Here is a 55,795-nt window from a genome sequence, read left to right as displayed (position 1 = left end):
GATGCCGTCGAGTTTCTGTTTCCCTATGCCGTCGAGGCGCGGCAGATCGCCATGCGGCTGGAACGCCACCATCTGCAGCTGGCCGTGTTCAACTTTCCGCCCGGCGACTGGGAGCACGGCGAACGGGGCATCGCCTGCGACCCGCGCCGGGGCGAGGAATTTCGCACGAATGTGCAGCTGGCGCTCAACTATGCGCTGGCGCTGGGGGCGAAACAGCTGCACTGCATGTCCGGCATCGTGCCGCCCGGCATGAGCCTGGAGCGTGCGCGGCAAAGCCTGATCGGCAACCTGCAATTTGCGGCCGACGCCTGCCGTCCGCACGGCATCAACGTGCTGATCGAGCCGATCAACCGCTTTGACATGCCCGGTTACTTTCTGAACCATAGTCAGCAGGCGGCCGACGTCATCGCCGACTGCCAGCGCAGCAATATCTTCCTGCAGTACGACATTTATCACATGCAGCGCATGGAGGGCGAGCTGAGCAACACTATCCGCGCCCTGCTGCCCCTGATCCGCCACATCCAGATCGCCGACACGCCGGGCCGCCACGAACCGGGCACGGGCGAGATCAATTACCGCCACCTGTTCAAGCTGCTCGACCAGGTCGGCTACGTGGGCTGGGTCGGCTGCGAATACCGTCCCGCCAGCGACACCGTGGCCGGACTGGGCTGGCGCGAACAATTGACGGGCACGACGGGCGCCTGATCGCAGCGCGCTTGCGCCCGCACAAGGCGGGCAGCGCAGGCCGGCACGACAATACCTTTCCATACAGTATTTCCTGTCGAGAGGTGACGTGTCCACCCTGCCCGCCCGCCATCGCCGCGCCTATTGCCTCAACCTGTACCTGAGCCTCTTCCTGGCCGTCGTGCTGTGCGGCTGCGCCAGTGCGCGCACCGACCTGGCGCAAGTGCGCGCCCTGGCCGCCGGCACCGATGCCTTGACGGCCTTCGGCGAACTGTCGCAGCGCCACGTGGACAGCTACCAGCGCGCCCGCCCCTATCTGTCGCCCGCCGAAGACGCGCGCGAGCGCCTGCTCGATGCGCAGCGCCGCGCCGCGCAAGCGGACGTCGCGCGCCTGGCGCAGGCCGTGCGCCTGTATCTGCAGGCGCTGGGCCGGCTGGCGAATGCCGATGCGTACGACGTGCAGCCGGAACTGGCCGGCGCCGGCGCCGCCATCCGCGCCTGGCCCGGCAGCGGCATCGACGACCGTCATGTCAGCGCCTACACCCTGTTGCTGCAGCAACTGTCGCGCCTGGGCGGCGCGGCCAGCCAGCAGGCGCACCTGGCGCAAGTGCTGCACGACGGCGACGCGCCGCTGCAAGCCCTGCTGGCCGCGCTCGACAGCTTGCTGGCGCTGTACGACAAAAGCGGCGACAACGAGCGCGACATGGTGCTCGGCTTGCTCGACGTGGAAATCGCGTTTGCTGACACGCCGCAGCAGCGCCTGCTGGCCGTGCTGGCGAAAACCATGCAGCAAAGCAAAACCGAAGAATACCGGCTGCTTGGCCTGCGCCACACGCTGGCGCGCCGGCAACTGGCGGCACTGGCGCGCGACCACGCACAGCTGGCCGCCGCCCTCACCACCACGGAGGCAAGATGGACGGATCGGTAGGCAGGAGCAGCGGCAGCGAACGCCGCGAAGCGGCTCTCAGCAGCGCCATGCGCGTCGAGCAACTGGCCGACAGCCTGTCGCAGGCGGCCGTCACCTTGCACGGCGCCGTCATGCGCGCCATCCGCAAGCGCGCCAGCCAGGGAGAAAACGGCATTAGCCACAGCCAGGCACAAGCCGTCTTCGCCCTGGAAGTAGCCTTGCGCCAGCAAGCCAACCAGCTGTATGCCGATGCTGCCGGCCATACGGTAATGGGCCTGGAAACGGCGCAGCGCCAGCTCAGCGGCCTGCTCGACACGGTGCGCCTGCGCATCGCCCGCAACGACGATGTGCGGCACTGGATCAGCCTGTCGACGAGTTTGTTACATCTGGGCAGTGCCGTCCTGGCCGGCAATCCCGAGCGCATCCTCAGCACCCTGGGCAAGGTGCGTGAGCGGCTGCAAGAGATGGCGCCGGACTGATTGAAATCGGCCGGCGAGCGCCTATACTGGGACGTCCCCGCCTGGCAATCGTGCCTGCGGGGCGATTGCCAGAGGAGACCAACATGCGTATCGAACCGTATTTGCAATTCAATGGAAACTGCGCGCAAGCGCTGGAATACTACCGGCAGCACCTGCATGGCACAGACCTGTGCCTGATGCCGTATCGCGGCACGCCGATGCAGGAGCAAGTCAAGGAAGACTGGTATGACAAGATCATGCACGGCTCCGTGCAGCTGGGTCCCACCATGCTGATGGGCTCGGACGGCGGCTGCGACGAGGGCGCCAAGGGCATGAGCGGCAGCTCGATCTGCCTGACCGTCGACACGCCGGAGGAGGCGGAACGGGCCTTCGCCGCGCTGGCGCGTGACGGCGCCATCCAGATGCCCATGGAAGAAACGTTTTGGGCCAAACGCTTCGGCATGCTGAAAGACCAGTTCGGCGTGGCCTGGATGGTAAACTGCCTGAAAGAGCCAGCATAGAACGGCCCGCGCCTGCCTGCGCCGCGTCAAACGCGGCGCGGGTAGTAGCGCAAGCAGAAGCGCCCATCCTGGACTACCATAGAGGAGAGACTCCTATCGGGGACAGCCATGAATGGATTGCCGCAAGACCAGCTACAGCGCCTGCAAGGCGTGCTGGAGCAACGCAAGCTGGCGTTGCTGGAACAGATAGAGAACGAAGCGGCCGAAGCGGACGCGCGCGCCTCGCTGCTCAATGAAATCGAAGCCTCGCCGGCCGACAACGCCAGCGTGCGCACCTTGAACGCCCTCGTCAGCGAAGCGGCCGAGCACAATCAGGCGCAACTGGCCATCATCAAGCACGCGCTGGCGAAGTTTGCCGACGGCAGCTACGGCCTGTGCGACAACTGCGGCGAAGCCATCGGCCTGTCGCGCCTGAACGCCCGCCCCGAAGCGCGCCTGTGCATCGATTGCCAGACCCGGCTGGAAAAGGCACGGCGCGCCATACCATGACCCTAGCTTAACGGCGGCACGACAACAAAGGGCAAGGCATCGCTGCCCTGCCCCCTGTTTTCCAGCGTAATTACCATGCTGCCTGCCGTCCTCCGCCAGCGTCTATGCGCCGGCTGGGTGGATGGGTCTCCTCTACTGCCATTGCCTCTATGCAAGCTGTACGCTTGCTTAACTCATGTGCTGTCCGCCATTGATGGCGATGTTTGCCCCCGTGACGAATGCCGCCTCGTCGGACGCCAGGTAAGCGACCAGGGCCGCCACCTCGTCCGGCTCGCCCAGGCGGCCCAGGGGGATTTGCGGCAGGATCTTCGTTTCCAGGATATCGGCCGGCACGGCCGTCACCATCTGCGTGCGCAGGTAGCCGGGCGACACGGTGTTGACGGTGATGCCGTGGCGCGCCACTTCCAGTGCCAGCGCCTTGCTGAAGCCATGCACACCGGCCTTGGCGGCCGCGTAGTTGCACTGGCCAAACGCGCCCTTCTGGCCATTGACGGACGAGATATTGATGATGCGTCCCCATTTCTTTTCCAGCATGGGTTCCAGCACCTGCTTGCTCATGTTGAACAGGCTGTCGAGATTGGTCCGCATCACCTCGGACCAGTGCGGCAACTCCATCTTGCGCATGCTCTGGTCGCGCGTGATGCCGGCGTTATTGACCAGCACATCGATGCGGCCGAACTGCGCCAGCACCTTGCCGACGGCTTCGCTGCAGGCAGCAAAGTCCGTCACGTCGAGGGCCAGCGGGTGAAAATAATACTGCTGCGCCTGCTGCTCGTCGAGCCAGCTTTCCACCCGCGTGTTGCCCGGCGTATGCGCCGCCACGACGGCAAAGCCCGCCGCATGCAGGCGCCGGCACAAGGCCGTGCCCAGGCCGCCCATGCCGCCCGTGACCAGCGCTACCTTTTGTTCCTTCATGACTGTCTCTCCCCGCTTGTTATGGTTGTTCTGCGTGGCATCAAGTGTAGGAGCAGTTTTTATTGCCAGCCTTGCGCCAGATCAAGTGCCCAGCCTGGATGCAGTCGTGCGCGGCCGGCGCCCCGGACTGTGCCAGAATGGCCGCTACTGCACAGCGAGAGGACAGGCCATGACGTACAAGACCGTATTGCTCCACATCGACGACAGCGCCGGGCGCGCCGCCCGCATCGAAGCGGCGGCCAGCATCGCCCAGGCGTGCGGCGGCCACCTGACGGGCGTGGCGCTGACGGGCGTGTCGCGCCTGCTGTACCAGCACCAGCCCGACCTCGATGCGGACCCGAACCTGAGCTTGCATCTGAATTTCCTGCGCGACCGCGCCACGCGCGCCCTCGACGGTTTCGAGCAACAGGTGCGCGCGGCAGGCGTCGCCTCGTTCGAACAGCGCGTCGTCGACGACGAAGCGGCGGGCGGCATCAGCCTGCTGGCCCGCTATGCGGACCTGGTCGTCATCAGCCAATACAATGCCAAGGATAAATCGCCGTCCGTGATGCGCGACTTTCCCGCCTATGTGCTGCTGCATTCGGGCCGGCCCGTGCTGATCGTGCCGTATGCGCCGCCGCTGCCCCTGCTGGCGCCGCCGGCAGCGGCGCGCAATGTGCTCATTTCCTGGAACGCCAGCAAGGAAGCGAGCCGCGCCGTGACCGCCGCCCTGCCCCTGCTGCAGCGGGCCGGGCAAGTCCACGTGGCCATCTTCGACGCCAAGGTGCATGCGGCCGAGCACGGCGAACAGCCGGGCGCGGAACTGGTGCACTACCTGGCGCGCCACGGCGTGGAAGCGCGGCTGCATTTGCTCGATGGGGGTGGCGTGCGGCGCGGCGATATCGGCGAGGCGCTGCTGTCGCAGGCCGCCGACCTGTCGGTCGACTTGCTGGTGATGGGAGCGTATGGCCATTCGCGCCTGCGCGAAACCATCCTGGGCGGCGTCACGCGCACGATTCTGCAGAGCATGACGATCCCCGTGCTGATGGCGCACTAGGCCTTTGCTAAAACGGTCGGGCTAGCCGCCCTGCCAGGGCTGGCTGCGGATCTTTGCCACCTGGCGCTGCGCCAGCCACTGCCACAGCTGCAGCGCGTCGTCCTGCGGCAGGGCCGACATGTGGCGCGGACTGGCCAGGGCGATTTCGCAATCGCGGTCCGACCATTCCTCGAAAGTGACTTCGCCTCCGCTAGCGACTTCGACCTGATACATCAAGCCATCGTCGTAGCCAAAGCGCAACAAGACGGCGGCCGGGCTGCCATCCGGCGTGACGGCGCCGCCGCGGTACACCTCGGCCAGCGCATCGGCCAGCTGTGCCGGTGAGGGCGCGCAGATGTCGCGCCCATCGGCCCGTGTCAGAATGAACCATGCCTGTGTCATGACGCGCCCTCCTATCCATACTCGTTAGCATGCGAGGCAAGTACTACGGGCAGTCACCTTGGTCCAGTGTCACTTCGGGCGCGCGGAAACTATCCCTGTCGGCATTGTTTACCAATAATTACTCATACTAACAAGGATCATACCTAAATTTCGTGCAGCGCGGAATTTATGCATATGGCACCACAAAGGCGCCGATTCACGCCACCAGCACGGGAATGCTGAGCGGATCGAAGTCATGCCAGTCGCCATTGGCGATCGTGCCTTCCGCTTCCTCGATATGCTCGGCGCCCAGCCGGTGCAGTGTCTCGAGCGCCCGTTCGCGCTCTTCGAGGCCGCCCAGCGCCACGGCGATCAGCATGCCCGGATGGCGGGGCTGGCGGTGGTTTTCGCCATGTTTCTCGGGCTCGCCCGCCTCCTTCATCTTGTTGAAACTGTAGAGTGAGCCCACATGGGCGCCCACCAGCGCGCCCACCACCGGCCCCAGCGGCCCCGTCGCCAGGGTGGTGGCCGCGCCGATGCCGGCACCGACGGCGGCACCGACGGCCACGCCCTCGACCACGCCTTCCGGCGTCTCCTTGGCGCCCGGCGAGACGTCGCGGTCGCCGCCGAGCGCATGCAAATCATGCTGGCCCGGCTGGTTGACAAAGAAGGCGCTGATGCGGCTGTCAGGAAAACCCGCCTGGTTCAGGGCGGCGCGCGCGGCGTCTATCTGCTCCTGCAACTGAAAATGACCTGCGATGATGCGTGACATGATACGGCCCTCCTGGTCGGCTGCGGGCGCCCCGTGCGCCACTCCGATAGCGTGCGCCGGACAACGCCAACAGACCGTTCGCTTGCGCACACAGCCCAGAAATCCTCAGGCCGGTGCCCCATATGGGCTGCGGATATCGGACAGGAATTGCTGTGCGCGCACATGTTGCGGCCGCGCAAAGAATTCGTCGGGCGTGGCCCGTTCCAGCACTTGCCCGTGGTCCATGAACCAGACGCGGTCCGCCACTTCGCGCGCGAAACCCATCTCGTGCGTCACGCACACCATCGTCATGCCGCCATGCGCCAGGTCGCGCATCACTTGCAGCACCTCGCCCACCATTTCCGGGTCCAGCGCGCTGGTCGGCTCGTCGAACAGCATCAGCGGCGGCTGCATGGCCAGCGCGCGGGCAATCGCCACCCGCTGCTGCTGCCCGCCCGACAAGGCCGCCGGCATGGCGCGCGCCTTGTGCGCCAGCCCCACCCGCTCCAGCAGGGCCAGCGCGCGCTCCTCGGCTTCGCGCCGGGTGAGGCCGCGCAAGCGCTGCGGCGCCAGCGCGCAATTGTCCAGCACGGATAAATGGGGAAACAGGTTGAATTGCTGGAACACAAAACCGATATGCGAGCGGAAGGCATTCACATCCAGCCCCGGCGCGTGGATATCCTGGCCCGCCACCGCGATGCGCCCTGAGGCGATCGGCTCCAGGCGGTTGATGGTGCGGATCAGGGTCGACTTGCCGGAGCCGGACGGCCCGCACACGACCAGCACCTCGCCCTTGGCCACGTGTTCATTGATCTCGCGCAAGGCGTGATAGTCGCCATAGTATTTGTTGACGTTGTCAAAGGTAATCATGCTGCCGCTTTCAGGAGACGCGCCTGGCGCCGCTCGAGCCAGAAGGCGGCGCGCGACAGGCTGAAACACAAGACAAAATACGTCATGCCCAGCAGGAAATACACTTGCACGGGCTTGGTCAGCACGAGGCCGTTCACTTGCGAAGCGATGAACGACACCTCGGCCAGGCCGATGATGTACCCGAGAGAGGTTTCCTTGATGGTCGAGACGAACTGGTTGACCAGCGAGGGCAGCATGTGGCGCAGCGCCTGCGGCAGCACCACCGAGCGCATGCTGTCCAGATAATTCAGGCCCAGCGAGCGGGCCGCCTCCACCTGCCCGCGCGGCACGGCTTGCACGCCGGCGCGCACAATTTCCGCCAGATAAATGCCGTCGAAGATGACGAGGGCGGCCAGCATGGTACCGAATTGCCCGCTTTCATGTCCCGTGATGCTGGGCAGGAAGAAATACGCCCAGAAAATCACCAGCAGCAAGGGGATGCCCCGCACCACGTGGATCAGCGCGGCGACGGGCCAGCGCAGCAGCCGCCAGGGACTCAGGCGCGCCAGGCCCAGCAGCAGGCCGAACGGCAGGCTCAGCAACAGCGCCAGGCTGGCCAGCACGACCGTCAGCGCCAGCCCGCCCAGCGGCCCCTCGGGATAGCGGCCCACGAGAAAATACAGCCAGTAATCATGGATGAGTTCCAGCATCAGGACACCTTCTTTTGCAGCAAGGCCGCCAGGCCGGCGATCAGCAGCGAGACGGCCAGGTAGGCCGCGCTGGCGAAGACGAAGGCATCGACGCTGCGGAACGAGGCCGCTTCCACGCGCTGCGTCTGGTACATCAGCTCGGCCACGCCGATGACGGTGGCGATGCTGGTGTTTTGCCACAGGGTCAGGGTTTGCGACAGCAGCGGCGGCGCGGCCAGCCGCAGCGCCTGCGGCAAGATGCACAGGCGCATGGTGGCAAGAAAACTGAAACCCAGCGCCCGGCCCGCCTCGAATTGCTGGGCGGGTATGACGCGGATGCCGCTGCGGATGTCTTCCGCCATGTAGGCGGCCGTATATAAAGTCAGGGCCGTGACGGCGCTGGCGGCTTCGATATTGCCGGCATACAAACGCTCCTTCCACGCATCGGGCAGCAATTCGGGCGCGCCGAAATACCAGAACAGGAAGTGGGCCAGCAAGGGCACGTTGCGGATCAGCTCGACATACGCGGCGCCCAGGCCATTGAGCAGGCGCGACGGGGCCAGCCGCAGCATGGCCACGCCGCAGGCCAGCGGCAAAGACAAGAGCAAGGTGATGCCCATCAGTTGCAAGGACAGCAGCAAGCCGGACAACAACCAGTCGCGGTAGTCGCCGGACAGCAAAAAGGTCAGATCAAATTGGAACATGATGGTGAAATATCATTGATGCCTAAGAAAACCGTAGCGAGCGGCAGTGATTTGTGGCTGAGAAGCGCAACCGTGCTGGAGCACGGTGAGCATCGCAGGCCGCAAAGCGCGCCGCGCAGTAGGTTTGCTCAGGCGTCAATCTTGTCCGACTCAATCTTGAAGGTCCGTTTTTGAAACTTGACGTTGCTCGTCGGGCCATACCATTTGAAGAACAGTTTTTCCGCCTCGCCCGATTTTTCCAGTCCGCGCAGCACCTGGTCGACGGCTGTTTTCACGCCCGTCTCGCCCTTGCGGATGCCGAAGGCAAACACTTCCTGACTGATGTTTTGCGGCAGCACAAGGTAATCGTTTTGCGCGGCGCCCAGCTTGGCGTAATTGTTCAGCAAGGAGACTTCATCGTCGACATAGCCAACGCCCTTACCTTGCTGCAAGCCCAGATAAGCCTGGCCCGCCGTCTCGAACGTCACCACGTCCACGCCGGGCACGGCCTTGCGGATATTCGGTTCCTGCGTGCCGCCCTTGACGGTCAGCACTTTCTTGCCGGCCAGGCCAGCGACCGTCGTGATATTGCTGCTTTTTTTGACCAGCACGCGCTGGCCCGTGTAAAACGTGGACAGCGAAAAATCGACGAGCGCTTCGCGTTCCTTGTTGTGCGTCAAGGACGCCGTCAGGATATCGATGCGGCCCTGCTGCAGTTCGGGAATGCGGGCGGCCACGGCCAGCTGCTTGATTACGGGCTTGACGCCCAGGCCCTGGGCGATGGCGCGGCACAGGTCCACTTCATAGCCGACCAGCTGGCGCGACTTGGCATCGATGAAACTGTTCGGCTCGTCCGTGCCCAAGGTACCGCAGATCAGTTCGCCCTTCGCCTTGATGGCGGCCAGCTGGTCCGCTTGCGCCACTTGCGTGAAAGCGATGGAAGTGAAAAGAAGCGCGGCGAAATGAAGGCGGGTCTGCATGGGATTCCTCTGGTGGATAACGAATGCCGCCATTAGACCGCAACGTTATTATTTCCAAAAAGGAATCTTTTCAGCCTTGCTTATGAGTAAATCATGTAAGGCGCTGCCGCCTACCAGTAGGGCGCGTAATTGGGAAACGGCGAGGCCATGTGTTCGGCTTCCACGGGCGGCGCCATCCAGTCACGCGGATCGACCTTGTAGTACTGCAAGAATTGCGCGTACAGCTCTTCGTGGTGCTCGGCCATCTGGTATGGCTTTTCAAAGAAGGTTTCCGTCGCCACGGCAAAGAATTCGGCGGGATTCGTGGCGCCGTAGTGGTCCATCACGCTGTGCTGCTGATAGATGGCATCGTGGCGCAGGTTGTCGAAGTCGCGCGACAACACGGTGGCCCAGCTGCGGTAGCTCGACACGCTGGGCAGGTAGGGCGCGCCATTCGCGGCGCCCGATTCGCTGTCGAGCTGGTGGGCGAATTCATGCAGCACGACGTTGTGGCCATCGGTCCAGTCGGCCGCACCGCGCTGCACGTGGTCCCAGGCCAGCACCACGCGGCCATCGCCCCAGGATTCGCCCAATAAACCATTGGCCGATGGCGTGACGACGCCGCCCGGCCCCACTTCATCGCGCGTAACGATGAATTCCGTGGGATACACGAGGATGGTGTCGAGTTCCGGATACACCTGGGTCTGGCGATTGAGCAGCAGCAAACACGCCTGGCCGGCAATCGTGTAACGCATCTCGTCCGTGATCTCCAGGCCGCCGCAACCGACGAATTTCTTCTGGTACAGGAATTGCACGACCAGACGGCGCAACTGCTGCTGCAGCGGGGCCGGCATGCGCGGATACACGGGGATATTCTTTTCCAACACGGCCAGGCCTTCGGGCGGCAAGGGCCTGGACAGGGCCCGCTTCAAGCGCCAGCGGGGGAACCATAATGAAAAGACGATGGCGGCCGTGACGAGGGCGATCCATAGCAGCGGGTTCATGCGGCGGCCCGTTTCAGGCAGCGCAATGGCGGGAACGATAACAGGGCGGCGTAGGCAGACAAGGACAAGCTCCTTCAAGTGAACCCGCGCGTTGCGGGCAGCAGTCCAGCCCACATGGGGTTGATTAATATCTTTTCAATCCGCCAAGCTCAAAGGGCTTGCCCCAACGCCAAAAGCCGGGTTGTCACCCGGCTTTCGACATGTGTCTGATCATACGAACCACAAACCACGCCTGCCGGCCGTCAAGCGGCCTGCCAGGCGCAAGGTTTATTCAGCCGATTTTTGCTGTGGCGCGCCAAACAGGGCGGCGACCAGCGGATCGCGCGTCACGGGACCGCGGTTGACGCGGATGGCGTAATGCGTGTCATCGGCCAGGATGTGGAAGTGGCGGCCGCTGCCGGCCATGCTTTGCTCGCGCAAGCCGGGACGGTCCTTGCGCGGTGGCGCGCCTTCGCGTTTCGGCTGGACGATGGCGGCCAGGAAGGCGCGCACGCGCTCGGGATCCGGCGTCAGCTGGTACACTGCCTTGCCCAGGTAGGTGGCGGTGCCTTCGATGTAGCGGGCCAGTTCGATCACGCCCGCTTCACGCAGGTCGCGGATGTATTTGCGGGCGCCCGATGGCGAAAACTTGAGGAACCAGGCGATTTCGTCAGCCAGCATCTCGTGCAGCGACAATTCGCCGATCAGTTTTTGCATGTTTTCGATGCGGCGCAGGGTGGCCGACGTCGAGCGCACGCGCTCGATCGGTGCCATGGAAATAGGATTCATGCGTTCCGGGGGGATAGGTGCTGCGCGTTCGACCATTTGCGAGCCTTTTTCGGGGCTACGAAGTTCCTGGTGCGCTGCCTTTAATTCGCTCTTCACGTGAGACTGAGTCATTGCATGCATTTGAATACTCCTTTTAAACGATTGCCGGTAGCCCGGATTGTTAAGTTCTTGGCAATTTTTATACCAGAACACCACGAATCCTGAGCGTCTGGGCACAGAATGCCATCCTGCTCCGCACTGGTCTGTGCGTTAACGAACATTAGAAGCAAGAAAGTGAAAAATATTGCCTTGCTGAATTATTTCTCTTGAGGCATCTATAAAAGACATTTAAACCGCTGTGCCTCGATGCGCGCACAAAGTGAAATAGCGAACAGAAGCGTCGGCATTCTTGCAATAAATTCAAGCTTCGCGCGCGGCACCCGCCGTCCGCATCGCGCCAATCTTGATACTTTGCAAAGGAACCATCATGAACATGCCTACTCTGCTGGCCGCCGCCGCCCTGATCACCTTGTCCGCCTGCAAAAAACCGGCCGAAGCACCGCTGCCTGAAACGGCGCCCAACCCTGCTTCCGCCCCACAAGTGATGCCCCCTCCCGTCACGCCAGCCGCGCCGGAAACGGGCCCGGGCAGCACGACGCCGCCTGCCCCGCTGACCGATCCGGCCACCGCGCCGGCCCTGCCGCCCGCCACGGCGCCGAAATAAGGCCCGCCAAAGGCGACCGATCAGGCGCACCTGCGGCGCCGCCCCTACTCCACGGGGGAGTTACGCGTTGCCAGCCTGTTTGCAACGCGTTTTTTTACGATTGGAGTCGGCCGCGCCCTGAAGGTTCACCGGCATGCGGCACCGCAAGCCGGCACCGGACCAGCCAATCAAAATGCGGCAATCCGCACAGTCTTTCCCTTCGCCGTGCGGAAAGACGGAATCTCGTCATTTCCCATTTTCAATAGATTCAAATTAAACCTTTATAAACAATCACTTGCAATAAACGCCAAAATGCGCTCCACTGGCACGGAAGATGCTTTTATATTTTCATAACCGCCACCAGAGCGGCAGCCTTACCCAATATAAAAACCATCTACCTTTTTTTGGAGACAACAGCATGGCACGCACCTTCCGCATCTCGTCCTTCCTGAACACCAAGGCACTGGCCGTGGCCGTCGCACTGGCCGCGCAATTCCCGCTGGCCGTCCATGCGGCCGACCTGGTCCGCCTGGGCAATCTGAAATTCGCCCATTACGGCGCCGTCGCCTACATGAAGGAAATCGCGCCGAAATACGACCTGAAAATTGAGGAACGCATCTTCGCCAAGGGCCTCGACATCGTGCCGGCCATGATCGCCGGCGAAATCGACGTGTCCGCCAGCGCGCTGGAAGCGGCCATCACGGGCCGCGCCACGGGCTTGCCCGTGTACCTGGTGGGCGGCTTCGCCAAGGGCGGCGTGCAAATCGTCGGGCGTCCCGACCTGAACATCAAGGATATTGCTGGCCTGAAAGGCAAGAAAGTCGGCGTCACGCGCGGCGGCCCGCAGGAAATCCTGCTGTTTGCCGAATTGACCAAGGCCAAGCTGACCTGGTCCGACAAGCCGGGCAAGGACGTGCAGATCCTGTACATGGGCTACCCTGACCTGAACCAGGCGCTGCTGACCAAGGATATCGACGTCATGAGCCAGTCCGAACCGTACTCGACGCAGGCCATCCACAAGAAGTACGGCGCGGCCATCATCAAACCGTATGACACGCCGCTGGGCGAGCCCGTGCGCGCCCTCGTGATGACGGAAAAGATGTACAAGGAAAAGCCGGCCGTGGCCCAGCGCTTCATGGATTGCTTCGTCGCCGCCACGCGGGCGTTTTTGGCCGACCCGAAACTGGCGGAAAAATACGTGCGCGAATCGATGTTCAAGAACCAGATCACGACCGAGGATTACCGCGATGCCATCGACAACGCCATCTTCACGGAAGACATCACGCAAAGCCACGTGCAGCTGACCACCGACTACATGGTGAAATTCGGCGTGGGCCGCATGGCCAAGGCGCCTGCCGCCAAGGATTGGGTCAAGCTGGACCTGCTGGAAAAAGCCAAGAAGTCCTATGTCCCACGCTAACCACGGCCACGCTAATCTGAAAGTATCACAATGAATATGCAAATGATGAAACGCTTCGCGCACGGCGCCGCCGTGCCCGCTGCTGCATTGCTTCTTTGGCAAGCCATGTCGACCTTCGGCTGGATCAACCCGCAAATCCTGCCCTCGCCCGTGGCCGTGCTGGTGAAGTGGTATGAATACCTGATGCCGATGCAAGCGTACACGCCCGAAGCGGGCAACTACCTGGTGTGGATGTTCTCCGGCGAATTGCCGCACGACGCCTGGGCCAGCCTGTCGCGCGTGCTGGGCGGCTTCGCCATCGGCGCCGGCCTGGCCTTGCCGCTTGGCTTGCTGATGGGTACCAACAAGACCATCTATAAACTGTTCGACCCGCTGGTGCAGGTGCTGCGCCCGATTCCGCCGATCGCCTACATTCCGCTGGCCATTTTGTGGTTCGGCCTGGGCAACCCGCCCGCCTTCTTCCTGATCAGCATCGGTTCCTTCTTCCCCGTGCTGATGAATACCATCGCCGGCGTGCGCCAGGTCGACGGCATTTATATTCGCGCCGCGCGCAACCTGGGCGCCAGCCAGATGACCATGTTCCGCCGCGTCATCCTGCCGGCCGCCACGCCGTATATCCTGGCCGGCGCGCGCATCGGCATGGGCACGGCCTTCATCGTCGTGATCGTGGCCGAAATGATCGCCGTCAATAGCGGCCTTGGTTTCCGCATCCTGGAAGCGCGCGAGTATTTCTGGTCTGACAAGATTATCGCCGGCATGTTTACCATCGGCCTGTTCGGCCTGGCCATCGACATGGCCATGAATGCCCTGAATAATCATTTGCTGCAGTGGCACCGCGGCCTGGAACACTGAGAGGAACGGCCATGACCACGATCAATATCAATGCAGTCAATAAAATCTTCACCACGGGCGGCGCGGACGTCATCGCCCTGAAGGACATCAACCTGGAAATCGCCAGCGGCGAGTTCATCTGCCTGCTGGGGCCGTCCGGCTGCGGCAAGTCGACCTTGCTCAACGCCATCGCCGGTTTTTCGCAGCCGACGTCGGGCCAGATCCTGGCCGGCGGCAAGCTGATCACCGAACCCGGCCCCGACCGCGGCATGGTGTTCCAGGAATACGCGCTGTTCCCATGGATGACGATTGAAAGCAATATCGCTTTCGGCCTGGAAATCGCCGGCAAGACGCCGGCCGAGATCAAGGAACGGGTCGACATGCTGCTGAGCATGCTGGGCTTGACGGAATTCCGTGCCCGCTACCCGAAAGACTTGTCCGGCGGCATGCGCCAGCGCGTGGCGATTGCCCGCGTGCTGGCCCTCGATTCGCCGATCATGCTGATGGATGAACCGTTCGGCGCGCTCGATGCCTTGACGCGGCGCAACCTGCAAGATGAGTTGCTGAAAATCTGGAAAGTCTTCGGCACCACCATCGTGTTTGTCACGCACTCGATCGAGGAATCGATCTACCTGGCCGACCGCACCATCGTCATGACCTACCGTCCCGGCACCATCAAGCGCGACGTGGCCATCAACCTGCCCCGCCCGCGCGACCCGAGCGACCCCGAGTTCAACCGCCTGAAACGCATGCTGGGCGAGATGGTGATGGAAGAGCAACAAAGGCATCATAATGCGGAGACGATGGCAAGTACGGCAGACTAAGTAATGGGGTCAGACCCGGCGGGTCTGACCCCAGATTGACCACACACGGGCATAAACATACACACGGAGCACCATGGCATTCGGCAAATGGCCCCTGAGACAGCTGCTTGCCCCCCTGCTGGCCGTGGGCTCGCTGGTCGTGCTGACGTGGGTGTCGTATGCCTGGGTCAAGCAGCGCCAGCTCGATGAATTGCACCGCACGCTAGATTCGCGCGCGGAACTGTATGCGGCGTCCATCGGCGGCGCCCTGAACAAATACGAATTCCTGCCCCTGGCCGTGGCCCAGAGCGATGCCGTGGCGCAATTGCTGGAGCAGCCCAGCGCCGACAAAGTCACGCAGATCAACGCCTACCTGGTCGACATGAACCGCCGCGCGGGCGCCTTTGCCGTCTACGTGCTCGACGACAAGGGCACGACCCTGGCATCGAGCAACTGGCAAGACCGCAGCTCCTACGTGGGCGTCAATTACGGCTTCCGTCCGTATTTCAAGAACGCCATCGCGGGCGGCATCGGCCGCTTCTACGGCATCGGCTTTTCCACCTTCGAAGCCGGCTACTTCATTTCGCAGCCCGTGCAGCGCGACGGACGCATCATCGGCATCGTCGCCGCCAAGGTCAACCTGGACTGGATCGAGCAATCGTGGCGCACGCCGGGCGCGGGCGAACAGATCTGGGTCAAGGATGCGAATGGCGTGATCATCCTGGCCACCACCCCCGCCTTCAAGTTCAAGACCCTGGCGCCTTTGTCGCCGGCCGCCAAGAAAGACATCAGCGAACAGCGCCAGTTCCTGCAAGAAAATCTGCCCATCCTGCCGCACAAGGTGCAGCGCCAGTTCGCCGATGGCGCCAGCGTGATGACCCTGGAACGCCCGCAGACGAATGACTCCCCCGCCCTGTCCGGCAATGCCGACAAGGCGGACTATCTGGCCGTGAACCGCGTGCTGGGCCCGCTGCAATGGCAAATCACCGTGCTGGCCGAGCTCGACCAAGTGAATGAGGCGGCGCGCAACGCGGCCATCGCCGCCGCGCTGGGCTGGGCCTTGCTGCTGCTGGCCCTGATGTATGCGCGCCAGCGCCGGCGCCGCATCGCCGACAAGCTCAATGCGCAGCAGACGCTGGCCCGTGCCTATGAACAGCTGGAAATCAAGGTCGAGCAGCGCACGGCCGACCTCGTGCACGCGAACGGCCGCCTGCAGGCGGAAGTGGCCGAGCGCGAGCGGGCCGAGCAAACCTTGCGCTACGCCCAGGCGGAACTGGTGCAAAGCGGCAAGCTGGCGGCCATCGGCCAGATGGCGGCCGGCGTCACGCACGAGCTGAACCAGCCGCTGGCCGCCCTGCAGACGTTTTCCGACAATGCCAAGGTCTTTTTGGCACGCGGCCAGATCGACGACGCGCTCGACAACCTGTCGACCATTTCCGACCTCGTCAAGCGCCTCGGCTACGTGACTTCGCAGCTGAAAGGCTTTGCGCGGCGCAGCGACGATGCGCGCAAGCCCGTCAGCGTGCGCCAGGCGTTTGCGCAAACCATGCTGCAAATCCGCACGCGCAAGGGCTCGCAGCGCCTGACCCTGCATGAAAGCTGGCTTGAGGACGACATCATCGTGCTGTGCAACGCCATCGGCCTGGAACAGGTATTTACCAACCTGATCACGAACGCCATGGATGCCGTGCCGGAAGGCGAGCCCGTGCAAATCTGGTTCCAGGTACGGCGCGAAGGCGGCCTCGCCGTGTTGCATATCACCGATAATGGCCCCGGCATCCCGCTGGCCTCGCTCGACAAGATCTTCGATCCCTTCTATACCACCAAGGAACACGGGCTGGGCTTGGGATTGTCGATCAGCGCTGGCATACTGCGCGCGGCCGGCAGCGCCCTGGCCGTGCGCAACCGCAGCGCGCAGGAAGGGGGCGGCGCGCAATTTACCATCACCCTGAGCTGCGCCCCGGGGGAGAATAAGATAGAGACGAAGGAATAGGGAATGCACGAGAATAATTTTGAAGGCATGCAAGTGCTGCTGGTGGAAGACGATGCCGTCGTGCGCAAGGGCGCGCGGCAATCGCTGGAACTGGCGGGACTGCAAGTGACGGCCGTTGCCACGGCCGAGGAGGCGCTGCCCTATCTGGTGCCTGAATTTGCCGGCATCTTATTGAGCGATATCAAGCTGCCGGGCATCGACGGCTTGAAACTGCTCGATATCGCCGTGGCGCAGGATGCCAGCCTGCCCGTCATCCTCGTCACGGGCCACGGCGACGTGTCGATGGCCGTGGGCGCCATGCGTCGCGGCGCCTACGACTTCATCGAAAAACCGTTTTCCGCCGACTTGCTGGTGGAAGTGTGCCGCCGCGCCCTGGATAAACGCCACCTGGTGCTGGAAAACATGAACTTGCGCCGTCAGCTCGAGCAGCGCGTCGGCATCGAGGCGCGCATCGTGGGCCGCAGCGCGGCCATGGCCAAGGTGCGCCAGCTGGTGCTGAACCTGGCGCCGAAATCGGCCGACATCATCATCCTCGGCGAAACGGGCACCGGCAAGGAACTGATCGCGCGCTGCCTGCACGACTTCAGCGAGCGGCGCGACCACCCGTTCGTGGCGATCAACTGCGGCGCCCTGCCCGAATCGATCTTCGAGTCGGAACTGTTCGGCCACGAGGAAGGCGCATTCACGGGCGCGCAGCGGCAGCGCATCGGCAAGATCGAGTACGCGAACGGCGGCACCCTGTTCCTCGATGAAATCGAAAGCATGCCGCTGGCCCTGCAAGTCAAACTGCTGCGCGTGCTGCAGGAGCGGCAAGTCGAGCGTCTCGGTTCCAACAAACTCATTTCCGTCAATTTCCGCGTCATCGCCGCCGCCAAGGAAGACCTGAACGTGCTGGCCGAGCAGGGGAAATTCCGGCCCGACCTGTATTACCGCCTGAACGTGGCCAGCCTCACGCTGCCCGCGCTGCGCAACCGGCGCGAGGATATCCCGCTGCTATTCGAGTTTTTCGTGCTGCAGGCGGCGCTGCGCTATGGCCAGCCGGCCGCGCTCGTCAGCGGCGAACTGATCGCATCCCTGATGGCGCAGCGCTGGGCCGGCAATGTGCGCGAACTGCACAACGTGGCCGACCGCTTCGTGCTGGGCCTGCTCGACGACACGCTCAGTCCCGCCGGCTGCCGCGAGGCGTCGCTGGCGGAACAGGTCGACACCTTCGAGATTTCCATCATCGAGGAAGCCTTGCGCCGCCACAATGGCAACGTCATCGATGCGGCCGCCGCGCTGAATATCCCGAAGAAAACCCTGTACGACAAGCTCAAGCGATTTGATATCTCGACGGAGCAGTTCCGCTAAGGCCTGCGCCACGGCCAGCCATCCCCCCACATCGGGTGGCGGCGGATTCCTACTTACGGGCCAGCCCGCGCGTGGCAGAATCGGTACTCCACTTCATCCGAAGGAGTTCCCATGAAACCATCCGCATTCATGCTCGCGGCCATGCTGCTGGGCAGCGCAGCCGTCCTGGCACAGGCGCAATCGACCGGCAATAGCAATACCACGTCGAATAACACGGGCAATACCGACACGGCGACACAGCAAAATCCGCAAGTGAACCAGAATGACAAGGCCAAGCCGCGCAAGCACGACAAGAAGCAGGCGAAGAAATCGGGAAAATCGCGCAACCATGACACGACGGGGCAATCGACCAGCGGCACGAATTCGGGTGGCGGCGCCCCTGACAGCGCCGGCCAGTCCGCAGCTAATGCCACGCGCAGCGGCACGCAAGACATGAATGGCAATACGGGTGGCACGGTTCCCCCGGGCACGACAGGTACCACAGGCAATACGGGCACGCCGGGCAACGCTGGCACCACCGGCAATACTGGCAATACTGGCAATACTGGCAATACTGGCAATACTGGCAACACCGGCGTGGTGCCGCCGCGCCCGCCGGGCCGCTAAGCGCGGGCAGCCCGCCCCGGCCATGACGGCGCTGCAAGCCATGCTGCTTCTGCACGGGCTGCTGGGCGGAGCTGACGTGCTGCTCAACCACGAGTTGCTCGTGCGCTTGCCGTCGCGTCCCGGCGCGGCGGCCGAGCAGCGCCTGCACAGCTTGCGCGAAGCCATCTTCGGCCTGCTGTTTCCCTCGCTGGGCCTGTTTGCCTGGCAGGGCTGGCTGGCCTGGTGGCCGGCATTGCTGCTGTTGGCGGAAATCGGCGTTTCGCTGCGCGACACGGTCGTGGAAGGCCGCACGCGCCGCCTGCCCCTGCCCGAGCAGATCCTGCACGTTTTGCTGTTCATCAACCTGGGCGTGATCGCCACCCTGCTGCTGCAGGCGCTGCCCGGCTGGCTTGCCCTGCCATCGGGCGTGCATGCGCTGCCTGCGGACGGCCCCGGCAGCTGGCTGGCGGCCATGGGCGCCATATCGCTGACATGGAGCATGCGCGATGCCCTGAGCGCCCGGCGCCTGCGCCTGCGCGCGAGCGGCGCAAGAGCGGCTTGAACATTGGCAATACGCCCACACAAGGATGAGGCGTAATCCTACTTGCGCGCACGGGTCCGCGTGTGACAATGCATTCTCGACAGCGGTATCCACCGCCCTCTCACTCTCTTGCACAGGAAGACGCACCATGAAAACCGCCGCTCTCTTGCTGGCCGCCACCCTGATGACCATCGGCGGCGCCTGGGTGCAAGCCCAGTCGACGACGAACGTCAACCAGACGGGCAACCACACCAACAATGCCAACGATCCGGGCCAACAATCGGACCAATCCGACAAGCTCGACAACAAGGGCAAGCTGATCCACGACGGCAAGCCTGCCAAAACGCGCACCGACAAGCGCACGCGGCGCGGCAAGCCGACGGCACCGCCAGCGTCCACACCCGCTGTGCCCAGCATCCCCATCGCCCCTGCGAAATAGGGTCAGCGCTGCGCCACATTGCTCCAAGGCACGCTATCATCGCGCCTTTACAAGATAGCCGGGATGACAATGAAAGCAGCATGGCAAGTGTTGGTGGCGGCAGGCGTATTGGCGGCCGCGAGCGTACAGGCGGCGCCGACGGTCGGTGAGTGCATGGAACTGACGACGGGTGTCAAGTTCAGCAAGAACAATGGCGACGCGCAAGTCAACGTCGAGGAAGTCTTCGAAGGCAAGAAACTCAAGGGCATCCAGCTGATCCTCGACGGCGGCGTCTTGCTGGCCACGTCCTACCAGGACATCCGCGACGGCCAGGTCTTCCTGACGGGCACGGTCCATTACAACGAAGACGGCACCGTGCGCAGCAAGAACGTCTACGCGCCACAGTCCGCCATCCCCGCCAAAATGCGCCCGGGCCAGGAAGTGCGCGTGCAATTCACGGACACGCAAACGAGCACCCACTACCCGCTGGCGGGCCTGTCCGACAAGATCACCACCTCCACGCGCACCGATCAACGCGATTTCTCGATCACCTTCCTGGGCTGGGAACGCCTGGAACTGGGCGGGCGCCGCTTCCCCGACGCCTGCAAGTTCGAACTGCACGACGTGGGCGGCAAAAGCAAAGGCAAAAGCGGCGAATACGTGTGGTATGCGCAGGGTTTCGGCGTGATCATGACGGACAAGATTGACCAGGCTGGCGACGTGCAGCCCGCGTACCGCATCGCATTGACGAAAATTATCAGCGCACCATAAATGCCTTGACAATATTGCGCTGGAATCGGTGACACACTTCTTACTAGGAAATCATGTCGCCGATCGAACGCAAATGGTGGTTCATGCTGCCCGTCATGACGGTCGCCGCCGTCGCCACCCTGTTTCTGCTCGACAGTGCCAACGTGCCGAACACGAACCTGTTCGCGCGCAGCCTGATTTTCGGCCTGTGCTTCGCATCGCTGCACCGCGGCCTGTCGTTCTGCATCTGGATGGGCCTGTTGTGGGGCGCGCCGGGGCTGGCGGACAGCAAGCTGACCGAGGGCAAGCCGGCCAGCCGCTAGCGCCTGCACCTAAGGCATCGCTGCCTTCTTTCCCGCAAAGTTTGCGTACGCGCAACTAATCCGCCATCGCGCCCCTCTACACTGTCCTGACTGGTCAGCATGGAGCGGCGATGGCGTATCCCAAACTTCCCTACACCAGCGGCAAGAGCACCGCCCTGCTGCACTGCGACCGCATGCAGGACGCCATCGTGCGCATCCGCCCTGAGCTGCCCGGCAACGTCATCGTCATCCATGGCGTCAACGACGTAGGCACCAGTTTCGGCGCCGTGGAAAAGGGTTTATGCCAGGGACTCGATGCACGCATGTATGGCGGCGGCCACGTGTTCATGCCAGCCGCCTACCGCATGCCGCAGGCGTCCGACAAGAAGGAAGCCCTGGCCGACCCGGACGACGTATTTTTCAAGCGCCAGCCTGATGAGACCACGTACAGCCCCGTGATCCCGTTTTACTGGGGCTTTCGCGAACGCAGCAACGCGAGCAAAGTGGTCAACGGCCAGAACACGGACCGCTACGGCAACCGCCTGGACAAAGACATGTCGAAGAACGGCGGCCCGTTCGGCAATGCCACCAACACCCTGCCCGACATGTGGAACAAGGGCTTGTTTTCGCCGTACGACGTGGGCGGCGACCCCGTGCGCCCCCTGATGACGGCGCCGGGCCGCATGTACATGGTGCTGGCAGCCAAGCGCCTGGCAGCCCTCATCGCCATGATCCGCGATTACGACAGTAACGACGTGGTCTCCATCGTCGCGCACAGCCAGGGCTGTTTGATCTCGCTGCTGGCGCAGGCCTTCCTGCTCGACGAGGGCAAGCGGCCCGCCGACACCTTGATCCTCACGCATCCGCCCTACAGCCTGGTGGAGGACACCACGATGTTCTTCGGCGCGGCGGAAACTAGCCGCATCTTCGGCGGCGGCCGGGATGCGGTGATGGAGGAGCAATACGATGCCATCGACAACCGCCAGACCCTGCATGCGCGCCTGCAGACGCTGGTGCAGATCGTGCAGGGCGTGGTGGCAAAAAAGCATGCCAGTCCCGCCTTTGCGCAGATCAAGGATCACGCCGTCTGCCATGGCATGGCGGGCGCGGCATGGCGGGCGGAAGCGGACCGCGACAACCGGGGCAAGGTCTACCTGTACTTTTGCCCCGAAGATATGACGGTAGCGCTGGACAATATGCAGGGCATCGGCTGGCAAGGCATACCCGACTACATCGACGGCCATCGTCTGTCCAAGACCAAGGGCAAGACGGACAAAAGCATCTGGGGCGACGGCCCCACCTGCTGGGAAAAGGAATCCCAGCGCCGGCAACCGCTGGCGGAACTGGGCAAGGGATTTTACCAGCGTGTCTTTACCAGCAAACAGCGCCTTGACGCGACTGGAAAGAACAACGGGCCGGTGCTGGTGGGCCAGCCGCCGCACGACTTCGCCCTGCGCCTGGAAGGCGAGGACGACCACGCCCATGTGGCCGGCGCCAATCGTGGCCATCGCGGCAGCCATGCCGAGGCACCATGGCCGCCCGTCAAACCCGGCAAATGGAATATCTTTTCAACGGAATCAGGTCGGCGTGAAGGCTTGCGCACGATCAATGGCGAAGCGCTGCGCGCGCCCAGGGCGGCCGTGCTGGACGGCGGCGAGATCCGCCCTGGGCAATTCCCGAAGGATTCCGACCAGGCCAGGCTGCCGCGCGACCAGCAAGGACCGTGCGAAGAAGTCGACCCCATCGATGCGGCCATCGCGGTGACCAGCACGAAAGGTTTGCGCATGCGCAAGCAGGAAATCATCGCCGACCCGCGGCCGAAGCAGCATCGCATCCCCGAATTCGGTGCCGGCATGTTCGGCGCGGGCGAGCGCGAGCAGGTGGAAAAAGCCCTGAACCTGGGCAAGGAAGCGGGCGACCAAAGCAGGATAGACCGCGTTTCGCGCCATCCGGGCAGTGGCGACAAGCTGATTGTAGACCGCGAAGAGACCCCGAATGAGGCGCGCAAGCGCTGGCAGAACGAGGTCAGCCCCAAATCCTTCCACGGCGCCATCATCGGCAACGCGGAAAACCACCGCAACGTGACGGCGTATGACGTGGCGATAGGCAGAGGCAAGGCGAGCAGCGATCCGAAGTTTTATGCATATTTGTGCGCCGTTGCCGACTGGCGCTTGCAAGGCGATATCCGTAATCCAGTGCGACCATCCATCCCCCGATGGAATGACTTCAAGAAAAAATTTGCAATCTACCTGGCGGCAGAACCGGCGCAGCGCCAGCTCATTATTAAGGGCAACGCCGACTACTACAGCTCGGGAGTGTTGCCAGCCTTCGTGCCTGCCTTGCAGGCGGGTCTACCATCCACTGTTGTGTGTGAAACAGTCAACGGCAGGCGTACCGAATCGGTCGTCACGCCAGTCGTCCACAAACCAAGCGACGACATCCCAAAATGAAAAGCCCATTTCCACGCTTGCGATATCCAATCGGTGCCGCTCTCATCGTACTGGTGCTGCTTGGGTCTTTGCTGATCAGTCCGTCACATTTCTTATTGGAGTCCACGATGAGCAGCAAAATATGGCGCCACCTGCAATGGCTGTTGCTGATCCCACCCATTGTAGCTGCCACATTGCTCGGTTCTCGCTGGCTGCATTCGTCCAGGCCTGTGGCCGTCACAACGCCGCAAGTACAGCAGGCGGCGCCCAGCGAACAGGACAAGCGTGAATATGTGCTGGAAGTGATCGGTCTCGGCGTCACCCTGGACAAATACCGGCAGGGCAAACTGTGGGAAGCGCTGCAACAGGGTAATGCCTATGCCAGCATCCGTGAACAGGACAAGGAAAAATATACCTGGGATGCCATGCAAAGAGCTGGGATAGCAGGTGGCCGCGGCGGCGACACGCTGGAAAATGGGGCGAGGGACATTCCCATGTATTTTGGCGTCCCTGTGTTCAATGCAGAACCGCCGATCTTTAATTCGCGTATGCTGGACAGCCCCGACTCGCCGGCCATAGGTCTGGCCGGTGGTGCTGCGTCATCCGGCCTGCACTGGCATCTGTTCGCCAGTGGTCCGCGCCGCCTCAGTGAACATCCGGACCGCATCCTGGAAGACGTGTTCGCCTTTTTTGACGCCAACCCTGACGTACCGTACATCGTGCTCAATTCCGAGGACAGCATGCCCACGCGCGACCTGTACAGCCCGGACAACTCGCCACCGCTTACAAGAGACGGCCGCTACATCCCCGAAATGCCCGACGCCTCCGCCCTGTTCGTGCTGGCCCGGCGTGAACGCATCAATGCCGTGCGCAAGTTCGCCTACGATGACGCTCCGCCCGAAGACAGCGTCGACGACTTGAATACCTACGGCGTGGCGCGGCGCCTGTATCTGGCATATGACGAATTGATGCGGGCCGTGCCCCATCCAGACAAAAAAGAAGATCCGAATGCCTTTACGCAGCGCCAGCCCAGCATCGCCGAATGGCTGCCCGTCGCCGCGCAATTCGCCCGGCGCCCCGACATCCGCGGCACGGGCAGCTTCAGCATGCTCGACAGGCTCCAGCACAAGACTTATCACCCGCCGAAAGAGTGGCAGCCCACGCCCTGGTTTCCCCTGCCGTTCAACAAGGAACAGCTGGCGCAGCTGGACCGCCTGCCCACCTTCGGCTTCCTCCACCGGCCCACTTTTATCAGGTTGACGGATGAACACGGCAAGCCGCTGACGCGGCGCGACCAGCGCGAACGTGCCTTGCAGGCGGGCTGGCAGCAAGCCTTGCACAGCTTGCCGGAAACCGACCGTCCCGCCGCACCGGCGCGCCTCATCGCCGCCACGGGCGGCAATCAGGCGCAGCTGCTGGCACTGCACAAGACCTTGCTGAAACATGCGGAAGATGGCGGCACGGAACTCGACAGCGGCAACGTGGCGCAATGGATCGACACGGACCGGCGCCTGGGCAACACGGGCGCGGCCACCCTGTTCGTACAGATGGCCATAGCCGTGATGGGCAGCTACCGCGATGGCGGCGTCAGCGCCGTGGTGAATTTGCGCAATCCGGACGAGGCGACCATCGTGCTGGTCAGCCCGCCATCGGACGAAAAGCGCCGCACGCAAAAACACCCGCACGGCGGCGATGTGCTGCGGCACTACGTCACGCCGGCCATCGACCCGGCGAATTATCCATCGAACTGATTATTTTTCCTGTGCGGCAAGCTGCGCCAAGGCATTCCCCCGCACCTGGAACGCCACCCGCGCCACCGTCTTGCCGGCGTCATCGACGAGGGCCAGCGCATGCTTGCCCGGCACGGGGCGCCAGCTGATGCTCTCGGCTGCACCGCCCATATCTTTGCCGTCGAGCACCCAGCGCAAGCCGTGGCTGCCTTGCGCCTGGAAGAACACGCGCTGCAGGGCGGGCGGGATGTCGGGGTCGATGGCGAGGATGCTGTCCTCGGCCGGATACACGATGGCGGGCGGCTTCACGGTGTCGCCCAGCACGGCGATCACGGGACTTTCCGTGCCGGAGATAAACCATTCGCGGCGCGGCGCTTCCAGTGCGGGTTGGTACGCCACCATCTGCTGCAGCACGCCTGGCGGGGCTTTGGGCGCATGGCTGGGCACGTTCTTATGCAGATAATCCATCACGTCGCGCCACACGGGCGCGGCGCCCGTCACGCCCGACACGTCCCACATGGGCTTGCCGTCGAAGTTGCCCACCCAGACGCCCACCGTGTAGCGCTCCGAGTAACCCATGCACCAGTTGTCGCGCATATCCTTGCTCGTGCCTGTCTTGACGGCGCTCCAGAAATTCGTCCCCAGCTCGTTGCGCAAGCCAAAGGTCATGCTGCGCGCGGCGCGGTCGGCCAGGATATCGCCGACGATGAAGGCGGCGCCCGGCTCCATCACGCGGCGCCGGTCCTTGCCAGCCTGCCCCGGCTGCAGGCTGGCCGTGCTGTACAGGCCGCCATTGGCCAGCGCGCGGTAGGCGTTGGCCAGTTCCAGCAGGGTCACTTCCGACGAACCCAGCGCCAGCGAGGGGCCGTAGTATTCTGCCGGTTCCGTCAGGCTGGACAGGCCCACGTCCTTGAGGCGGTTGTAAAAGCCGTCCTGTCCCGTCAGCAGCACCGTGCGCACGGCGGGAATGTTCAGGGAACTGGCCAGGCTGGTGCGGGCGCTGACGTAGCCCTTGAAATTGCGGTCGTAGTTTTGCGGCGCATACATGCCCGACGCCGTGGCGACGTCCAGCGGCGAGTCGTCCATGACGGAGGCGGCCGTCATCAGACGGCGCTCGATGGCCAGTTCATATAAAAACGGTTTCAAGGTGGAACCGGCCTGGCGCAGGGCCATCACGCCATCGACGTGGCTGCCGCCCGCATTGCCTACATAGGCGAGGATCTCGCCGCTGCGGTTATCGAGCACGATGATGGCGCCGTCGTTGACATTGCGCTCGCGCAAAGATCCCAGCTGCTGGCGCAGGTTTTCCTGCGCGAAACGCTGCAGCGGACCATCGAGCGTGCTGGCGACCTGGGCGCCAGGCTGCTTCAATAGTTGCTGCGCCACTTGCGGCGCCGGCGCCAGCTCCGCATACAGCGCATTGCGCTGCAAGGCCGTCTGCACGCGCTGGCCGATCAGCTGGCAGCTGCTGTCCATGCGCCATTCCTTTGCCAGCGCGCAGGCGCGCCGCGTGACGGTGGCCGGCGGCGCATTCGGCGAGCGCACGAGGCTGGCCAGGATGATGCCGTCCGTCTGGTTCAGGCCCGACGGCGCCTTGCCGAACAGGCTGTACGAGGCGGAGGCGATGCCTTGCAGTTCGCCCCGGAATGATACGAGATTCAAATACGCCTCGAAAATCTGCGCCTTGCTCCAGCTGGATTCTAACGCTTGCGCCGCGCGCATCTGGTCCCATTTCTGGCGCAGGCTGCGTCCGCCCGAGGACGCCTGCAAGTCCGCATCGAGCTGGCCCGCCAGTTGCATGGTGATGGTCGAGGCGCCCCGGGCTTTCTTGGCAAACAGATTGTCCCAGGCGGCCGTGGCCAGCGCGGACACATCCACGCCGCCATGGCGCATGAAGCGCTGGTCTTCCGCCAGCAGCACGGCCTGCTGCACGGCGGGGGAAATATCGGCCAGCGGCACCCACGGCAGGCGCCGTACCTTCATGTCCACGCGTAACGATTGCAACGGTGCGCCGCTGCGGTCCAGCAACTGCGCTTCCGAACTGCGGTAGGCGGCCTGCACCTGGGCCGGCGTCAGGACCGCCTCGGCGAAGACCGGGCCGGACAGCAGGCCGCCCATCAGTAAAACTAACCCTTTCACTGCCCCACCTTCACATTCGCGTTCGGCGCTTCGCCAAACATCTCGGGCGAATACATGGCCTCGATGCGCGTGGCCGGCAGACTGAAATCCCCGGCATTGTTCAGGCGCACCGTGTATTCCACGCTCCAGTTACCTTTCGGCACGAAGGCATAGTAGGCGCGGAAAGCGTCAAACGCCCGTTCCTCGAACGTGGGCCAGACCCAGCCCGTGGATTTTTCGCCGGCCGTCAGCAGCTGCGAGTCGCGCCCCAGTCCATTGCCCAGCACCGTGGCGCTGGCCGGTATCGGGTCGTCGACCACTACCCAGCTCATGTCCGCCTGCGCCGACAACTCCAGGCGCACGCGGTAGACGTCGCCGCGCGACCATTGGCCGGTGGTTTTCTGTTCCACCGGCGTTACGGTTTTCTTGATCGTGTAGCCGCTGGACACGGGCGCCTTGAGCGGAATGGCCGCCAGACTTTGCACAGTGGCCCACGGCTTGCCCGTGCCGCTGTGTGCCAGGCCCAGGGTATCCGTGCCCGTCGGCCACGCCTGCAGCACGGGGCCGACTTTCGCCGCGCCATTCCACACGAGCGCTTGCGTATCGCCGCCCAGTTTGACGGCACTGGCGCCCGTCACCGGCGTCGACTCGAATTTAGCCGAGAATTTGGCGATGGCCAGGGTGCCCCAGGCGTTGGCCACCGTGGTATCCCAGCGGCCCTTTTTCTGGCGCCCCATGCTGCCGCGCACCAGGCGGCCGATGTCGTCCTTCCACGCCGGGTCGTCCATCACGGCCAGTAATAAACGGTTGGCGTTGACGTCGCCGGACACCATCAGCCACCACCAGTTATCCTTGCGCTCGGTGGAAAAGCCCATGGTGGTGCCCTGGAAATTCAGGCGCGAACGCAAAATCTGCTGCGCCTCGGCAAGCAGCGCATCGCGGCGCGCCAGGCCAGGCGTGCGTTGCAGCAGCAAGCTCCAGTCGATGACGGCGGAGGTCGGCCACAGGTTCGGGCTGATGCTGATGCTCTCGAGCGCATCGGGCGGCACCTTGTTCGAACGCGACAGCGCTTCCAGCGCGGCCAGCTTGCGCACGGCCAGGTCGGTCGTGGCCAGCGCAGAGCGGCGCACGATCTTGCCCTGCACGAAGGCCGTCAAGGCTGCTTCCATGCGGTTCTTCGTCTGCTCGGGAATCGCATAGCCCGCTTCCCTGGTGGCCGACAGCACGTAGGCCGTCAGGCTGTCGCTGCCCTGCTCCATGATGGGGAAATATTTCAGCAAGCCGTCGCCGTCCAGGTAGGCGGGCAGGCTGGCGGCCAGCTTGTTCCACGCGTCCTGGTCTTGCAGGGCGATGGCCTTCGACGTGTTTTGCTCGAAGCAGGTGTACGGGTAGGCGGCCATGTACTCGCGCACGCCGGGCAGCTCGCCGCCCAACTTGGCGACAAAGCTGGTCTGCAGGCCGCCCCGGCCCGGCAAAGCGCCGGCCGGCATTTGCACGGACATATTGACGGGTTTGTCGATCTGCATCAAGGTGGCCTGATACGTGCGCACGGGCGTGGCCTGGCCGACTTTTTGCGTGATTTTCAGTTTATCGGAGGTGTTGCCAAGCCCGCTACCCGCCTTGGCGCTGATCTCCCACACAACCGTTTGCGCACCGAGCGGCACCTGGTAATCCCAGCCCGTTTCGCGCGCTTCGCCCGCCGCCAACGTCAAACTCTGGCGCGGCAAGGCCTTGCCAGCCGCCGTGGCATTGAGGTCCACGCTCAAGGATGCGGCCGAGGTGTTGCGCACCGTAAAGCCCGCGCGCAACTGGTCGCCTTCACGCACGAGGGACGGCAAGCCCGACATCAAGATCAAGTCTTGCGAGCTGCGGATATCCGTGCTGCCCGTGCCAAACAATTCCTTGCCGGCACTGGCAATCGCAACGATGCGGAATCCCGTCAAGGAATCGTTGAGCGGCACCTGCACCGTCGCTTCGCCCTTGGCGTCGAGCTTGACGGTGCCCTTCCAGAACAGCAAGGTATCGAACAGCTCGCGGCTGGCGCCCTTGCCGCCGCCTCCGCCGGCCGGAAACGCCTTGCGGCCGAAATGGCGCTTGCCGATCACCTGCATCTGCGCCGTCGCCGTTTCCACCTGCAAGCTGCGCTGCGCCATCATGGTATCGAGCAACTTCCAGCTATCGTTGGGCATCAGCTCCAGCAAGCCCGTGTCGACGGCCGCCAGCGCCACTTCGGCACCGGCCGGCAGCGGTTTTCCGTCAGCGCGGCGCACGCGCACGGACACTTCCGCCTTGTCGCGCGTTTTATACACTTCCTTGTCGGACACCACCATGACGTTCAGTTCATGCGCCTGCCAGCCCACGTTCAGCGGTGCGATGCCCATCTTGTAGGCCGGCTTGCCCAGGTCGACCAGCGCCGTCGGCTGCACGCCATCGACACGCCCCCGCACGACAAACACGGAGACATACACATTCGGTGCGTAATTCGCTTTGACCGGGATGTTCACCACAGGTTCCCGGCCGTTCAACTGGCGCACATAGGTGTCGAGGATGCCTTCGCGCTCGACCGTGATCAGGGCCGTGCCCGAACGGAACGGCATGCGCACCTGCAAGCTCGCCTCCTGGCCCGGTTCATAGCGTTTCTTTTCCGGCAAGACGTCGATGCGGTCATTGTCGCTGGCGTTGAACCACCAGTCGCCGCTGCCGGCCACCCAGGTTTCGCGGTTGGCGACGGCCGCATTGCCGGCACTGTCCTGCGTGCGGGCGCGCAACACCAGATTGCCGCTGGCGGGCGCCTTCACGTCGCAAGTCAAGAGGCCCTTGTTGTCCGTCTTGCCCGAGCAGGCCGGGCCAAGCTTGACCACTTCGCTGCTGTTTTCATACGCATAGAAGCCGCCGATCAGGCGCCGGCGGTGCGAATAGCTGTTGCGCTGGAAGAAGTCGACGGCGACCGGGGCATTCGCCACCGGCTTGCCATTGGTACCGAGCACGGCCACCGTGAACTTGAAGGCATCCTTGCTCAAGGCCCAGGCATCGGGCTTGATGCCGATCACGTAGTTCGACGGCCACAGCGGCACGCGCGTGGCGACGGATGCCGTCTCGCCATTCGCATCCTGGAAAGCCATTTCCGCCACCAGGTCGCGCGGCGTGGACAGCTGCGGCAGCTGGTCGATGACGATGCGCGCGCCGCCCGCCTTGTCCAGAGTCAAGCTTTGCGTGCGCGCAGCCGTCGCGCCGGGGCCGGAGGGGCCGCCACGGCCTTCGTCCTGCCACTCGCCCTCATCGTCGTCATAGCCCGTGCCCTGCTTGACAAGACCTTCCATCACGTCGCCGTTGCTGAAACTATAGTCGGGATAGTCGGCAAACGTCACGCTCTTGTCCTGCAGCACCGTACGCAGCTTGACGGGCGCGTTGGTGGCGGCGCCGCCGGCCAGATACGTGATTTGCGCATCGAGGGCCAGCTGCTTTGCCTGCACGGCGGGGGCCTTCGGTCCCTGCAGCACGGCTTTCATGGTCGGTACGCGAAACGCTTCCACGCGGAAACTGCCGGACGGGCGGCCCGCCATCGTCACGCTGTATTCGCCCTGCTTGGCGTCGGCGGGGATGAGCCAGTCGCTTTCCGCCGTGCCGCCGGCGGACCAGCGCAGCGGTAACTGGTAGTTCTGGTCGCTGCCCTGGTGCGTGATGACGACGGAGGTGGCGCTGCCGGGACCGTTGTTCTTGTCGACCAGGCTCATGCCTTCGGCCGTGTGCTTGCGAATAAAGTGCTTCATGTGCACGGTTTCGCCGGCGCGCAGCAAGGTGCGGTCGAATACCGTGGCCAGCAAGGTGTTGTCGGCGCGCGTGTCATCCGTGGGCAGGTTGAAACGCCAGGCTTCGATGCCGCCCACCCAGTCCGACAGGGTGAACGTCATGTCGCCGCCGCTGCGCGCACTGATAAAGTAGCGGCCATTGTTCTTGCAGCTGGAATTGGCCAGCTCGCCGGGAATGTGCGCCACGCCGTCCGCGCCCGTGGCGCCTTGCCACAGCAGCTTGCCGGCGCAGTCGCGCACGGCCACTTGCGCTTTCGCAACAGGCGCGCCCTTGTCCAGCGAGGTCACCCACACGAGCGACGATTGCGCGCCATGCTTGAAGTGGGCGGCCAGGTTCGTCACCAGCGCGGCCGTGCGGATATACGCGGTCGTCGGTTTGCCCAGCAACGCCTTGCCGAGGATGGGGCTGGCCAGCTCGACCACATAAAAGCCCGGCTTCTGCAACGGGATGCCGATCACTTCAAAGGTTTTCCTGCCATCGGGACGCGGCAGGCTGATGGGGCGCGTGCCGGCAGCGCCCGCCAGCACGGATTTGCTCATGTTGCCCGCATACTGGGCATACGGCTGCCAGTACTCTCCCCCGTCGCCATTGCCGGCCAGGCGCTGCATCCACTCGATGATGAACTTGTCGTCATTGTCGGGCACGCGCAAGGTGGCGCCCGTGGCGGCGGCCGAGGCTTGCACGACTTCCTTGCCCGACAGCACGGGCTCGATATTGCGCACGGTGACGGGCAGCAAGCCGTCGCCCTTCGCTTCGATGATGCCGAACGGGGCCGGGAATTTGAGCAGCGGCGGCTGTTCGCCCGTGCGCACCGTCATGGGGAAGCGCGCGCGGTTGAGCAAGGCGCGGCCCGCATCGTCCTTCAAGCCCGGCGGCAAGTTCAGCACAAAACTGGCCTGCACGGGAAATGGACCATTGAAGGTGGCGCCATACAGGAATTCCGCCTTTTCTTCCTCTTTTGAAATCGTCGGCGCATAGGTCTTGCCGCCGCCCTTCAGGGTCATGGCGCGCACCTGCGCCGCGCTCACGGGCGCGGAAAACTGCACGCGCATGGGCAGGAAGGGAATGCATTGCTCCTTCGGATTGCTGCGCTCGCAGCTGAACTTGGCCGTGAAGTCGGGACGCGTCTTGAACTGCAGGGTTTGCGCCTTGTCCGTGGCGATACCGCCGGCGCTGGCGATGCCCTCGCCCCACACCAGCGACACCTTGGCGTTGGCGGGGAAGCTGCGCTTGCATTGCAGCACGGTGACGGGCAAAGGCGGCGCGCCCTTGCTCGCGACGGGCATGCCCGCTTTCCACACGACGCCCCGCTTCTTGAAGTACACGGTCAGGTAGCGGTCGAGAAAGCTCTTGCGCAAAGTCAATACCTGCTCCAGCTCCTTGCCTACAAGCCGCCGCACGGGAATCTTTTCATTGATGCCATCGGCGCGGCAATACGCATTCGCGGCCACGCTGGCCTCGTTCGGCGCGGCGTCCAGGCCCAGCACGAAGATCTGGTTTTCGTCGATGTAGGGCTGACCGTCATACGGTACGGCCTCGACGATGGCCGGGCCGCCCGTGGAAAAGCGGTAGTACGTGCTTCCCTGCAGGGTCTGGCCCGCCAGGTCCTTGAGTCCCGGCTTCAAGGTAAAGCTGCAGGCCACGCCGGCCGGCAAGTCGCGCTCGAAATCGAAGTTCCAGTTGCGCTCGTCGGCCCAGCGCCCCGCGCCCGCCACGACGGCCGGCTCGGCCTTGCCGCAATCGATGGCGAACGGCGCGGGCAAGCCCATGTCGCCGAACGGCACCATCGGCGTGGCGAACTGGGCCCGCACCTGGCGCACGGCCTTGACCGTGCCGCTCGGTGAAAACAAGGACACGCCGCTATCGGCCCAGGCTGGCGCCGCCAGGCCCAGCGACAGCAGCAGGCACAGCGGGCCCAGCTTGCCGGCCAGCGGGGAAGTAAGAACACGGGACAGGTCAGGCACGGATGACTCCTTGAGGAAAAGTGGCGGAGCTGGCTGCGGCGCGCAAAAGTTGCCTGGCGGAAGCCCAGAAAAACAACAGAACGCGGCCGGAATACAACATCAATGTATTATTAGTTATCAAGCTCATCATTGTTGCTAATATACAGTGGCATGCAGGTGACAAGTCGTACGATTGCCTGTCGCTGCGGTGCCAGGAAATGACCGTGCTTGTAAAAGTTTCACCAATAACATTAGTTTTTTTCAACACCACAATCTTTGTCGTGAATCTGCAACACTATTGATATACCGCAATGCTTTGTGCGCCAGCGCACCGACCACCTGAACCTGCACTCGTATTCTCTAGTCCAACAGCAGTGCATTTATCACAAGAATGCGCACCTGGAAGTGTGGTCTATATCTAGCAATAGCACGTGTAGCAAGATGTGTCTTTGATGCCGTAGAGAAAATCTCTTATCAACGTTGGGAGTTACTTGTGAATAATCTAAAAAAAATCGCCGTTGCCGCCGCAGTCCTGTGCTCCGCCCTCGGCGCACAGGCCCAGGAAATCAATCCCTCCTGGTATATTCAACCTAGCATCAACGCACTCAAGCCAGATTCCGACTTCGCCACGGATAAAACCGGTTATGGCGCAGGCTTGCGTTTCGGTAAGCCTGTTTCCCAGGACTGGGATATCCAGCTGGGCACCACGTATGCCCGTTCCAAGGATGGCGGTCAGCGCTACCAGCAAAATACGCTGGGCGTAGACGGCTTGTACATGTTCTCGCGCAAAGCCTTCCGTCCTTTCCTGCTGGTCGGTGCCGGCATGCAGCGCGACAAGGACACCAGCTTCGCCTTCGGTGAACGCACGAAGAGCTCGCCATACGCGAGCGTGGGCCTGGGTTTCCAGTCCAGCATCACCGAGCAGCTGTCCCTGCAGGCTGACGTGCGCAATGTGCACGGTTTCCTGCGCGGCAATACGTTCGACCCGAGCAGCAAGTCCAACAACTACTACGTCACTGTGGGCCTGAACTACGCGTTCGACAAACCGCCTGCACCGCCGCCACCACCGCCACCGCCGCCAGTGCGTGAAGAAGTCGTCGTGGTCGTGCCGCCACCACCACCGCCACCGCCGCCACGCTTTGAAAAAGTGACGATGTCGGCAACGGAACTGTTCGCGTTCGACAGCGCCAAGCTGGGCCCGACGCAAACCAAGCTCGACGAAATCGCACGCGTTCTGAACGCAGCGCCGGACGTCAACAACGTCGTCATCAGTGGTTATGCCGACCGCATCGGTTCGCCCAAGTACAACCTGAAACTGTCGCAGCAGCGTGCTGACGCAGTCAAGGAATACCTGGTCGCCCACGGTGTTGCCGCCAACCGCCTGACGGCTGAAGGCAAGGGTTCGACCAATCCGGTCGTGGAGTGCAACAACAAGAAACGTGCCGACCTGATCAAGTGCCTGGAACCTAACCGCCGCGTTGAAGTGGAACAAATCACCATCGAACGCCGCGTGCAGTAAGCTCGACAGTGGTACGCCACTTGTGAATTAAAAAAAAGGGGCTCGCGCCCCTTTTTTGCATTGAAAGCCATCATGAATTTCTTTACCCGCTATCCCAGACTGGCCGGTCTCGCGCCGTTAAGCAAGCAGATGCGCAGCGTCGTCTACTGCTCCGTCACCGAATGGCTGGAACACCGCGCCTCGAGCAAGGGCGCCGCCCTCGCCTATTACACCCTGTTTTCCATCGCCCCCATCCTCGTACTGGTGATCGCCATCGCCGGCTTTTTCTATGGTCCGGCCGCCGCGCGCGGCGAGCTGATGGGGCAACTGCAGGGCTTGCTGGGCACGCAGGGCGCCGAAGCCATCCAGCTCGTGCTGGCCGGCGCGAAAAACCATGAACAGGGCCGCATCGCCACCCTCATCGCCAGCGCCCTGCTGCTGTTTGGCGCCACCAGCGTATTTGCCGAACTGAAAGCCAGCCTTGATGAAATCTGGCAAGTGCCACCCTTGAAGGAAGCGGGCGCCTGGGACATGGTGCGCACGCGCTTGCTGTCGTTTGGCCTGGTACTGGTGCTGGCCTTCCTGCTGATGGTGTCGCTGGTGGTCAACGCCGCCATGGCCATCCTCGCCAACTTTTGGGAAGGCGTGTGGAAAGACACTGCCGTGCTGTTTACCATCCTGTCGAACCTGATCGGCTTTGCCGTCATCGCCAGCCTGTTTGCCGTCATCTATAAAATGCTGCCGCGCGTGCGCCTGTCCTGGCGCGACGTGCTGATCGGCGCCATCGGCACGGCCTTCATGTTTTCACTAGGGAAATATGCGATTGGCGTGTATATCGGCAATAGCGGCGTGGCCAGCAGCTATGGCGCCGCCGGTTCGCTGGTCGCCCTGCTGCTGTGGGTGTATTACTCGGCGCAAATCTTCTTCCTGGGCGCCGAATTTACGCGCCAGTTCGCCTTGCAGCTGGGCAGCATGAAGGATATGCCGAAGACGGAAGACGGCGACGTGCAAGTGAAGATACTGAAACGCCACCAGTCGTAAGGTGTCGCTCCGGATGCAGCAACGGCGCCCGCGGGCGCCGTTGTTCTTGGCCTTGCCGCAAGCTATTCGCCCAGCAGTTCCGCCACCACTTCCATGCCTTGCACGCGCTCGGCGACGACCTTCACCATGACGATGATGGGCACGCCCAGCAGCAATCCCCAGACACCCCACAGCCAGCCCCAGAACAGCAGGCTGACGAACACGGCAGTAGGATTCATGCGCGCGATACGCCCCGTCATCCAGGTGGTGACAAAGGTGCCCACCAGGGTGGCGATGGCCATCGACGTGCCCGTCACCAGCAAGACCATTTCCAGCGATTCGAACTGCAGGAAGGCGACCAGGCCCGTGGCGATGGTGATGAGCAAGGGGCCGAAATACGGCATTATGTGCAGCAAGCCGGCCACGATGGCCCAGGCGCCCGCGTTTTCCAGCCCGATCACGCGCAGGGCGATCCACATCAGGACGGCCAGCAAGACATTCGTGACGAGCAGCATGAACATATAGTTCTGGATTGAAGTGTTGATGTCTTCCAGGATGTGCACGGTGACCTTCTTGCGGCTCAGCGACGGTCCCGTCAGCTTGACGAGCTTGCGCTTGAAGGTGTCGCCCGACAGCAGCAGGAAGAATACGAGGAAGATGACCATGGTGGCCTGGCTGAGGAAGCCCACCAGGCCCAGCGAACCGGCCCAGACCCAGTCCATGATCTTGAAGTTGGGCGCCTCGGCCGCGGCGGCGCGGCGGTTGTTGCGGCGCGCTTCGGCGCCGGCGGCCACTTGCTCGATTTCATTGGCCACGGCCTGCATCTTCTGGAAGGTGCTGTTCTTGCCGCCCGTATTGGCGGCGATCAGCCGCGACAGTTTATGCGTGGCGGCCGGCAACTCTTCAACGATGGATTCGAATTCGCCCTGCACGCGCTCGACCACGACGATGGAGCCGAACAGGATCAGGGCCGTGACGGCCGTGGCGCCGATGGCGCGCGGCAGGCGCAGCTTTTCCAGCCAGGCGACAACGGGATTGAGGGTGTAGGCAATGAAAATGCCGAAGATGACGGGAATGAGGAATTTCTGTGCCCACTGCAGCGCATAAATAAAGCTGACGGTGGCGATGATGCCCAAGGCCATGCCACGCGCATTGACATGCAGCGGCAAGCGCAAGGTTGAGTCTGGCTGCTCCACGGGCGCGCCGAGAGGTGGCCCGGCAGGCTCGGTGGAGGCAGCCGCCACCGGATCGGGCGGGGTATCTGAAGGCTGGGTATGCATGCGATTCCCGCGACGGTCGGTGGAAGGCCACAGGGCCAGCCGTGAGGCTGGCCGCTGCGGCAGGTCAGGCCATTACTTGACGCGGATGTCGTTTTTCACCGACTTCACGCCCTTGACGCCACGGGCAACTTCACCCGCTTTGGCGGCATCGGCTGGCTGGGCAACGAAGCCGCTCAGCTGAACCACGCCCTTGAAGGTTTCAACGTTGATTTCCGTCGATTTCAGGGTAGGCTCATTGAAGATGCTGGCTTTCACTTTGGTGGTGATCGCGGCGTCGTCGAGGTATTCGCCCGTGCCTTCCTTGGTTGGGGTCGAAGCGCAGCCTGCAACGGCGAACAGGGAAGCGACGAAAAGGCCAGTAGCGATAGATTTAGTGAATTTCATGGTTTTTTCCTTAGGAGTGGTCAATCAATGTGCTCACAATGAGCTTCTTATACCAGTGTGGTGACTGCGCGCCGGAGGGAGCTCAGTAGCCAAACTGGGTTTTTGCAGCCTTGATACAGTCATCCTTGGCTGCGCCGGCCAATGCATCGCATTTTTCTGTCGCGACCTTGTACTCGGCTTTTCTTTTTGCTTCACGCGCATCGCTGCGCGCTTCGATGACTTTCTTGTCCGCCTTGGCGTCGGCCAGGGCCGCCACCTTGGTGGACTTGGCCAGCTTGACGCAGACATCCTTGTCGTTGCCCGTCAGCGCATTGCAGCGGGCCAGATCGACATCGTAATTGGCATCGGCAATCTTGACGCGCGCCTTGGTGTAGGCACGCAGCGTATTCGTGTATTGCGCCTGGGCCACGGCTTCATCGTAGGTGCGCACGGCCTTCGCTTCGGCGATGCAGACATCCTTGGGGTTGCCCGTGATTTTTTCGCACTCGGCATGCGCCAGTTTGTAATTCAGGCCAGCCTGTTCATTGGCCGCCTTGTACGTTGCTTTTGCTTCCGGCGTGGCCGCCACTGCCTGGCCGCCCCATGCGGCGCATGCCAGGCTGACGACGATGGCGGTGAAAAGCTTATTCTTGTTCATGTTGTATTTCTCCCTGGTGGTAGCAAGCATGTCTGCTTGGCATGACTACCGTTTTACGTGGATAGTCGCCGCTCTTCTGTACGCTGCCGTACACAAGTAATTTATTTTGAAAGTGGAAGGGCAATATGGAGAAATAACAACGTTTTTGCCGGATCGCTCCAGCCCGCACTACCCTTTTCGACTGCAAATAAGTACGTGCGGCAGCGTACAGACCGGGGACAGGGGCATGACTAAGATGGCTCTACACCCTCACCTCGTCAGGAGAATAAAATGAAAACCAACGCCACCTTGGCTGCACTGATGCTCGCCGCCACCGCCGTACTGAGCGGTTGTGCCACCGGCCCTACCCAGTCGCAACAATATTACCCGGCCAACCAGCCTGAGTCCGCCATGTACGGCACCGTCGACTCCATCCAGATCGTGCAGGGTGGCGGTCAAACCAGCGGCGCCGGCGCCGTGGTCGGCGGCATCGCCGGCGCCCTGCTGGGCAATACCATCGGTTCGGGCAGCGGACGCACGGCCGCCACCGTGGCGGGCGCCGTCGCCGGCGGCGTCGTGGGCAACCAGGTCGAAGGCCGCAGGCAGCAGGCGCAGGCCTACCAGATCAGCGTGCGTCTCGACAACGGCGAATACCGTACCGTAGTGCAGGACAACGCGAATGATTTGCGCCCGGGCAACCGCGTGCGCGTCGTCGACGGCCGCGTCTACCGCTATTAATTCTCGGCGGAGCTTGTCAGCAGGCATCCGCCATCTCGCATGAGTCGTACCATAACAAGGAGTTGCCATGGGCACCATCATTCTGATCATCTTGATCCTGGCCCTGGTCGGCGTCCTGCCTACCTGGCCGCATAGCCGCAACTGGGGTTACGGCCCCAGCGGCATCGCCGGCCTGGTCGTAGTGATACTGATCCTGCTATTACTGACGGGCAGGTTGTAAAAAAAGGCGCTACGGCGCCTTTTTTATTTCAAGGAGGAAATATCATGACTATCCACAATACACTCTTGGCCACCCTGCTCGCCTGCAGCCTGGCGCCGATGGCACTGGCGCAGACGGCCTCGCCGCAGCCGGGCGACCCGCAACGCTGGTACCAGGAGGACAGCACGGCACAAGCCCAGCTGCGCACTTTGCGCAAGGAAATCGCCGCCGCCCTGGCCGAGGCCAAAAAAGCGTGCCGCTTGGAACCGTCCGCCACGCGCGCCAGCTGCCTGAAGGACGCGCAAGATACTTACCGGCAAGACATGGCGAACGCGGAAAAACTGCGTGCAGCGGCGCATCCGCAGTGATGCGCCGTGCTGTTGCGACGCTGAACAACATTGCAACACCTGACAAAACCGTCGCGAGCGGGAGGGAGAGGTGGCTAAGAAGCGCAACCGTACGGAAGGTACGGTGAGCATCGCAGGCCGCCTATACCGACGCGCAGCAGGTTTTGACAGGCGTCACTAAGCGGCGTCGCGCTCATAGGGCGGGAGTTCGTGCACCACGAGCGGCGTGTCTTCCGTGACGAAGGCCAGCCAGCCGGCCGCCTTGATCGCGCGCAAGCCATCCTGGTAGCCCTGCTCCCAGCGCCACTCGATGGAGCCCTTGGAGAAATTGATATCCTTGGCCGCCATGTGCCAGTCGCGCCCCGCATACGGCAGGCGCACGATATGCATGGTGCTGTCGCAGCCCAGCGCTACCAGCTCTTCCGTCTGCTGGCGGTTGTGCTTTGTGTCGGGCAGGCCGGCGTACAGCTCGCGCAATTTGCGCTGCAAGGTGTGCGTATTGACATAATCGGCGATATGGCGTTTCGAGCGCGAGGCGAAGGTGACGTCCTTCTGCCGCGTCTGCACTTCGTCGAGGGTGGTCGGTTCCGGCCCTTCCGAGCTCCACAGGTCGACCATGAAGACCAGGGTGTCGACGTGGGGCGTGTCGTCGAGCACGGTTTCCAGCGGCGTGTTCGAGTACAGGCCGCCATCCCAATATAAATCGCCATCGACGCGCACGCCGGCAAAGCCGGGCGGCAAGGCGCCGCTGGCGCGGATATGGTCCGCCGTCAGGGGCTGCTGCTGGCTGTCGAAACTGGTGAGGCTGCCGCATTTGACGCGCAGGGCGTTGACCGTCAGGCGCATGCCGCCGGGCTGGTTCAGGTAATCGAAATCGACCAGTTCCTCGAGGGTGCTGGCCAGCTCGCTGGTGTCATAAAAGCTGGCCTCTTCCGGCTTGACGGCGATTCCTGCGGAGAACAGGCTGAAAATGCGCGGCTTGAAGAAGCCGGGCACGCCGCGCAGCACCGTATCGAGCGTGGCCAGCCAGATGTTCGAGCGGCGCTGCTGGTCCGAAACGAGATTCATGTCGACGCTGTCGCGGTGCGCCACGCGCTGCCAGAACTGTTTTAAACGCACGAGCCTGTCCTCGTGCTTGTTGCCGGCCAAAATGGCGGCATTGATGGCGCCGATCGAGGTGCCCACCACCCAGTCGGGTGCCAGGCCATGTTCGTGCAGCGCATGGTAGACGCCGGCCTGGTAGGCGCCCAGTGCGCCGCCGCCCTGCAGCACCAGCACGATGCGCAGGCGCGAGGGATTTAACTGATTGATCGGTGTCTTCGAATTCGTCATCAAGATAGCCCCTCTGTGCGCCGCGCAAAATGCGGCGTGAATCATTGTAAGGGATTGCGCCTGCCCGTGCCGGACGTTGGGTACGGGCAAAAAAAAACGCCGTCAATGACGGCGTTCCTGTGCAACACGGCTGGCGTTCAGCGCTTGCGGCGCAGCCAGCTGGCGGCCACGGCGGCCACGGCCACGAGGACCAGGGCCGGCTTGACCAGCTTCTTGCGCCCAATAAACGATAGCGCCGTCAGCACGTAGGGCATGGCGCCCTGCAAACGCATGCCGCCCGGCGCCAGCAAGGACTCGACGCGGTGGCCGGCAAAGCCGACCGCCGTTTCGACCACGCCCTGCAGCAGCGATTCGGGACGCAGGGCATAGCCCACGTTGGCGCGCGCATGCACGATGCCCACGCGATACATTTCGCCCTGGGCGATCAGCAGGCGCTTGCGGGCGGCTTGCGCCGCCAGTTTGTCGGTTTCCGACATGAATTCTCCTCGTGAGCCCGCTTACATCAGCATGTCGCGGTCGGCCTTCAATTCCGCCATGGTGGCAGGCATGGACAGCTTTCCTTGACGCAGCATGGCGCGCGCATACATGACCAGCGCGATGGCCAGCAGTACGAATACGACCGTCATGATCGCCAGGATCTTCCAGCCCAGGCTATCCCAGGCCAGGAAAACGATCAGTACGCTGCCGTAAGCGATGGCAAACAAGCCCGCCACTGTCGCCAGGGCGAAAATGACCACGAGCTGCAGCATGTGATTGCGCACTTCCGACAGTTCGATGGTGGCCAGTTCCAGCCGCGACAACATCAGTCCGACGGCGTTCTTGGCCAGGCCGGCGACCGAGCCGATCAATCCCGGCCCCTGGTGAGACGAAGCAGACTTGTCCATATCGCTCCTGACAATGGATTACTTGCGGCCCAGGATGAAGCCGACCAGTACGCCGACGCCAGCGGCGACGGCTACCGTGCGCCATGGGTTTTCCTTGACATAACCGTCCGCCTGGGAGGCGAGCTGTTTGGTAGCAACGATGGCCGACGCTTGCGCTTCGTGCGCCTTGGCCAGGGCAGCGTCCAGGGTTTTCATGCCCTTGATGCGCACTTCATCGGCTTTTTCACCGGTCAGGGCGGCAGCGGCGCTGAACAGGGCTTGCGCATCCTTGACCAGGGTTTTGACATCGTTATTGACGGTGGTGATATTGTTTTCCAACATGGTTTAGCTCCTTAGCTGTGGATGAATGTAGTTACTATACCTACTTTACTCAAAAACACTATTCCATTAGATCGCGCATGTCATCGGCGTGCTCTTCTTCGACAGCCATGATTTTGATCAACAAATGGCGTGTGGTCGGGTCCTTGTCGCCAATTTTGACGATCATCTGGCGATACGACTCGATCGCTACCCGTTCCGCGATCAGATTGGCACGCACCATGCTTTGCACGTCTTCGGAGTCATCATACTCGGCATGGCTGCGCGCAAGCAATGTTGCAGGATTAAAATCTGGCTTGCCATTGAGTTGCACGATGCGTTCGGCCAGCCAGTCGGCGTGTTCCTGCTCCTGCTGCGCATGCTCAAGGAACTCGGCCTTGATGGTGCCGTTGTCGCGTCCGCTCACCGTGTAGTAATGGCGTTTATAGCGCGCAATACACACCAGTTCGGTGGCCAGCGCCCCATTCAACAGGGTGATCAACTCCTGGCGGTCGCCCTGGTAACCGGCCGTCACGGCGCCGTCATCGAGGTTTTTGGCGGCGGCGCGGATCGCGGCCGTATCGATGCCAGCTGGAATCTCAACAGATGTTTGGGTCATGATGCTTCCTTTCAAGTATTACATGGGTATCCACCGGCCAAATAGCGGCCGGTGCTGCCTACGAACAAATCAAACGCCAGGCAAAAACCGTAGTTTGGCCTGGTGTTTTAACGGCGGGCGGGAATGGCCGTGTTGTCCTCGGACAAGACGATTTCCACACGGCGATTCAGCTGGCGGTTTGCCGCCGTATCGTTGCCGGCGGCCGGATAGGCTGCGCCATAGCCTTTCGTGGCGATGCGGTCGCGGCTGATGCCTTGCTCCAGCAGCGCATTGCGCACGGATTCGGCGCGGCGTTGCGACAATTCCAGGTTGTGCGCGGAGCCGCCCGTGCTATCGGTAAAACCTTCGATCAGCACGGTGCGCTGCGGGTTGTTTTTCAGCACCTCGGCCAGCTTGCGCGCCGTATTCACGCCATCGGCCGTCAGGTTCGCCTTGTCCGTGCCAAACAGCACGTCGCCCAGGGTAATGACCATGCCGCGTTCGGTTTTCTTGGCGGCCAGGTCGGCCAGCTGTGCTTCGAGTCCGGCGGCGCGCGCTTGCGCATCGCGGGCCGATGCTTCGGCAGCCTGAGCCTGGGCCTTGGCCGCTTCCGCATCCGCTTGCGCCGTCTGGGCGCGGGCCGTGGCCTGGTCAGCCTGCTGCGTGCGCGCATCGAGGCGCAACTGGTCGCGCTGCTTGCCCGCGTTGGCGATATCGGCTTCGGCCGCTTTCTGCTTGGCGACTTCTTGCGCCGTGGCTATCTTTTGCTTGGCCAGGTAGGCCAGCTTGTCGACTTTTTCGCTATCTTCCTGGCGCGTGGCGGCGGCGTTTGCCGCTTCCAGCGCAGCGCTCGCTTCGCGGAATTCGCGTGGCGCATAGGTCGATACCATCGGGTTCGATTGCGCCGCCATGTAGTCGCCGCGGGTCTGGTCGAGCAGGCTGGTGGTGGTCGGTGCGGAGCTGCAGGCGGCAACGAGGGCGGCCATGGCCAGCAGGCCGGGAATGGTGGTGTAAGTAGCTTTTTTCATGATGGAATCCTGTTCTTATTCTTGGTTATTGTTTCGGGGCTTGCTGATTGGCACGGTCGAGTTCTTCGCGCATGACGCGGATGTTCTCGTTGATTTCATCGGCGGCGCTGGTGGCCTTGGCCGAGTTGGCCTTGCTTTGCGCCAGCTTGGCATCGGCTTGCGCCTGGTCAGCGAGGTCGCGCGCCGTTTTGTAGTCACGGTCTTTCAGGGCCTGGTTAGCCATGCGCATTTTTTCGCGGGCCGAACGCATTTCATCGGGTGCCAGGTCGGCAGCGCCGGCGCTGGCGGCGTTATCGACGGCGGCGCGCGACACGGCGACATCGGCCGTGGCTGGCGTTTTCAGGCTCGAGCAGCCCGTCATCAGGACAACGGCCGTGGCGCAGGCGGCCAGGGCGGCCAGTGGGGAAATCTTGAAATCTCGGTTTGTCATTTTTTTTCTCCTTGAGAATGTGTAAGCGTTAGGGTTCATACGTCGGTGCATCTGGAATCAGGAACGGCGTTTGATGTAGACGTTATAGGCTCCGGCTCCCCGCATATCCGTTCGGTGCCGCACATAGAGTAAGAAATCGACAATACTTGCATCGGCAACGTGCGCCAGCGCACGTGCCGGACCGTAAAAGCGAGAAACGGGCCCGGCTGAGGAGCGATTCCTGTAGCATCGTGAATACTTGTCCAGAAAGAATCGTCTACCATGCAACTGTCCCGCCGTCAGAAAATCTCCCTCGCGAGCGCCGCCGTGCTCATCGCCCTGCCCGTCACCGCCTCCATCGTCCTGATGCATATGGACTGGAACCGCGCCAAGCCCTGGCTCAATGCGCGCGCCAGCGAAGCGCTGGGGAGACCGTTCGCCATCGAAGGCGACCTGACGCTGACGTGGCAGCAGCCCACGACGGGAGGCAAACAAGGCTGGCGCGACTATTTGCCATGGCCGCACCTGCAGGCAAAGGATGTGCGCCTGGGCAACCCAAGCACCATGTCCGGGACGGACGACGGGGCGCAGCTGGCCACCGTCAGCCAGCTGGCGTTCTCGCTCAATCCCCTGGCCCTGCTGGACAAGAAAATCATCATTCCGCAATTGCGCTTCGACACGCCGCAGGTGCGCTTGCTGCGCAACAAGGACGGCAAGAACAACTGGACCTTCGACAAACAGGAGCAGCCATCGCCGTGGCAGCTGGAATTGCAAGGCGTGGTCTTCAGCAAGGGCACCGTGTATCTGGACGATGCTGTCACGAAAACGGCGATGCGCGCCGATGTCGACACCATCGCGAACGATGCGCGCTACGGCATCGCCTGGACGCTGTCGGGAAAATACCATGGCGAAAGCGTCAAGGGCGGCGGCAAGGCCGGCGGCGTGCTGTCGCTGCAGCAGCAAGGCACGCCCTTCCCCATCCAGGCCGACATGCGCGCGGGCGGCAGCAGCATGGCCATCGAAGGCACCCTGACGCGTCCGGCCAAGCTGGCCGCGCTCGACGTGCGCCTGAAGCTATCGGGACCCAGCATGGCGAGCCTGTATCCATTGACGGGCGTGCTGCTGCCGGAAACGCCGCACTTCAGCACGGAAGGCCATTTGACGGGTACCCTGGCGCCGCGCGGCGGTGAATGGGTGTATGACAAGTTCACCGGTAAGGTGGGTTCCAGCGACATCAGTGGCAAGCTGGCCTTTTCCGCCAGCACGCCGCGCAAGCGCCTGACGGGAGAAGTCCACTCGCGCCTGCTGCAATTTTCCGACCTGGGCCCGCTGGTCGGCGCCGATTCCAGCGCCAGCAAGAAGGAACGGGGCGTGGCATCGACGCAGCCGGCCGGCCGCGTGCTGCCGGTGGAAACGTTCAAGACGGAGCGCTGGACCAGCCTGGACGCAGACGTGCGCTACACGGCCGACAAGATCACGCGCGATGCCGAGCTGCCAATCAGCAAGCTCGACACGCATGTGGTGCTGACGGATGGCGTACTGTCATTGACGCCGCTCAACTTCAACGTGGCGGGCGGCACCCTGACGTCGCAAATCAAGCTCGACGGCAGCGGCAAGGTCATCGCCAACGGCATCGCGGCCGAACTCAAGGCCAGCGCCCGCCATCTGCACATCCAGCAACTGTTTCCCCGCCTGCCCGCCCTGCAGGCGAGCGTGGGCGAAATCAATGGCGACGCTTCGCTGTCGGCCACGGGCAATTCCGTCGCCACCCTGCTGGGCAGCTCGAACGGCGAAGTACGCGCGCTGATCAACCGGGGCAGCATCAGCAAGCTGCTGCTGGAAGAAATGGGCTTGAATATCGGCAGTGTCGTGCTGGCCAAACTGTCTGGCGACAAGCAGGTCAAGCTGAACTGCATGGCCGCCGATTTCGCCGTCACCAAAGGATTGATGCAGACGCGCCAGTTTATCGTCGACACGGATGATGCCGTCCTGCATATCGATGGCACGGTGAACCTGGCCGATGAACGGCTGGACCTGACCCTGCGGCCGGACAGCAAGGGCTTGCGCGTCTTTTCGCTGCGCTCGCCCCTGTACGTGCATGGCACTTTCAGCAAGCCCGACGTGAGCGTCGACAAGGGCGTGCTGGCCTTGCGCGCCGGCGGCGCACTGGCGCTGGCCGTGGTGGCGCCCGTGGCGGCGCTGCTGCCGCTGGTCAATACCGGCCCCGTCGAAGATAGCGAGTGCGCGGCCCTGCTGGCCCAGGCGCGCGTGAAACCGGTGGCGCCCAAGCCGGGGAAAGCCGTGCGCAAGGTGCGCTGAGCGCGGCGTGGGCGCCTTTACAATTGTTACACCCCTATGTGCGTTGCCGAACAGACCCTGCCTTGCCGCAATCCTATGCTGTGATCGTGCCTGAAACACACGGCGTCACGAAGTCATCCGGCCCATACCATGCCGGCGCCACGAGGTCTGAATTCATAGGAGAACTATCATGCAAATCATTAAAAAAATCGCCGCTACCACTTCCGTTGCCGCCCTGCTGCTGAGCCTGACGGCTTGCGCCAACATGTCCGGCCAGGATAAAAACACCGCCATCGGCGCTGGCGTCGGCGCCGTTGCCGGTTCCGTACTGACCGGCGGCAGCGCTGTCGGCGCAGTCGGCGGCGCCGCTGTCGGTGGCGTGATCGGTAACCAGGTCAAGCCGAAGTAATTGTTGCTCAAGAAAGCGGGGTGGGTGCGCAGGCGCCCGCCCCGCTTTTTTGCGTCTGCGGCACAAGGATGAAAGCAAGCGGGATGAAGGCAAGCCTGATGCAAGGATGAAGGCAAGCCTGATGCAAGGCAAGCGAGGAAAGTCAGACGAAGACGTTGGCCATGCCGATGGTGCCGCTGTCCTTGACCAGCTCGTAACAGCGGCAGGAGACAGCTTCCAGGCCGGCGGAATCAAGGATTTCGATATTGCCGCGGCTGTAAGTGATGAGTTTTTGCTGTTGCAGCGCGCTCGCTGCCTTGGTCACGCCGACCCGCCGCACCCCCAGGGTATGGGCGAGGAATTCATGCGTGAGGTGAAATTTTTCGGATTGCAGGCGGTCGCGCGTGATCAGCAGCGAACGGGCCAGGCGCGCCTCGAGCACGTGGAAGCGGCTGCACACGGCAATCTGGATGGCTTGCGCCAGCAGGGTATCCGTGTAGCGGTACAGCAAGCGCTGCAGGGACTCGAGCTGCGCGAACTCGGCGCAGAAATCGGCACGCGCGATGCGGCTGGCCATGCCGGAACGTTGCACCACGGCACGCACTTGCGCCAGGTCATGACCGAGCGCGACGGACGCGCCCAGCACGCCTTCGCGGCCGACCGAGCCCACTTCCAGGGTCATGCGGCCTTCCGCCACGGCCAACAGCGAGATCAGGCAGTCGCGGGGGAAATAAATGTGGCCGATAGGCTGGCCCGGTTCGTACAGCACCTCGCCTACCTCGACCGTGACCGTATCGAACAACGCCGTCAAGTGCCGCAAATCGTGCTCGGGCAGGCTGGCCAGCAAGCGGTTGCCGGCGTCAGGCGCGCCCACGGACGACCCCAGGCCGGATCGGCCTGTATCGCGGGACAGGGTCATGCTGGCGTTCGTTAGTGGCATTGCTTTTCCTTGGTGTCGTTACAACTCGACATAATTTTTACTTAGCCTACGGTGCAGTACCGCCCATGTATGTACGGTGACGCACGGAAGCGAAGCAAGCGGCACAGCACACTGGCAATACACGCGAATCGCACGGATAACACGCACTACCCATTTCATTATTTTAAAAAACAGGAGCTTTCCATGACCACCACCACCAAATCCCTCCATCCGCTGGTACTTGCCGCCGCCGTCGCCGTCCTGCTGTTCTGCGGCGTGGGCACGGCGGCCCTGATGGGCTGGCTGCCTTCGTCCCAGAGCGACAGCCGGCCACTGGCAGCAGGCACCTCGGCCGAGCAGATGGCCAACCTGCAGGCGAACCAGCCGCCAGCGAACCTGCAGCCCGCCGGCGCGCAGCCGCTGGCCGCCCTGCCGCCTCAGCAGCAACAGCAGCAACAGCAGCAGCCAGTGCGCCAGCCGCAGCCCCAGCAGCAACCACAACAGCAATACGCGGCTGCCCCGGCACCGCAAGTGTGCAGCAACTGCGGCGTGATCGAAGCCATCCATGAAGTCAATACGCGCGCCGAAGGCAGCGGCGTGGGCGCGGCCGGCGGCGCCGTCGTCGGCGGCTTGCTGGGCAACCAGGTAGGCGGCGGCCACGGCAAGCAGCTGGCCACCGTGCTGGGCGCCGTAGGCGGCGCCGTGGCCGGCAATCAGATCGAAGGCAGCGTGCGCGCCACGCGCAGCTACAACATCGTCGTGCGCCTCGATAACGGCAAGACGCGCACCGTGCACCAGAGCGCCGCGCCGAACTGGCGCCAGGGCGACCGCGTGCGCGTCGTCAACGGCGGCTTGCGCGCCATGGGCTAAGCGAAGCGCGGCGGCGCCGCTGCCGCGATAAGTTGCAAATTCAACACACGCCCGGCCTGTCCGGGCGTTTTCTTTTTGACAATGTTCGTTGGCGTACAGATGAGTACGCCGTCCCGCGAGATGATGCGTTCAAGAAAGTTCAACGAATATCTTCAAGGAGGTGCGATGGAAAACGACAAGACAAACAGTCACCGGATCTGGCTCGGCTTTATCGGTGGCGGCATATTGGCCACGGCGCTGGGCTTTTGCGCGCTGGATTTGGCGCCCGTGCAAACAAGCGCGCCCGTGTTTGGCGTCATGCTGCTGTTGACCGGCGGCATGGTCAGCTGCCTGGCCGGCGCCGTCGGCATGGCCGGCATGCTGGCCTGGATACCGGGCATGGCCGATGAACACGCCGACCGCTCCCGCTAGTTGAGCCTTGTGTACGACAGCGTACAGAACACAATGAAAACAAAGTAGACACTTAGTCATGGCATAAGCGTTCAGCGACCCGGTCGCTGCGCAATGACAAAAACTGATGACGGCGCAAGGCCAAGGCAGCCGCCGTCATCCACACATTACTCTCGGAGGACACATCATGCTGTATACAATCGCCGTCGTACTCATTATTCTTTGGCTGCTGGGCCTGGTAACTTCCTATACCATTGGCGGCTTCATCCACATCCTCCTGGTGGTGGCAGTCATCATGATCCTGTTGCGTCTGATCAGCGGGCGCGGTTTATAGAGGCCACTCCATTGGCCAGACAGGGGCGGCGCGCGTGCAAACGGGCGCCGCCCTTTTTCCGCCTTTTGCGTACAGCGTGCGCGCACTGGCACACTGCGGCATTTTGCAGTAACGTGTGCAGGTAATTCCTGGGTATGTCCCAATAACAAAACAAGGAGAAAATCCATGAAAGAAGCATTCAAAAAAGGCCCTGGCGCCACATCCCTGATCGGTATGCTGGTGATCGCACTGGCCGCCACCGGCTGCGCGGATATGTCCTCGACGCAACGTGGCACGGCCACGGGCGCCGGCATCGGCGCGGGCCTGGGCGCCTTGATCGGCGGCACCACCGGTGGCGGCAGCAGCGGCCGCACGGCCGGCGGCGCGCTGATCGGTGCCGCAGCTGGCGCCGTGGTCGGCAATATCTGGTCGAACCGCATGGAAAACCAGAAGCGCGCGATGGAGCAAGCGACACAGGGCACCGGCGTGCAAGTGTCGCAAACGGCCGATAACCGCCTGAAAATGGAAATCCCGAGCGACATTTCCTTCGACACCAACCGCGCCGACATCAAGGGCAACTTCCGCCCCATCCTCGACCGCTTTGCCGCCACCCTGAACGAAAACCCGAACACCACGGTCAGCATCATCGGCCATACGGACAGCACGGGCAGCGATTCCATCAACGAACCGCTGTCGGTGGAACGCGCGGCCCACACGCGCGACTACCTGGCCATGCGCGGCGTCTCGCCGACGCGCGTCGTCACGGAAGGCCGCGGCGCGCGCGAGCCGATCGCCTCGAATGCGGATGCCTCGGGACGCGCACGCAATCGCCGCGTGGAAATCTACGTAGCCGAGCTTGCTCCACGGGGGTAACACCGAACCAAACCTACTGCGCGTCGGTATAGGCGGCCTGCGATGCTCACCGGCTCGGCGCCCCCGTACTAAAGTACGGTTGCGCTTCTCGGCCACCTCTCCCTTCCGCTCGCTACGGTTTTGTTCGGTGTCGGGACGTTGACATCAAAATCAAGATCGTAAAAAAAACCCGCCGGCAAGGTCACTTGCCAACGGGTTTTTTTCCATTTAAAGCAGCTTATTTTGAAGTAGCTTATTTCGACGTCGTTGCCTTGGCGCCGCTGTCGCCCTCTTTCGCCACCTTGGCAAAGTCGCCCGCCGTCACGATCGAGACGGCCGATGGCTTCAGGTACTCGCGCAGGCCCTGGTTCACTTGCGCCAGCGTCAAGGCGGCCACTTTCGCTTCCAGGTCCTTGTCGTAAGCCATGGTACGGTCTTGCGCCAGGTAGCTGGCGAGGCCGCTGGCCAGAGCGCTGTCCTGCGTGCGGCTCACTTCTTCCGATTGCAGCCAGCCCTTTTTCGCCTCGGCCAGTTCCGCTTCCGAGAACCCGTCGGCCAGCGCCTTGGCGATTTCCTCGCGCAGGGCCGCTTCCACCTTGACCGTGTTTTGCGGCGCGCTGATGGCATAGGCCATCCAGTAGCCGGCCGGTTCGCGCGACGGCACGCTCACTTGCGAACCGACGCCGTACGACAGGCCTTCCTTCTGGCGGATGCGGTCGGCCAGGCGGCTGCGCAAGGCGCCGCCACCGAGCATGTGATTGGCGATCAGCAACGCCGGATAGCTGGCGGCGTCATCCTTGAGCGGAATTGGCTGGATGGCGAACAGCACGCTGTTGGCCTTGTCCGGCGTTTCCAGCGTGACTTTCTCGCCGCTCACAGGCTTAACGGCATCGGGAATGCGCACATACGGCTGCTGCGTCTTCCAGCTGCCGTACAGGCTGGCCACTTGCGCCTTCAGCGCGGCCGGGTCGAAGTCGCCCACGGCGGCAAACGTGGCGTTCGACGCGCCATAATAGGCGCCATGGAAGGCTTTCACATCGGCAACCTTGATGGCTTTCCATTGCGCCAGCTCAAGCGGCAAGGTGGCCACGTGGCGCACATGGCCTTCCGGCGTGGCGTCGAGCAGGCGGCGGAAGGCGTTCACGGCCAGCGGCTGCGGCTCAGGCAATTCCTGCTCGGCGCGGCCGACGCGCTCGCGCTGCAATTCCAGAAATTCCGTTTCGTTCAAGGCCGGCTTTTGCAGCACTTGCGCCAGCAGGTCCATGGCGGCAGGCAACTTCTCGCGCTTGCCCGTCAGCATGGCGGTCACGCCTTCGGCGCCGCCGGAGATGGCTACTTGCATGCCCAGCTGGTCGAACTTGTCCTTTACTTCCTGGCGCGACAGTTTGTCCGTGCCGCGCGACAACAGACTGGCCGTGTAGCTGCCCACTTGCCCCTTGCCGCGCAGGCTCTCTTCGCTGCCGAGCTGCAGTTTCAACACGACGCTGACGGTATTGCCCTTGGTTTTCTTCGGCAGCAAGGCCCCCTTCAAGCCGTTCGGCAAGGTAAAGCGCGTGGTGCGCGCTTCGATATTGTCGGGACTGGGGTCGAACGCTTCGCCCTGCGCCACGACGGCGCGGCCCGTGTAGGCGGCCAGTTGCGGCGCCACGTCGGCATAGGCCGGCACAACGGTGCGGTCCGGCGCATCGGTGGGGATGAAGCGGCCCAGGGTGCGGTTCGAGCTCTTCAGGTATTTCTCGGCCGCCGCCTGCACCTGCGCCGTCGTCAGCTTGTCGAGCTGGTCGCGCTGCAGGAAGAACAGACGCCAGTCGCCGGCCGCCAGCGACTCCGTCAGGGCGATCGTCATGCGCGCCGTATTCGACGTGATCAGTTCGACCTGCTTGTTCAGCTGCTGTTTCACGCGCGCCACTTCCGCATCCGTGACCGGCTGCGACTTCAGTTCTTCCAGCACTTTCAGCATGGCCGCTTGCGCCGCGTCGAGGTTGCCATCGACGGGCACCAGGGCGCCGAACAGGTTGTAGCCCGGCTCCAGGTTGCTCACCGAGTTGTATTCGATCTTGCTGGCCAGCTTGGTTTCCACCAGCGCCTTGTGCAGGCGGCCGGCGGGCGCGTCCGTCAGCACGTGACCGAGCACCTCGATGGCGACAGCGTCCGGGTTGCCGGACGGCGCCACGTGATAGCCGGCGCCGACGAACTGCGTGCCGCCGCTGCGGCGCACCGTCACGGCGCGCTCGCCATCCTGCACCGGCTCGGCCGTGTAGGTCGGTTCGATCACGCGCGTCGGTTTCGGTATCTTGCCGAACAGTTCATTGATCTGCTTCAACACCTTCGCTTCATCGAAGCGGCCCGCCACCATCAGCACGGCGTTATCCGGCTGATAATATTTATGGTAGAACGCGCGCAGGCGGGGAATGTTGACCTGTTCGATGTCGGAACGGGCGCCGATGGTCGACTTGCCGTAGTTGTGCCAGTCGTAGGCGACAGCCTGGATGCGTTCGCTGGTCACGCCGATCGGGTCGCTCTCGCCCATTTCGAACTCGTTGCGCACGACCGTCATTTCGCCCTTCTGCGTCTTCGGATTCCACAGATCGTTCTGGTCGATGGCCGCGTTGACCATGCGGTCCGCTTCCATGGCCAGCATCTGGCGCAGGTTGTCGTCGTTGGCGGGGAAGGTGGCGTAGTAATTGGTGCGGTCGTACCAGGTGGTGCCGTTGAAATCGGCTCCTGTCGAGTTCAGGATCTCGACGGGAGTTTTCGTGCCCTTCCTGACGCCGAAGTTGGCGCTGGGCTTGAACAGCAAGTGCTCGAGCAAGTGGGCCATGCCCGTTTCGCCATAGTTTTCATGGCGCGAGCCGACCAGGTAGACGATGTTGGTGGTCAGGGTCGGCTTGCTGGCATCGGGAAACAGCAGCACGCGCAAGCCATTGGCCAGGCGGTATTCGGTGATGCCTTCGACGGACGTGACTTTGACGGCGGCGGCACGGTTCGATGCGGCCTTGCCGGTTTTCTGAATCGGCGCGGCTTCGACCGGGGTGGCGGCCAGGATGAACGACGGCGAGAGGATGCCGGCGGCAAGCAGGAGGGCGGTAATTGGTTTCAAATCGGAGTCCTGGTAGCACTACGTTATTAGACAAGCGCAAAAGCGGGCGCAATGGAATACGAATGCAAGAATTGCCATGGACCCGCGCTGCGTCTTCGCTGCCCAGGGAAATCATTGCTCTCGCAATTTACGTCATGCTTGTCAGTTACGCAAGTGCCTGTCATCGGGCTGTTATGTGCGCGTGTTATACTCCACGGTTCCGGAACTATCTGCCTGTATATGAGACGAGCTCTCGTCCTGCTCTGCCTTTTTGTCTTCATTGCCTTACCCCAGGCGTTCGCCAGCATGGCTGACGCCAGCCCTTCCCCATTCCAGCATGCAGTCGCGGCCGGCACTACTGCCACGCCTGCCTTCGTCGCCGATTGCCTTGCCCCCGGCGTCCATGCGGGCTTGCCCGGCGACAGCTGCGACGCCGACGAATGCGACAACGACCCCATCACGCTATACCCGACCTCGCGCCAGGCGGCGCCGTTTTGCGCCATCATTTGGCAAGCGGGACCGGGGGCACTTGCCGAAGCGGACGCGCGGCAGGCCACCCGGCCGCCGCGCGTCCGCCGCCACATCACGCACTCACAACACGATTACCTGGGGCACTGGCCGCCAGGCAAGCTTGATACTTACTGACTTTACAAGGTTACACACATGGAATGGTTATTTGACCCGACAATCTGGGTCGGCCTGCTGACGCTGGTCGTACTGGAAATCGTACTGGGTATCGACAACCTGATTTTCATCGCCATCCTGGCCGAAAAGCTGCCGCCGCACCAGCGCGACAAGGCCAGGGTGCTGGGCCTGACCCTGGCTCTCGTCATGCGCCTGGGCCTGCTCTCGCTGATTTCCTGGCTGGTCACCCTGACGACGCCCTTGTTTTCCATATGGGCCTTCTCGTTTTCGGGGCGCGACCTGATCCTGCTCATCGGCGGCCTGTTCCTGCTGTTCAAGGCCACCAGCGAGCTGCACGAGCGCCTCGAAGGCGTCACGCATGCGCAGACGGGACCGAAAGTCTACGCCGGCTTCGGCCTCGTGGTGGCGCAGATCGTCGTGCTCGACGCCGTCTTTTCGCTCGACGCCGTCATCACGGCCGTCGGCATGGTGGAAAACCTGTACGTGATGATGGCGGCCGTCGTCATTTCCATCGTCGTCATGATGCTGGCCTCAAAGGTGCTGACGCGCTTCGTCAACGCCCACCCCACCGTCGTCGTGCTGTGCCTGAGCTTTTTGCTGATGATCGGCCTGTCCCTGGTGGCCGAAGGCCTGGGCTTCCACATTCCGAAAGGCTATCTGTACGCCGCCATCGGTTTCTCGATCGTCATCGAGTTCTTCAACCAGCTGGCGCGCCGCAACTTCCTCAAGCTGCAGTCGAATGCGCCGCTGCGCGACCGCACGGCGCAAGCCGTGCTGAGCCTGCTGGGCGGGCGCAAGGGCCGCGAAGCTGTGGAAGAGCACGAAGTCAAGGAATTGCCCGACGTCTCCGCCTTCGGTGTGGAAGAGCGCAACATGGTCAGCGGCGTGCTGACCCTGGCCGAACGCTCGATCCGTTCCGTGATGACGCCGCGCGGCGACGTCTCCTGGGTCAACCTGAACGACAGCAGCGAGAAGATGCTGCAATTGCTGCGCGACACGCCGCACAGCATGATTCCTGTCTGTAATGATGACCTCGACAATGTGGTCGGCATCGCGCGCAGCAAGGACCTGATCGAGGACCTCGTCTCGCGCGGCAAGATCGACCCGGCCAGCATGCGCGAAGCCGTCGTCGTGCCGGAAGCGGCCGGCGTGCTGAAAGCCATGGAGACCTTGAAGCGCTCGCGCGGCCAGCTGGTGCTGGTGGTAGACGAGTTCGGCACCGTGCAAGGCGTGCTCACGCCGATCGATATCCTGGAAGCCATCGCCGGCGAATTCCCCGACGAGGACGAGCAGCCGGACGTGGAAGTGCTCGGTCCCGGCCACTGGCGCATCGACGGCGCGACGGACCTGCATTACCTGGAGCAAGTATTCGAGACGGAAACCCTGGTCAGCGAAGACGGCGAGTACAACTCGCTGGCCGGCTTCCTGCTGGCGCATTTCGAAAACATGCCTGCCGTGGGCGAAGTGCTGGAACTCGACGATCTGCGCTATGAAATCCTCGAGGCCGACGAGCGCCGCATCGCCAGCGTGGACGTGCGCCGGATCGAGCCCGATCACAGTTTGTAACACAATGGCAAGCGTGCCCCGCTTGCCATGCCGTATGCTGGGGTCTGCCTTTTCTGGAGACGCCCACATGAAACATTCTTTGCTACGCCTGACCCTGCTCGCTTGCGCCGCCTTCGGCAGCCAGGCCATGGCCGCCGCGCCATCGGCCACCATCAAGCCTGGCCTGTGGCAAGTCGACAGCAAGATGGCGTCGCCCGACGCCGCCACCGACAATGCCATGTCCATGGTGCTGCAGCAACTGGGCAACCTTCCTCCCGATCAACGCAAGCAGCTGGAAAGCATGGCGGCCAGCCGCGGCATGGCCATGCCCACCGTGGGCGCCGACGGCGCCGTGCGCGTGACGGCGTGCGTGACGCCGGACATGGCGGCGCGCAAGCAGATTCCCACAGGCCAGCCCGGCGATTGCACCTCGAAGAACAAGGACATCGCGGGCGGCATGCAGGTGTCGTTCACGTGCGCGAATCCGAAATCGAGCGGCGAAGGCAAGGTGCGCTTCAGTGGCGACCAGGCGTTCAGCATGCAGCTGGCCGTGACGACGAGCGCGCGCGGTACGCCGGAACAGGTGAATGTGACGAGCAACGGCAAGTGGCTGGGAGCAACGTGCCCTGCCCCGTCCGCCGCCGCTCAGAAACCGTGACGGAAGCCCATATTAAAAGCGGCGTCGCCGCGTCCCGCATCGCTGGCATTGCCCACCGTGTAGCGGGCGCCGTTCTTGTTGTGGATCTTCGCGTAGGACGCGTAGAAATCGCTGCGTTTTGACAGGGAATACGTGAGGCCGACGGCCACCTGATTGGCGTCGCGGTTGGCCAGGTCGCGGTCATCCTTGCGCACGTACGAGGCCAGCAGCTTGAAACCGCCCACGGGCACGGACACGCCCAGCAGAGTGTCGCGGCTGTCCGACGACGACATCGACAGGGCCAGCGAGCTGTAGGCATTGTTCGGGTCCCACGGCGAGCTGCCATAGCCCTTGTTCACGCCCACGGCGGCAAAGGCGGTGGCCACTTTCAGGTCGATGTTCGCCGCGATCAGGGTGTTGCGCGACGACATGTCGATGGCGGGCAAGGTGC

At 63.0% G+C, this 55,795-nt stretch carries 58 protein-coding genes (2 of these 58 running past the window's edge); 34 read left to right on the top strand and 24 right to left on the bottom strand.

What is annotated here, in order from left to right; translation table 11 throughout:
* The 5 genes from otnI to IGS60_RS19745 form a co-directional block, all read left to right on the top strand.
* Window positions 1-705, top strand: the 3' portion of a protein-coding gene (gene otnI / locus IGS60_RS19765; protein WP_230505914.1) for a 2-oxo-tetronate isomerase. The gene continues 87 nt to the left of window position 1, outside the view; 705 of the gene's 792 nt are visible here — the last part of the coding sequence; its start codon lies beyond the left edge, outside the window; it ends in the stop codon at window positions 703-705.
* 88 nt (window positions 706-793) lie between these two features.
* Window positions 794-1,612, top strand: coding sequence for a hypothetical protein (locus tag IGS60_RS19760; protein WP_230505913.1), 819 nt, complete (start codon window positions 794-796; stop codon window positions 1,610-1,612).
* Window positions 1,597-2,070: a hypothetical protein gene (locus IGS60_RS19755; RefSeq protein ID WP_083287293.1), complete on the top strand. Its 474-nt coding sequence runs from the start codon at window positions 1,597-1,599 to the stop codon at window positions 2,068-2,070. Before IGS60_RS19760 ends, IGS60_RS19755 begins: the two co-directional genes overlap by 16 nt.
* Before the next feature lie 83 nt (window positions 2,071-2,153).
* Complete coding sequence (locus IGS60_RS19750; protein ID WP_070224947.1) at window positions 2,154-2,570, top strand: VOC family protein; 417 nt, start codon at window positions 2,154-2,156, stop codon at window positions 2,568-2,570.
* 108 nt (window positions 2,571-2,678) lie between these two features.
* Window positions 2,679-3,059 carry a TraR/DksA family transcriptional regulator gene (locus IGS60_RS19745; RefSeq protein ID WP_070291327.1) on the top strand — a complete coding sequence of 127 codons (381 nt, stop codon included), beginning with the start codon at window positions 2,679-2,681 and terminating at the stop codon, window positions 3,057-3,059.
* Window positions 3,060-3,227: 168 nt separating this feature from the next.
* Here the strand turns inward: IGS60_RS19745 and phbB are convergent, their stop codons facing one another.
* Window positions 3,228-3,974: an acetoacetyl-CoA reductase gene (gene phbB / locus IGS60_RS19740; protein WP_070224945.1), complete on the bottom strand. Its 747-nt coding sequence runs from the start codon at window positions 3,972-3,974 to the stop codon at window positions 3,228-3,230.
* 169 nt (window positions 3,975-4,143) lie between these two features.
* Here phbB and IGS60_RS19735 point away from each other — a divergent pair, with 169 nt between their 5' ends.
* Entirely contained in the window at window positions 4,144-5,010 is an 867-nt protein-coding gene (locus tag IGS60_RS19735; RefSeq protein WP_230505912.1) for a universal stress protein, read from the top strand.
* A gap of 21 nt (window positions 5,011-5,031) precedes the next feature.
* Here the strand turns inward: IGS60_RS19735 and IGS60_RS19730 are convergent, their stop codons facing one another.
* The 8 genes from IGS60_RS19730 to IGS60_RS19695 all read right to left on the bottom strand — a co-directional run bounded on the left by IGS60_RS19730 (window position 5,032) and on the right by IGS60_RS19695 (window position 11,073).
* Complete coding sequence (locus IGS60_RS19730) at window positions 5,032-5,391, bottom strand: hypothetical protein (RefSeq protein WP_070224943.1); 360 nt, start codon at window positions 5,389-5,391, stop codon at window positions 5,032-5,034.
* Window positions 5,392-5,587: 196 nt separating this feature from the next.
* Window positions 5,588-6,142 (bottom strand): glycine zipper domain-containing protein, encoded by a 555-nt coding sequence (locus IGS60_RS19725; protein WP_070224942.1) that lies wholly within the window; start codon window positions 6,140-6,142, stop codon window positions 5,588-5,590.
* A gap of 105 nt (window positions 6,143-6,247) precedes the next feature.
* Window positions 6,248-6,991: an amino acid ABC transporter ATP-binding protein gene (locus tag IGS60_RS19720; RefSeq protein ID WP_230505911.1), complete on the bottom strand. Its 744-nt coding sequence runs from the start codon at window positions 6,989-6,991 to the stop codon at window positions 6,248-6,250.
* Window positions 6,988-7,680: an amino acid ABC transporter permease gene (locus tag IGS60_RS19715; RefSeq protein WP_230505910.1), complete on the bottom strand. Its 693-nt coding sequence runs from the start codon at window positions 7,678-7,680 to the stop codon at window positions 6,988-6,990. The genes IGS60_RS19720 and IGS60_RS19715 overlap by 4 nt, the downstream gene beginning before the upstream one ends.
* Window positions 7,680-8,363, bottom strand: a complete 684-nt coding sequence (locus IGS60_RS19710) for an amino acid ABC transporter permease (RefSeq protein WP_230505909.1) — start codon at window positions 8,361-8,363, stop codon at window positions 7,680-7,682. Before IGS60_RS19710 ends, IGS60_RS19715 begins: the two co-directional genes overlap by 1 nt.
* 128 nt (window positions 8,364-8,491) lie before the next feature.
* Window positions 8,492-9,322 (bottom strand): transporter substrate-binding domain-containing protein, encoded by an 831-nt coding sequence (locus IGS60_RS19705; protein ID WP_230505908.1) that lies wholly within the window; start codon window positions 9,320-9,322, stop codon window positions 8,492-8,494.
* A 110-nt stretch (window positions 9,323-9,432) separates the two neighbouring features.
* The gene (locus tag IGS60_RS19700; RefSeq protein WP_070312958.1) at window positions 9,433-10,305 is read right to left on the bottom strand and encodes a zinc-dependent peptidase; all 873 of its coding nucleotides are present in this window, start codon (window positions 10,303-10,305) and stop codon (window positions 9,433-9,435) included.
* A 267-nt stretch (window positions 10,306-10,572) separates the two neighbouring features.
* Window positions 10,573-11,073 carry a winged helix-turn-helix domain-containing protein gene (locus IGS60_RS19695; RefSeq protein ID WP_223278908.1) on the bottom strand — a complete coding sequence of 167 codons (501 nt, stop codon included), beginning with the start codon at window positions 11,071-11,073 and terminating at the stop codon, window positions 10,573-10,575.
* A gap of 466 nt (window positions 11,074-11,539) precedes the next feature.
* On the opposite strand from IGS60_RS19695, the gene IGS60_RS19690 reads away from it, so the two are divergent.
* From IGS60_RS19690 to IGS60_RS19630, 13 genes are all read left to right on the top strand, one after another.
* On the top strand, window positions 11,540-11,776 hold the full coding sequence (locus tag IGS60_RS19690) for a hypothetical protein (RefSeq protein ID WP_070224936.1): 237 nt from the start codon (window positions 11,540-11,542) through the stop codon (window positions 11,774-11,776).
* A 397-nt stretch (window positions 11,777-12,173) separates the two neighbouring features.
* The gene (locus IGS60_RS19685) at window positions 12,174-13,175 is read left to right on the top strand and encodes an ABC transporter substrate-binding protein (protein WP_070224935.1); all 1,002 of its coding nucleotides are present in this window, start codon (window positions 12,174-12,176) and stop codon (window positions 13,173-13,175) included.
* A gap of 30 nt (window positions 13,176-13,205) precedes the next feature.
* Window positions 13,206-14,027 carry an ABC transporter permease gene (locus tag IGS60_RS19680; RefSeq protein WP_070224934.1) on the top strand — a complete coding sequence of 274 codons (822 nt, stop codon included), beginning with the start codon at window positions 13,206-13,208 and terminating at the stop codon, window positions 14,025-14,027.
* An 11-nt stretch (window positions 14,028-14,038) separates the two neighbouring features.
* Window positions 14,039-14,830 (top strand): ABC transporter ATP-binding protein, encoded by a 792-nt coding sequence (locus IGS60_RS19675; RefSeq protein ID WP_230505907.1) that lies wholly within the window; start codon window positions 14,039-14,041, stop codon window positions 14,828-14,830.
* Between the two features lie 73 nt (window positions 14,831-14,903).
* On the top strand, window positions 14,904-16,802 hold the full coding sequence (locus tag IGS60_RS19670) for an ATP-binding protein (protein ID WP_230505906.1): 1,899 nt from the start codon (window positions 14,904-14,906) through the stop codon (window positions 16,800-16,802).
* Between the two features lie 3 nt (window positions 16,803-16,805).
* Complete coding sequence (locus IGS60_RS19665) at window positions 16,806-18,152, top strand: sigma-54 dependent transcriptional regulator (RefSeq protein ID WP_230505905.1); 1,347 nt, start codon at window positions 16,806-16,808, stop codon at window positions 18,150-18,152.
* 111 nt (window positions 18,153-18,263) lie between these two features.
* A complete protein-coding gene (locus IGS60_RS19660; protein WP_230505904.1) occupies window positions 18,264-18,758 on the top strand; it encodes a hypothetical protein in 495 nt (164 codons plus the stop codon).
* Window positions 18,759-18,798: 40 nt separating this feature from the next.
* Window positions 18,799-19,299, top strand: a complete 501-nt coding sequence (locus IGS60_RS19655) for a hypothetical protein (protein ID WP_230505903.1) — start codon at window positions 18,799-18,801, stop codon at window positions 19,297-19,299.
* A 127-nt stretch (window positions 19,300-19,426) separates the two neighbouring features.
* Entirely contained in the window at window positions 19,427-19,717 is a 291-nt protein-coding gene (locus tag IGS60_RS19650) for a hypothetical protein (RefSeq protein ID WP_230505902.1), read from the top strand.
* Between the two features lie 69 nt (window positions 19,718-19,786).
* Window positions 19,787-20,467, top strand: coding sequence for a hypothetical protein (locus tag IGS60_RS19645; protein WP_230505901.1), 681 nt, complete (start codon window positions 19,787-19,789; stop codon window positions 20,465-20,467).
* Window positions 20,468-20,520: 53 nt separating this feature from the next.
* Window positions 20,521-20,769, top strand: coding sequence for a hypothetical protein (locus tag IGS60_RS19640; RefSeq protein ID WP_070224926.1), 249 nt, complete (start codon window positions 20,521-20,523; stop codon window positions 20,767-20,769).
* Window positions 20,770-20,879: 110 nt separating this feature from the next.
* Window positions 20,880-23,198 (top strand): DUF3274 domain-containing protein, encoded by a 2,319-nt coding sequence (locus IGS60_RS19635; protein WP_230505900.1) that lies wholly within the window; start codon window positions 20,880-20,882, stop codon window positions 23,196-23,198.
* Window positions 23,199-23,305: 107 nt separating this feature from the next.
* Window positions 23,306-24,928, top strand: coding sequence for a DUF2875 family protein (locus tag IGS60_RS19630; protein ID WP_230505899.1), 1,623 nt, complete (start codon window positions 23,306-23,308; stop codon window positions 24,926-24,928).
* Here the strand turns inward: IGS60_RS19630 and pbpC are convergent, their stop codons facing one another.
* Both pbpC and IGS60_RS19620 read right to left on the bottom strand, forming a co-directional pair.
* Complete coding sequence (pbpC, locus tag IGS60_RS19625) at window positions 24,929-27,025, bottom strand: penicillin-binding protein 1C (RefSeq protein WP_230505964.1); 2,097 nt, start codon at window positions 27,023-27,025, stop codon at window positions 24,929-24,931. It lies immediately after the preceding gene.
* Window positions 27,026-27,042: 17 nt separating this feature from the next.
* Complete coding sequence (locus IGS60_RS19620; protein ID WP_230505898.1) at window positions 27,043-32,799, bottom strand: MG2 domain-containing protein; 5,757 nt, start codon at window positions 32,797-32,799, stop codon at window positions 27,043-27,045.
* 20 nt (window positions 32,800-32,819) lie between these two features.
* Here IGS60_RS19620 and IGS60_RS19615 point away from each other — a divergent pair, with 20 nt between their 5' ends.
* From IGS60_RS19615 to IGS60_RS19605, 3 genes are all read left to right on the top strand, one after another.
* Complete coding sequence (locus IGS60_RS19615; RefSeq protein ID WP_230505897.1) at window positions 32,820-33,080, top strand: hypothetical protein; 261 nt, start codon at window positions 32,820-32,822, stop codon at window positions 33,078-33,080.
* Window positions 33,081-33,271: 191 nt separating this feature from the next.
* Window positions 33,272-34,297 (top strand): OmpA family protein, encoded by a 1,026-nt coding sequence (locus IGS60_RS19610; RefSeq protein ID WP_070224923.1) that lies wholly within the window; start codon window positions 33,272-33,274, stop codon window positions 34,295-34,297.
* A gap of 72 nt (window positions 34,298-34,369) precedes the next feature.
* Window positions 34,370-35,317, top strand: coding sequence for a YihY/virulence factor BrkB family protein (locus tag IGS60_RS19605; RefSeq protein WP_070224922.1), 948 nt, complete (start codon window positions 34,370-34,372; stop codon window positions 35,315-35,317).
* Between the two features lie 62 nt (window positions 35,318-35,379).
* Here the strand turns inward: IGS60_RS19605 and IGS60_RS19600 are convergent, their stop codons facing one another.
* From IGS60_RS19600 to IGS60_RS19590, 3 genes are all read right to left on the bottom strand, one after another.
* Window positions 35,380-36,438 (bottom strand): AI-2E family transporter, encoded by a 1,059-nt coding sequence (locus tag IGS60_RS19600; RefSeq protein WP_227742169.1) that lies wholly within the window; start codon window positions 36,436-36,438, stop codon window positions 35,380-35,382.
* Window positions 36,439-36,648: 210 nt separating this feature from the next.
* Window positions 36,649-36,960, bottom strand: coding sequence for a BON domain-containing protein (locus IGS60_RS19595; protein ID WP_070224920.1), 312 nt, complete (start codon window positions 36,958-36,960; stop codon window positions 36,649-36,651).
* An 82-nt stretch (window positions 36,961-37,042) separates the two neighbouring features.
* Window positions 37,043-37,597 (bottom strand): hypothetical protein, encoded by a 555-nt coding sequence (locus tag IGS60_RS19590; RefSeq protein ID WP_230505896.1) that lies wholly within the window; start codon window positions 37,595-37,597, stop codon window positions 37,043-37,045.
* 270 nt (window positions 37,598-37,867) lie between these two features.
* Between IGS60_RS19590 and IGS60_RS19585 the strand changes: the two genes are divergently transcribed.
* The 3 genes from IGS60_RS19585 to IGS60_RS19575 all read left to right on the top strand — a co-directional run bounded on the left by IGS60_RS19585 (window position 37,868) and on the right by IGS60_RS19575 (window position 38,881).
* Window positions 37,868-38,314 carry a glycine zipper 2TM domain-containing protein gene (locus IGS60_RS19585; protein ID WP_070224919.1) on the top strand — a complete coding sequence of 149 codons (447 nt, stop codon included), beginning with the start codon at window positions 37,868-37,870 and terminating at the stop codon, window positions 38,312-38,314.
* Between the two features lie 67 nt (window positions 38,315-38,381).
* Entirely contained in the window at window positions 38,382-38,534 is a 153-nt protein-coding gene (locus tag IGS60_RS19580; RefSeq protein WP_010396415.1) for a DUF3309 family protein, read from the top strand.
* A gap of 44 nt (window positions 38,535-38,578) precedes the next feature.
* Window positions 38,579-38,881 (top strand): hypothetical protein, encoded by a 303-nt coding sequence (locus IGS60_RS19575; RefSeq protein ID WP_230505895.1) that lies wholly within the window; start codon window positions 38,579-38,581, stop codon window positions 38,879-38,881.
* Between the two features lie 156 nt (window positions 38,882-39,037).
* Here the strand turns inward: IGS60_RS19575 and IGS60_RS19570 are convergent, their stop codons facing one another.
* The 7 genes from IGS60_RS19570 to IGS60_RS19540 all read right to left on the bottom strand — a co-directional run bounded on the left by IGS60_RS19570 (window position 39,038) and on the right by IGS60_RS19540 (window position 43,429).
* Window positions 39,038-40,192, bottom strand: a complete 1,155-nt coding sequence (locus IGS60_RS19570; RefSeq protein ID WP_070224917.1) for a patatin-like phospholipase family protein — start codon at window positions 40,190-40,192, stop codon at window positions 39,038-39,040.
* Between the two features lie 137 nt (window positions 40,193-40,329).
* The gene (locus IGS60_RS19565; protein WP_070224916.1) at window positions 40,330-40,668 is read right to left on the bottom strand and encodes a hypothetical protein; all 339 of its coding nucleotides are present in this window, start codon (window positions 40,666-40,668) and stop codon (window positions 40,330-40,332) included.
* A gap of 21 nt (window positions 40,669-40,689) precedes the next feature.
* A complete protein-coding gene (locus IGS60_RS19560; RefSeq protein ID WP_070224915.1) occupies window positions 40,690-41,076 on the bottom strand; it encodes a phage holin family protein in 387 nt (128 codons plus the stop codon).
* 18 nt (window positions 41,077-41,094) lie between these two features.
* The gene (locus IGS60_RS19555) at window positions 41,095-41,397 is read right to left on the bottom strand and encodes a YqjD family protein (protein ID WP_070224914.1); all 303 of its coding nucleotides are present in this window, start codon (window positions 41,395-41,397) and stop codon (window positions 41,095-41,097) included.
* Between the two features lie 58 nt (window positions 41,398-41,455).
* Window positions 41,456-41,992: a ferritin-like domain-containing protein gene (locus IGS60_RS19550; protein WP_070224913.1), complete on the bottom strand. Its 537-nt coding sequence runs from the start codon at window positions 41,990-41,992 to the stop codon at window positions 41,456-41,458.
* A gap of 107 nt (window positions 41,993-42,099) precedes the next feature.
* Window positions 42,100-42,999 (bottom strand): OmpA family protein, encoded by a 900-nt coding sequence (locus IGS60_RS19545; RefSeq protein ID WP_070224912.1) that lies wholly within the window; start codon window positions 42,997-42,999, stop codon window positions 42,100-42,102.
* 25 nt (window positions 43,000-43,024) lie between these two features.
* A complete protein-coding gene (locus IGS60_RS19540; RefSeq protein WP_070224911.1) occupies window positions 43,025-43,429 on the bottom strand; it encodes a DUF4398 domain-containing protein in 405 nt (134 codons plus the stop codon).
* A gap of 261 nt (window positions 43,430-43,690) precedes the next feature.
* Between IGS60_RS19540 and IGS60_RS19535 the strand changes: the two genes are divergently transcribed.
* Both IGS60_RS19535 and IGS60_RS19530 read left to right on the top strand, forming a co-directional pair.
* Window positions 43,691-45,727 (top strand): AsmA family protein, encoded by a 2,037-nt coding sequence (locus IGS60_RS19535; protein WP_230505894.1) that lies wholly within the window; start codon window positions 43,691-43,693, stop codon window positions 45,725-45,727.
* A gap of 169 nt (window positions 45,728-45,896) precedes the next feature.
* Entirely contained in the window at window positions 45,897-46,115 is a 219-nt protein-coding gene (locus IGS60_RS19530) for a glycine zipper 2TM domain-containing protein (protein WP_034758955.1), read from the top strand.
* A gap of 142 nt (window positions 46,116-46,257) precedes the next feature.
* Here the strand turns inward: IGS60_RS19530 and IGS60_RS19525 are convergent, their stop codons facing one another.
* Window positions 46,258-47,034, bottom strand: a complete 777-nt coding sequence (locus IGS60_RS19525; RefSeq protein ID WP_083287389.1) for a Crp/Fnr family transcriptional regulator — start codon at window positions 47,032-47,034, stop codon at window positions 46,258-46,260.
* 183 nt (window positions 47,035-47,217) lie between these two features.
* Here IGS60_RS19525 and IGS60_RS19520 point away from each other — a divergent pair, with 183 nt between their 5' ends.
* The 4 genes from IGS60_RS19520 to IGS60_RS19505 all read left to right on the top strand — a co-directional run bounded on the left by IGS60_RS19520 (window position 47,218) and on the right by IGS60_RS19505 (window position 49,459).
* Window positions 47,218-47,883, top strand: a complete 666-nt coding sequence (locus IGS60_RS19520; RefSeq protein WP_099409907.1) for a glycine zipper 2TM domain-containing protein — start codon at window positions 47,218-47,220, stop codon at window positions 47,881-47,883.
* Between the two features lie 165 nt (window positions 47,884-48,048).
* Entirely contained in the window at window positions 48,049-48,294 is a 246-nt protein-coding gene (locus IGS60_RS19515) for a hypothetical protein (RefSeq protein ID WP_070224908.1), read from the top strand.
* 166 nt (window positions 48,295-48,460) lie between these two features.
* Window positions 48,461-48,607: a lmo0937 family membrane protein gene (locus tag IGS60_RS19510; protein ID WP_121670992.1), complete on the top strand. Its 147-nt coding sequence runs from the start codon at window positions 48,461-48,463 to the stop codon at window positions 48,605-48,607.
* 165 nt (window positions 48,608-48,772) lie between these two features.
* On the top strand, window positions 48,773-49,459 hold the full coding sequence (locus IGS60_RS19505) for an OmpA family protein (protein ID WP_121668906.1): 687 nt from the start codon (window positions 48,773-48,775) through the stop codon (window positions 49,457-49,459).
* Window positions 49,460-49,691: 232 nt separating this feature from the next.
* Here the strand turns inward: IGS60_RS19505 and IGS60_RS19500 are convergent, their stop codons facing one another.
* Window positions 49,692-52,538: a pitrilysin family protein gene (locus IGS60_RS19500; protein WP_230505893.1), complete on the bottom strand. Its 2,847-nt coding sequence runs from the start codon at window positions 52,536-52,538 to the stop codon at window positions 49,692-49,694.
* 285 nt (window positions 52,539-52,823) lie between these two features.
* On the opposite strand from IGS60_RS19500, the gene IGS60_RS19495 reads away from it, so the two are divergent.
* The 3 genes from IGS60_RS19495 to IGS60_RS19485 all read left to right on the top strand — a co-directional run bounded on the left by IGS60_RS19495 (window position 52,824) and on the right by IGS60_RS19485 (window position 55,365).
* The gene (locus IGS60_RS19495) at window positions 52,824-53,162 is read left to right on the top strand and encodes a hypothetical protein (protein WP_230505892.1); all 339 of its coding nucleotides are present in this window, start codon (window positions 52,824-52,826) and stop codon (window positions 53,160-53,162) included.
* Between the two features lie 18 nt (window positions 53,163-53,180).
* Window positions 53,181-54,728 carry a TerC family protein gene (locus tag IGS60_RS19490; RefSeq protein ID WP_070312973.1) on the top strand — a complete coding sequence of 516 codons (1,548 nt, stop codon included), beginning with the start codon at window positions 53,181-53,183 and terminating at the stop codon, window positions 54,726-54,728.
* Window positions 54,729-54,795: 67 nt separating this feature from the next.
* Window positions 54,796-55,365 (top strand): DUF3617 domain-containing protein, encoded by a 570-nt coding sequence (locus tag IGS60_RS19485; RefSeq protein ID WP_230505891.1) that lies wholly within the window; start codon window positions 54,796-54,798, stop codon window positions 55,363-55,365.
* Here IGS60_RS19485 and IGS60_RS19480 read toward each other — a convergent pair.
* Window positions 55,353-55,795 carry the 3' portion of a porin gene (locus tag IGS60_RS19480; protein ID WP_070291350.1) on the bottom strand. Its footprint extends 667 nt past the window's final position, so 443 of the gene's 1,110 nt are visible here — the last part of the coding sequence; the start codon falls outside the window, past its right edge — the gene reads right to left on this strand; the stop codon is at window positions 55,353-55,355. The genes IGS60_RS19485 and IGS60_RS19480 overlap by 13 nt on opposite strands.

Source organism: Janthinobacterium sp. FW305-128 (genome assembly GCF_020858135.1).
Taxonomy (GTDB): Bacteria; Pseudomonadota; Gammaproteobacteria; order Burkholderiales; family Burkholderiaceae_D; genus Janthinobacterium.
The sequence above is the reverse complement of the archived record's forward strand: the minus strand, read 5'-3'. Positions and strand labels throughout refer to the sequence as shown.

Coding starts and splice junctions, on each gene's coding strand:
- IGS60_RS19700 (WP_070312958.1), bottom strand. CDS start 10,305: ATGAACCCGCTGCTATGGATCGCCCTCGTCACGGCCGCCATCGTCTTT.
- IGS60_RS19600 (WP_227742169.1), bottom strand. CDS start 36,438: ATGGCCTTGGGCATCATCGCCACCGTCAGCTTTATTTATGCGCTGCAG.
- IGS60_RS19670 (WP_230505906.1), top strand. CDS start 14,904: ATGGCATTCGGCAAATGGCCCCTGAGACAGCTGCTTGCCCCCCTGCTG.
- IGS60_RS19640 (WP_070224926.1), top strand. CDS start 20,521: ATGTCGCCGATCGAACGCAAATGGTGGTTCATGCTGCCCGTCATGACG.
- IGS60_RS19565 (WP_070224916.1), bottom strand. CDS start 40,668: ATGTCGGAAACCGACAAACTGGCGGCGCAAGCCGCCCGCAAGCGCCTG.
- IGS60_RS19510 (WP_121670992.1), top strand. CDS start 48,461: ATGCTGTATACAATCGCCGTCGTACTCATTATTCTTTGGCTGCTGGGC.
- IGS60_RS19555 (WP_070224914.1), bottom strand. CDS start 41,397: ATGTTGGAAAACAATATCACCACCGTCAATAACGATGTCAAAACCCTG.
- IGS60_RS19575 (WP_230505895.1), top strand. CDS start 38,579: ATGACTATCCACAATACACTCTTGGCCACCCTGCTCGCCTGCAGCCTG.
- IGS60_RS19730 (WP_070224943.1), bottom strand. CDS start 5,391: ATGACACAGGCATGGTTCATTCTGACACGGGCCGATGGGCGCGACATC.
- IGS60_RS19645 (WP_230505901.1), top strand. CDS start 19,787: ATGAAAGCAGCATGGCAAGTGTTGGTGGCGGCAGGCGTATTGGCGGCC.
- IGS60_RS19630 (WP_230505899.1), top strand. CDS start 23,306: ATGAGCAGCAAAATATGGCGCCACCTGCAATGGCTGTTGCTGATCCCA.
- IGS60_RS19505 (WP_121668906.1), top strand. CDS start 48,773: ATGAAAGAAGCATTCAAAAAAGGCCCTGGCGCCACATCCCTGATCGGT.
- IGS60_RS19735 (WP_230505912.1), top strand. CDS start 4,144: ATGACGTACAAGACCGTATTGCTCCACATCGACGACAGCGCCGGGCGC.
- pbpC (WP_230505964.1), bottom strand. CDS start 27,025: ATGGGCGGCCTGCTGTCCGGCCCGGTCTTCGCCGAGGCGGTCCTGACG.
- IGS60_RS19535 (WP_230505894.1), top strand. CDS start 43,691: ATGCAACTGTCCCGCCGTCAGAAAATCTCCCTCGCGAGCGCCGCCGTG.
- IGS60_RS19685 (WP_070224935.1), top strand. CDS start 12,174: ATGGCACGCACCTTCCGCATCTCGTCCTTCCTGAACACCAAGGCACTG.
- IGS60_RS19710 (WP_230505909.1), bottom strand. CDS start 8,363: ATGTTCCAATTTGATCTGACCTTTTTGCTGTCCGGCGACTACCGCGAC.
- IGS60_RS19580 (WP_010396415.1), top strand. CDS start 38,382: ATGGGCACCATCATTCTGATCATCTTGATCCTGGCCCTGGTCGGCGTC.
- IGS60_RS19590 (WP_230505896.1), bottom strand. CDS start 37,597: ATGAACAAGAATAAGCTTTTCACCGCCATCGTCGTCAGCCTGGCATGC.
- IGS60_RS19490 (WP_070312973.1), top strand. CDS start 53,181: ATGGAATGGTTATTTGACCCGACAATCTGGGTCGGCCTGCTGACGCTG.
- IGS60_RS19655 (WP_230505903.1), top strand. CDS start 18,799: ATGCTGCTTCTGCACGGGCTGCTGGGCGGAGCTGACGTGCTGCTCAAC.
- IGS60_RS19665 (WP_230505905.1), top strand. CDS start 16,806: ATGCACGAGAATAATTTTGAAGGCATGCAAGTGCTGCTGGTGGAAGAC.
- IGS60_RS19680 (WP_070224934.1), top strand. CDS start 13,206: ATGAATATGCAAATGATGAAACGCTTCGCGCACGGCGCCGCCGTGCCC.
- IGS60_RS19720 (WP_230505911.1), bottom strand. CDS start 6,991: ATGATTACCTTTGACAACGTCAACAAATACTATGGCGACTATCACGCC.
- IGS60_RS19705 (WP_230505908.1), bottom strand. CDS start 9,322: ATGCAGACCCGCCTTCATTTCGCCGCGCTTCTTTTCACTTCCATCGCT.
- IGS60_RS19635 (WP_230505900.1), top strand. CDS start 20,880: ATGGCGTATCCCAAACTTCCCTACACCAGCGGCAAGAGCACCGCCCTG.
- phbB (WP_070224945.1), bottom strand. CDS start 3,974: ATGAAGGAACAAAAGGTAGCGCTGGTCACGGGCGGCATGGGCGGCCTG.
- IGS60_RS19570 (WP_070224917.1), bottom strand. CDS start 40,192: ATGACGAATTCGAAGACACCGATCAATCAGTTAAATCCCTCGCGCCTG.
- IGS60_RS19495 (WP_230505892.1), top strand. CDS start 52,824: ATGGCTGACGCCAGCCCTTCCCCATTCCAGCATGCAGTCGCGGCCGGC.
- IGS60_RS19695 (WP_223278908.1), bottom strand. CDS start 11,073: ATGAATCCTATTTCCATGGCACCGATCGAGCGCGTGCGCTCGACGTCG.
- IGS60_RS19725 (WP_070224942.1), bottom strand. CDS start 6,142: ATGTCACGCATCATCGCAGGTCATTTTCAGTTGCAGGAGCAGATAGAC.
- IGS60_RS19595 (WP_070224920.1), bottom strand. CDS start 36,960: ATGAAATTCACTAAATCTATCGCTACTGGCCTTTTCGTCGCTTCCCTG.
- IGS60_RS19525 (WP_083287389.1), bottom strand. CDS start 47,034: ATGCCACTAACGAACGCCAGCATGACCCTGTCCCGCGATACAGGCCGA.
- IGS60_RS19755 (WP_083287293.1), top strand. CDS start 1,597: ATGGACGGATCGGTAGGCAGGAGCAGCGGCAGCGAACGCCGCGAAGCG.
- IGS60_RS19550 (WP_070224913.1), bottom strand. CDS start 41,992: ATGACCCAAACATCTGTTGAGATTCCAGCTGGCATCGATACGGCCGCG.
- IGS60_RS19690 (WP_070224936.1), top strand. CDS start 11,540: ATGAACATGCCTACTCTGCTGGCCGCCGCCGCCCTGATCACCTTGTCC.
- IGS60_RS19675 (WP_230505907.1), top strand. CDS start 14,039: ATGACCACGATCAATATCAATGCAGTCAATAAAATCTTCACCACGGGC.
- IGS60_RS19745 (WP_070291327.1), top strand. CDS start 2,679: ATGAATGGATTGCCGCAAGACCAGCTACAGCGCCTGCAAGGCGTGCTG.
- IGS60_RS19660 (WP_230505904.1), top strand. CDS start 18,264: ATGAAACCATCCGCATTCATGCTCGCGGCCATGCTGCTGGGCAGCGCA.
- IGS60_RS19520 (WP_099409907.1), top strand. CDS start 47,218: ATGACCACCACCACCAAATCCCTCCATCCGCTGGTACTTGCCGCCGCC.
- IGS60_RS19545 (WP_070224912.1), bottom strand. CDS start 42,999: ATGAAAAAAGCTACTTACACCACCATTCCCGGCCTGCTGGCCATGGCC.
- IGS60_RS19715 (WP_230505910.1), bottom strand. CDS start 7,680: ATGCTGGAACTCATCCATGATTACTGGCTGTATTTTCTCGTGGGCCGC.
- IGS60_RS19560 (WP_070224915.1), bottom strand. CDS start 41,076: ATGGACAAGTCTGCTTCGTCTCACCAGGGGCCGGGATTGATCGGCTCG.
- IGS60_RS19605 (WP_070224922.1), top strand. CDS start 34,370: ATGAATTTCTTTACCCGCTATCCCAGACTGGCCGGTCTCGCGCCGTTA.
- IGS60_RS19750 (WP_070224947.1), top strand. CDS start 2,154: ATGCGTATCGAACCGTATTTGCAATTCAATGGAAACTGCGCGCAAGCG.
- IGS60_RS19585 (WP_070224919.1), top strand. CDS start 37,868: ATGAAAACCAACGCCACCTTGGCTGCACTGATGCTCGCCGCCACCGCC.
- IGS60_RS19530 (WP_034758955.1), top strand. CDS start 45,897: ATGCAAATCATTAAAAAAATCGCCGCTACCACTTCCGTTGCCGCCCTG.
- IGS60_RS19485 (WP_230505891.1), top strand. CDS start 54,796: ATGAAACATTCTTTGCTACGCCTGACCCTGCTCGCTTGCGCCGCCTTC.
- IGS60_RS19650 (WP_230505902.1), top strand. CDS start 19,427: ATGAAAACCGCCGCTCTCTTGCTGGCCGCCACCCTGATGACCATCGGC.
- IGS60_RS19540 (WP_070224911.1), bottom strand. CDS start 43,429: ATGACAAACCGAGATTTCAAGATTTCCCCACTGGCCGCCCTGGCCGCC.
- IGS60_RS19515 (WP_070224908.1), top strand. CDS start 48,049: ATGGAAAACGACAAGACAAACAGTCACCGGATCTGGCTCGGCTTTATC.